The 57,427-nt window shown below is 64.0% G+C and carries 55 protein-coding genes and 1 pseudogene (1 of these 56 running past the window's edge); 44 read left to right on the top strand and 12 right to left on the bottom strand.

Annotation, left to right across the window (positions count from 1 at the left end; translation table 11 throughout):
• The first annotated feature begins 23 nt into the window (after positions 1–23).
• The 26 genes from QX071_RS29990 to QX071_RS29865 all read left to right on the top strand — a co-directional run bounded on the left by QX071_RS29990 (position 24) and on the right by QX071_RS29865 (position 24,586).
• On the top strand, positions 24–728 hold the full coding sequence (locus tag QX071_RS29990) for an RNA polymerase sigma factor (protein WP_315705551.1): 705 nt from the start codon (positions 24–26) through the stop codon (positions 726–728).
• 137 nt (positions 729–865) lie between these two features.
• Positions 866–1,693 (top strand): flagellin, encoded by an 828-nt coding sequence (locus QX071_RS29985; protein WP_315705552.1) that lies wholly within the window; start codon positions 866–868, stop codon positions 1,691–1,693.
• Positions 1,694–1,862: 169 nt separating this feature from the next.
• The gene (fliD, locus tag QX071_RS29980) at positions 1,863–3,464 is read left to right on the top strand and encodes a flagellar filament capping protein FliD (RefSeq protein WP_315727996.1); all 1,602 of its coding nucleotides are present in this window, start codon (positions 1,863–1,865) and stop codon (positions 3,462–3,464) included.
• Positions 3,464–3,892: a flagellar export chaperone FliS gene (locus QX071_RS29975; protein ID WP_315705555.1), complete on the top strand. Its 429-nt coding sequence runs from the start codon at positions 3,464–3,466 to the stop codon at positions 3,890–3,892. Before fliD ends, QX071_RS29975 begins: the two co-directional genes overlap by 1 nt.
• A 255-nt stretch (positions 3,893–4,147) precedes the next feature.
• Positions 4,148–4,438, top strand: a complete 291-nt coding sequence (locus QX071_RS29970) for a hypothetical protein (protein WP_315705556.1) — start codon at positions 4,148–4,150, stop codon at positions 4,436–4,438.
• A 305-nt stretch (positions 4,439–4,743) separates the two neighbouring features.
• On the top strand, positions 4,744–5,406 hold the full coding sequence (locus tag QX071_RS29965; protein WP_315705557.1) for a flagellar hook assembly protein FlgD: 663 nt from the start codon (positions 4,744–4,746) through the stop codon (positions 5,404–5,406).
• Positions 5,407–5,428: 22 nt separating this feature from the next.
• Positions 5,429–6,730, top strand: coding sequence for a flagellar hook protein FlgE (gene flgE / locus QX071_RS29960; RefSeq protein WP_315705558.1), 1,302 nt, complete (start codon positions 5,429–5,431; stop codon positions 6,728–6,730).
• Positions 6,731–6,732: 2 nt separating this feature from the next.
• Entirely contained in the window at positions 6,733–7,005 is a 273-nt protein-coding gene (locus QX071_RS29955) for a hypothetical protein (protein WP_315705559.1), read from the top strand.
• 21 nt (positions 7,006–7,026) lie between these two features.
• Complete coding sequence (locus QX071_RS29950) at positions 7,027–7,479, top strand: flagellar protein FlgN (RefSeq protein ID WP_315705560.1); 453 nt, start codon at positions 7,027–7,029, stop codon at positions 7,477–7,479.
• 27 nt (positions 7,480–7,506) lie between these two features.
• Positions 7,507–9,264 (top strand): flagellar hook-associated protein FlgK, encoded by a 1,758-nt coding sequence (gene flgK / locus QX071_RS29945; RefSeq protein ID WP_315705561.1) that lies wholly within the window; start codon positions 7,507–7,509, stop codon positions 9,262–9,264.
• 25 nt (positions 9,265–9,289) lie between these two features.
• Entirely contained in the window at positions 9,290–10,198 is a 909-nt protein-coding gene (locus QX071_RS29940) for a flagellin (RefSeq protein ID WP_315705562.1), read from the top strand.
• Between the two features lie 221 nt (positions 10,199–10,419).
• Positions 10,420–10,971 carry an RNA polymerase sigma factor gene (locus QX071_RS29935; RefSeq protein ID WP_315705563.1) on the top strand — a complete coding sequence of 184 codons (552 nt, stop codon included), beginning with the start codon at positions 10,420–10,422 and terminating at the stop codon, positions 10,969–10,971.
• 290 nt (positions 10,972–11,261) lie between these two features.
• Entirely contained in the window at positions 11,262–12,224 is a 963-nt protein-coding gene (locus tag QX071_RS29930) for a FecR family protein (RefSeq protein WP_315705564.1), read from the top strand.
• A gap of 46 nt (positions 12,225–12,270) precedes the next feature.
• On the top strand, positions 12,271–12,714 hold the full coding sequence (locus QX071_RS29925; RefSeq protein ID WP_315705565.1) for a hypothetical protein: 444 nt from the start codon (positions 12,271–12,273) through the stop codon (positions 12,712–12,714).
• Between the two features lie 295 nt (positions 12,715–13,009).
• Entirely contained in the window at positions 13,010–14,680 is a 1,671-nt protein-coding gene (locus QX071_RS29920) for a ShlB/FhaC/HecB family hemolysin secretion/activation protein (protein ID WP_409997633.1), read from the top strand.
• Complete coding sequence (locus QX071_RS29915) at positions 14,680–16,692, top strand: DUF2341 domain-containing protein (RefSeq protein WP_315705567.1); 2,013 nt, start codon at positions 14,680–14,682, stop codon at positions 16,690–16,692. The genes QX071_RS29920 and QX071_RS29915 overlap by 1 nt, the downstream gene beginning before the upstream one ends.
• Positions 16,693–16,696: 4 nt before the next feature.
• On the top strand, positions 16,697–17,101 hold the full coding sequence (locus tag QX071_RS29910) for an ExbD/TolR family protein (protein WP_008967785.1): 405 nt from the start codon (positions 16,697–16,699) through the stop codon (positions 17,099–17,101).
• Between the two features lie 20 nt (positions 17,102–17,121).
• Complete coding sequence (locus tag QX071_RS29905) at positions 17,122–17,616, top strand: hypothetical protein (protein WP_315705568.1); 495 nt, start codon at positions 17,122–17,124, stop codon at positions 17,614–17,616.
• Positions 17,613–18,356, top strand: a complete 744-nt coding sequence (locus QX071_RS29900; RefSeq protein WP_315705569.1) for a TonB family protein — start codon at positions 17,613–17,615, stop codon at positions 18,354–18,356. Before QX071_RS29905 ends, QX071_RS29900 begins: the two co-directional genes overlap by 4 nt.
• 45 nt (positions 18,357–18,401) lie before the next feature.
• A complete protein-coding gene (locus QX071_RS29895; RefSeq protein WP_315705570.1) occupies positions 18,402–20,276 on the top strand; it encodes a putative porin in 1,875 nt (624 codons plus the stop codon).
• Positions 20,277–20,279: 3 nt separating this feature from the next.
• Positions 20,280–20,879: a hypothetical protein gene (locus tag QX071_RS29890; RefSeq protein ID WP_315705571.1), complete on the top strand. Its 600-nt coding sequence runs from the start codon at positions 20,280–20,282 to the stop codon at positions 20,877–20,879.
• On the top strand, positions 20,876–21,952 hold the full coding sequence (locus tag QX071_RS29885) for a peptidyl-prolyl cis-trans isomerase (protein WP_409977755.1): 1,077 nt from the start codon (positions 20,876–20,878) through the stop codon (positions 21,950–21,952). Before QX071_RS29890 ends, QX071_RS29885 begins: the two co-directional genes overlap by 4 nt.
• Before the next feature lie 7 nt (positions 21,953–21,959).
• Positions 21,960–22,715 (top strand): hypothetical protein, encoded by a 756-nt coding sequence (locus QX071_RS29880; RefSeq protein ID WP_315705573.1) that lies wholly within the window; start codon positions 21,960–21,962, stop codon positions 22,713–22,715.
• Between the two features lie 68 nt (positions 22,716–22,783).
• Positions 22,784–23,323 carry a YbjN domain-containing protein gene (locus QX071_RS29875; RefSeq protein ID WP_315705574.1) on the top strand — a complete coding sequence of 180 codons (540 nt, stop codon included), beginning with the start codon at positions 22,784–22,786 and terminating at the stop codon, positions 23,321–23,323.
• 30 nt (positions 23,324–23,353) lie between these two features.
• The gene (locus QX071_RS29870) at positions 23,354–24,127 is read left to right on the top strand and encodes a transglycosylase SLT domain-containing protein (protein WP_315705575.1); all 774 of its coding nucleotides are present in this window, start codon (positions 23,354–23,356) and stop codon (positions 24,125–24,127) included.
• Positions 24,128–24,130: 3 nt separating this feature from the next.
• Positions 24,131–24,586: a hypothetical protein gene (locus QX071_RS29865; protein WP_315705576.1), complete on the top strand. Its 456-nt coding sequence runs from the start codon at positions 24,131–24,133 to the stop codon at positions 24,584–24,586.
• On the opposite strand, the gene QX071_RS29860 is transcribed toward QX071_RS29865, so the two are convergent.
• From QX071_RS29860 to QX071_RS29845, 4 genes are all read right to left on the bottom strand, one after another.
• Entirely contained in the window at positions 24,555–25,358 is an 804-nt protein-coding gene (locus tag QX071_RS29860; protein ID WP_315705577.1) for an alpha/beta hydrolase, read from the bottom strand. The genes QX071_RS29865 and QX071_RS29860 overlap by 32 nt on opposite strands.
• Positions 25,359–25,361: 3 nt before the next feature.
• Positions 25,362–26,657, bottom strand: a complete 1,296-nt coding sequence (locus QX071_RS29855; RefSeq protein ID WP_315705578.1) for an O-acetylhomoserine aminocarboxypropyltransferase — start codon at positions 26,655–26,657, stop codon at positions 25,362–25,364.
• A gap of 103 nt (positions 26,658–26,760) precedes the next feature.
• A complete protein-coding gene (locus QX071_RS29850) occupies positions 26,761–27,384 on the bottom strand; it encodes a nitroreductase family protein (protein ID WP_315705579.1) in 624 nt (207 codons plus the stop codon).
• A 70-nt stretch (positions 27,385–27,454) separates the two neighbouring features.
• Positions 27,455–28,459, bottom strand: a complete 1,005-nt coding sequence (locus tag QX071_RS29845; RefSeq protein ID WP_315705580.1) for an aliphatic sulfonate ABC transporter substrate-binding protein — start codon at positions 28,457–28,459, stop codon at positions 27,455–27,457.
• 756 nt (positions 28,460–29,215) lie between these two features.
• Here QX071_RS29845 and QX071_RS29840 point away from each other — a divergent pair.
• Complete coding sequence (locus QX071_RS29840) at positions 29,216–29,518, top strand: hypothetical protein (RefSeq protein WP_315705581.1); 303 nt, start codon at positions 29,216–29,218, stop codon at positions 29,516–29,518.
• A 54-nt stretch (positions 29,519–29,572) separates the two neighbouring features.
• Here QX071_RS29840 and QX071_RS34155 read toward each other — a convergent pair whose 3' ends face one another.
• Positions 29,573–29,983 carry a hypothetical protein gene (locus QX071_RS34155; RefSeq protein WP_409977829.1) on the bottom strand — a complete coding sequence of 137 codons (411 nt, stop codon included), beginning with the start codon at positions 29,981–29,983 and terminating at the stop codon, positions 29,573–29,575.
• A 77-nt stretch (positions 29,984–30,060) separates the two neighbouring features.
• Positions 30,061–33,360 (bottom strand): TRCF domain-containing protein, encoded by a 3,300-nt coding sequence (locus QX071_RS29830; protein ID WP_409998288.1) that lies wholly within the window; start codon positions 33,358–33,360, stop codon positions 30,061–30,063.
• Between the two features lie 677 nt (positions 33,361–34,037).
• On the opposite strand from QX071_RS29830, the gene QX071_RS29825 reads away from it, so the two are divergent.
• On the top strand, positions 34,038–34,259 hold the full coding sequence (locus QX071_RS29825) for a hypothetical protein (protein WP_315705583.1): 222 nt from the start codon (positions 34,038–34,040) through the stop codon (positions 34,257–34,259).
• 324 nt (positions 34,260–34,583) lie between these two features.
• On the opposite strand, the gene QX071_RS29820 is transcribed toward QX071_RS29825, so the two are convergent.
• The gene (locus QX071_RS29820) at positions 34,584–34,979 is read right to left on the bottom strand and encodes a response regulator (RefSeq protein ID WP_315705584.1); all 396 of its coding nucleotides are present in this window, start codon (positions 34,977–34,979) and stop codon (positions 34,584–34,586) included.
• 115 nt (positions 34,980–35,094) lie between these two features.
• On the opposite strand from QX071_RS29820, the pseudogene QX071_RS29815 reads away from it, so the two are divergent.
• The 4 genes and pseudogenes from QX071_RS29815 to QX071_RS29800 all read left to right on the top strand — a co-directional run.
• A pseudogene (locus QX071_RS29815) lies at positions 35,095–35,622 on the top strand (chemotaxis protein CheB); the annotation flags it as partial.
• A gap of 141 nt (positions 35,623–35,763) precedes the next feature.
• Positions 35,764–36,015 (top strand): hypothetical protein, encoded by a 252-nt coding sequence (locus tag QX071_RS29810; RefSeq protein WP_315705585.1) that lies wholly within the window; start codon positions 35,764–35,766, stop codon positions 36,013–36,015.
• 202 nt (positions 36,016–36,217) lie between these two features.
• Positions 36,218–39,367 carry a CheR family methyltransferase gene (locus QX071_RS29805; RefSeq protein WP_315705586.1) on the top strand — a complete coding sequence of 1,050 codons (3,150 nt, stop codon included), beginning with the start codon at positions 36,218–36,220 and terminating at the stop codon, positions 39,365–39,367.
• On the top strand, positions 39,364–40,110 hold the full coding sequence (locus QX071_RS29800; RefSeq protein WP_315705587.1) for a Crp/Fnr family transcriptional regulator: 747 nt from the start codon (positions 39,364–39,366) through the stop codon (positions 40,108–40,110). Before QX071_RS29805 ends, QX071_RS29800 begins: the two co-directional genes overlap by 4 nt.
• 19 nt (positions 40,111–40,129) lie before the next feature.
• On the opposite strand, the gene QX071_RS29795 is transcribed toward QX071_RS29800, so the two are convergent.
• Positions 40,130–41,077, bottom strand: coding sequence for a LysR substrate-binding domain-containing protein (locus tag QX071_RS29795; protein ID WP_315705588.1), 948 nt, complete (start codon positions 41,075–41,077; stop codon positions 40,130–40,132).
• A 207-nt stretch (positions 41,078–41,284) separates the two neighbouring features.
• Here QX071_RS29795 and QX071_RS29790 point away from each other — a divergent pair, with 207 nt between their 5' ends.
• The 9 genes from QX071_RS29790 (at position 41,285) to QX071_RS29750 (ending at position 49,650) form a co-directional block, all read left to right on the top strand.
• A complete protein-coding gene (locus QX071_RS29790) occupies positions 41,285–42,319 on the top strand; it encodes an ABC transporter substrate-binding protein (RefSeq protein WP_315705589.1) in 1,035 nt (344 codons plus the stop codon).
• Positions 42,320–42,532: 213 nt separating this feature from the next.
• On the top strand, positions 42,533–43,576 hold the full coding sequence (locus QX071_RS29785; RefSeq protein WP_315705590.1) for an ABC transporter ATP-binding protein: 1,044 nt from the start codon (positions 42,533–42,535) through the stop codon (positions 43,574–43,576).
• Complete coding sequence (locus tag QX071_RS29780; RefSeq protein WP_315705591.1) at positions 43,573–44,466, top strand: ABC transporter permease; 894 nt, start codon at positions 43,573–43,575, stop codon at positions 44,464–44,466. The genes QX071_RS29785 and QX071_RS29780 overlap by 4 nt, the downstream gene beginning before the upstream one ends.
• The gene (locus QX071_RS29775; RefSeq protein ID WP_315705592.1) at positions 44,463–45,272 is read left to right on the top strand and encodes an ABC transporter permease; all 810 of its coding nucleotides are present in this window, start codon (positions 44,463–44,465) and stop codon (positions 45,270–45,272) included. The genes QX071_RS29780 and QX071_RS29775 overlap by 4 nt, the downstream gene beginning before the upstream one ends.
• 8 nt (positions 45,273–45,280) lie before the next feature.
• A complete protein-coding gene (locus QX071_RS29770; protein WP_315705593.1) occupies positions 45,281–46,420 on the top strand; it encodes an FAD-dependent oxidoreductase in 1,140 nt (379 codons plus the stop codon).
• A 36-nt stretch (positions 46,421–46,456) separates the two neighbouring features.
• Entirely contained in the window at positions 46,457–46,753 is a 297-nt protein-coding gene (locus QX071_RS29765) for a (2Fe-2S)-binding protein (RefSeq protein WP_315705594.1), read from the top strand.
• Positions 46,750–48,165 (top strand): NAD(P)/FAD-dependent oxidoreductase, encoded by a 1,416-nt coding sequence (locus tag QX071_RS29760; protein ID WP_315705595.1) that lies wholly within the window; start codon positions 46,750–46,752, stop codon positions 48,163–48,165. Before QX071_RS29765 ends, QX071_RS29760 begins: the two co-directional genes overlap by 4 nt.
• On the top strand, positions 48,162–49,295 hold the full coding sequence (locus QX071_RS29755; protein WP_315705596.1) for an FAD-dependent oxidoreductase: 1,134 nt from the start codon (positions 48,162–48,164) through the stop codon (positions 49,293–49,295). The genes QX071_RS29760 and QX071_RS29755 overlap by 4 nt, the downstream gene beginning before the upstream one ends.
• 7 nt (positions 49,296–49,302) lie before the next feature.
• The gene (locus tag QX071_RS29750) at positions 49,303–49,650 is read left to right on the top strand and encodes a RidA family protein (RefSeq protein ID WP_315705597.1); all 348 of its coding nucleotides are present in this window, start codon (positions 49,303–49,305) and stop codon (positions 49,648–49,650) included.
• Positions 49,651–49,763: 113 nt separating this feature from the next.
• Here the strand turns inward: QX071_RS29750 and QX071_RS29745 are convergent, their stop codons facing one another.
• Together QX071_RS29745 and QX071_RS29740 are read right to left on the bottom strand one after the other, a co-directional pair.
• The gene (locus tag QX071_RS29745; protein ID WP_315705598.1) at positions 49,764–52,142 is read right to left on the bottom strand and encodes a metallophosphoesterase family protein; all 2,379 of its coding nucleotides are present in this window, start codon (positions 52,140–52,142) and stop codon (positions 49,764–49,766) included.
• Between the two features lie 316 nt (positions 52,143–52,458).
• The gene (locus tag QX071_RS29740; RefSeq protein WP_315705599.1) at positions 52,459–53,325 is read right to left on the bottom strand and encodes an AraC family transcriptional regulator; all 867 of its coding nucleotides are present in this window, start codon (positions 53,323–53,325) and stop codon (positions 52,459–52,461) included.
• Positions 53,326–53,609: 284 nt separating this feature from the next.
• Between QX071_RS29740 and QX071_RS29735 the strand changes: the two genes are divergently transcribed.
• Entirely contained in the window at positions 53,610–54,491 is an 882-nt protein-coding gene (locus QX071_RS29735; RefSeq protein ID WP_315705600.1) for a winged helix-turn-helix domain-containing protein, read from the top strand.
• A gap of 62 nt (positions 54,492–54,553) precedes the next feature.
• Here QX071_RS29735 and QX071_RS29730 read toward each other — a convergent pair whose 3' ends face one another.
• Positions 54,554–55,507, bottom strand: a complete 954-nt coding sequence (locus QX071_RS29730; protein ID WP_315705601.1) for a proline iminopeptidase-family hydrolase — start codon at positions 55,505–55,507, stop codon at positions 54,554–54,556.
• Between the two features lie 485 nt (positions 55,508–55,992).
• Here QX071_RS29730 and QX071_RS29725 point away from each other — a divergent pair, with 485 nt between their 5' ends.
• The gene (locus QX071_RS29725; RefSeq protein ID WP_315705602.1) at positions 55,993–56,127 is read left to right on the top strand and encodes a hypothetical protein; all 135 of its coding nucleotides are present in this window, start codon (positions 55,993–55,995) and stop codon (positions 56,125–56,127) included.
• 129 nt (positions 56,128–56,256) lie between these two features.
• Positions 56,257–56,433, top strand: coding sequence for a hypothetical protein (locus QX071_RS29720; protein WP_315705603.1), 177 nt, complete (start codon positions 56,257–56,259; stop codon positions 56,431–56,433).
• Positions 56,434–56,473: 40 nt separating this feature from the next.
• Here the strand turns inward: QX071_RS29720 and QX071_RS29715 are convergent, their stop codons facing one another.
• Positions 56,474–57,427 carry the 3' portion of a tannase/feruloyl esterase family alpha/beta hydrolase gene (locus QX071_RS29715; RefSeq protein ID WP_315705604.1) on the bottom strand. It continues 765 nt past the right edge of the window, so 954 of the gene's 1,719 nt are visible here — the last part of the coding sequence; its start codon lies off the right edge, out of view; its stop codon occupies positions 56,474–56,476.

Below are 57,427 nucleotides of genomic sequence, written 5' to 3'. Positions count from 1 at the left end.
CGCTGGGGGTTGGAGATTGAGGAATGAGCTACGCGCTTGATGTCTGGGCTCCCGCCGAGTTCGAGGCGGTCAAGGAACCGGCCCAGCAAGAGGTTGCGACGGTGCCTTGGCAAGAGTCGGCCGCAATCGTGCCGGACGGCGCGCCCCCCTGTAGCGATGCCGTATTCGACGAGGACAAGGATCTGCTCGATCGGCTGGCAACCGGGGATGAGACGGCTTTTCGGCAGCTCGTCGAGCGTCACATCGACCGCGCCTACGCGATCGCGTTGCGGATCGTCGGCAGCGCAGCCGATGCAGAGGATGTCGTGCAGGACACGATGTTGAAGGTCTGGACTCATCGGGGACGCTGGCAGCACGGCCGGGCGAAGTTCTCGACCTGGCTCTATCGTGTGGTGAGCAATCGCTGCATCGATCTGCGGCGCAAGCCGCGCACCGAGAATGTCGACGTCGTTCCGGAGGTTGCGGATTCCAAGCCTGACGCCAGCAGCGTCATCGAACGCGCCGAGATGAACGATCTGCTCGAGGCTGCGATGCAGAGGCTGCCTGAGCAGCAGCGCGTTGCAGTCATCCTGTCCTATCATGAGAATATGAGCAACGGCGAGATCGCCGACGTGATGGACACGACCATCGCCGCGGTGGAGTCGCTGCTCAAGCGCGGGCGCCAACAGCTGCGTGAATTGCTGCGTCGGCACGAGCGCGACATCCGCGGTGCGTTTACCGACTGCTAATCATAAGCTCCACGGCGGAAAGAATTTTCGCCTGATCCCGGCACGACTCTCCGTTTGATCGAACAGACGGGGCTGATCCGCACCGTCAGTCCTTCCACGATCCGGCCTGTCGCGCCGACCACTCAGGAGTCTTCACTGTGCCTGCAATTTCCACCAACGTTGCGGCCAACTCGGCCGTCCGCTACCTGAACATCAACTCGAACCAGGAAACAAGCGCTCTCTCGAAGCTGTCGAGCGGCTCGCGTATCACTTCAGCGTCCGACGACGCTGCCGGTCTCGCGATCTCCACCCGCATTTCCTCGGACATCACCACGCTGCAGCAGGCCGCGACCAACGTCTCCCAGGCAACGGCGATCCTGCAGACCGCCGACGGCGGGGCCTCCAACATCAGCGACATCCTGGCGCGCATGAAGTCGCTGGCCTCGGAATCGGATTCGGGCACCACGACCAACTCCAGCCGCACCTACATCCAGTCGGAGTTCTCGCAGTTGATCAGCCAGGTCAACTCGATCGCGTCGGGTACCCGTTACAGCGGCACCAGCCTGCTCGACGGCAGCAGCGCCACCTTCACGTCGGGCGTCGCCGTGATGGTCGGCTCTTCCAGCTCCGATACCATCAACATCACGCTCTCCAACCTGAGCTCGAGCTCTCTCGCGATCACCTCGCTCGACGTCAGCACCCAGAGCGGCGCCACCGCGGCCCTGTCGGCGCTCGACACCGCGATCGACACGGTCTCCAAGGCGCGCGCCGAGATCGGCGCGCAGGAATCGCGCTTCAACTTCAGCGCCGACTCGATCTCGACCCAGACCCAGAACCTGCAGTCCGCCAACTCGGCGATCAAGGACGTGGATATCGCCGCCGAGCAGGCGACGCTGTCGTCCGCCGAGGTGAAGACCCAGGCGGCCGTTTCGGCGGAAGCCGCGGCAAACCAGATGCCGCAATATCTGCTGAAGCTTCTCGGCTGATGTGCGATCTTCCGGGCCGGCGCGATGCCGGCCCGGCACTTGCTAAGGCGGGCCCCAAATCATGACAGTGAGCAGCGCGACCTCGGGCACGAGCAGTACGACGTCATCCTCGTCATCTTCGTCAAGCTCCAGCTCCGTCACGACATCAGGCACCAGCACGACCAGCTCCATCGACTGGACCGGTCTGATCGACTCCGCCGTCAATGCCAAGTTGACGCAGGCGACGCAGATCCAGACCAAGATCACCGCCAACCAGGCGAAAATCTCGGCCTACCAGACACTGCAGACTAATCTCAGCACGCTTTCGTCCGGCTTGGCCTCGCTGGCCACCTCGGTCGTCAATTCGCTCGCGACCAACGTTTTCGCAACCCGCGCGGCAACCCTCAGCTCGACCGGCGATGTGAGCGCCTCGTCAGCGCTGTCGATGTCGGTCAACAGTGGTGCGGCGACCGGTGATCACACGCTGACGATCAGCCAGATCGCGACGGCCCAGAAGGTCGCCGGCAGCAGCCAGTCCAGCCAGACCACCGCGCTCGGCTATTCCGGAACATTTACGCTCGGTCTTTCCGGGGGCAGCACAACGAGCATCACGGTGACGAGCAGCATGACTCTGCAGGACGTCGCCGACGCGATCAATGCCCAGACTTCCACCACGAATGTACAGGCATCGATCCTCCAGGTTTCGACCGGCTCCTACGAATTGGTGCTGACCGGAACCCAGGATGCCGCCAATATCACCTATTCGAGCACGTCCGGCGACGACATTTTGAACAAGCTTGGCGTAACCGACAGCTCGGGGGCGTTCTCGACGGTGCTGCAGACGGCGCAGGCGGCGAATTTCACCCTCGATGGTGTCTCATTGACCCGCGACACCAACGACGTTTCGGACGTGCTGAGCGGGGTTACCTTCAACCTGCTGCAGGCCACCCCGAGCGGCACCTCGATCGACGTCAGCATCGGCACGGATACGAGCCAGATTCAGTCAGCTCTGCAAACTTTCGTGACGAACTACAACGCGTTTCGGGACGCTGTGATCGCTCAACAGGCCACGAATTCAGACGGTACCGCCTCGTCGAGCGCGGTGCTGTTCGGCGACGGCACCATGCGCGACATCATGAACCAACTCCAGAGTGTGCTGAGCACTTCGGTAGGCGGCATGACGATGGCTGATCTCGGCCTTTCTTTCAACAGCAAGAACGAACTGCAGCTTGACACCGGGACGTTGTCGACGATCCTCAGCACCAATCTGAGTGGTGTGACGGCGCTGTTGTCGGCACAGACGACGACGTCGTCCAGTCAGCTTAGCGTCGTCAACACCGGAACCTCGCCGCAATCGTTTACGCTCGACGTGGCCGTCGATTCCTCGGGCAATCTCACCTCGGCCTCGGTTGGAGGGGATAGCTCGCTATTCACGATCAGCGGTAACACCATTATCGGCAATTCTGGAACCATCTATGCGGGAATGGCCTTCACTTATACCGGTTCGACCTCACAATCGATCACGGTGACGTCGACCCAGGGCCTTGCCACGCAGATCTATCAGCTCGCAAAGGATGCTTCGGGCACCAGTGGCTCCTTGCAGACGCTGATCGATAATCTGACGAGCCAGGACGATACGATGACCAGCAAGGTCAACGATATCGAGAGTGCTGCGTCGACATATAAGGCCCAGCTCCAGACGCAATACGCCAAGTATCAAGCCGCGATTCAGAGCGCAAACAACACGCTGACCTATCTCAAAGCTCTTCTCAATGTGAATTCGAGTAACTGATGACACAGAGTTCGATGGCCTATCGCGCCAACCAGGCCTACCGCGGTGCAGCCGTTGCAGTTCCGCCGCTCAAAGCCGTGATCATGCTGCTCAACGGCGCCGCCATGTACTTGCAGAAATCGCTGCACGCCCAGGAGGCGCGACGTTTCGAGGAAGGGCATGAACACTTGACGCGGGCAACCGCCATCCTGCGTGGTTTGAGCCACCATCTCGATTCGGTCCGTGGCGGTGCGGTCGCGGAGCGGTTGTTCCGGACCTACAATTCGCTGATTTTGGCGGCCTTGCGCTCGTATGGTCGCCCGCACATGCGGGAAAACTTCCAACGCATCATCGCAAGCATTGCCGAACTGCGGGATGCCTGGGAGGCAACCGATGCCGCGACCAAGGGTGGGCCACGCTCTGCCGGGCATTCGATCCCGCGACGTTGACGGTCGCCTTGCGGCGCAACTGAGCGCCGCTCTGGCCGGCTGGCCTGATTCGCGGACCTCGGCGAATCGGGTCTGGGAGGGGCTCGCCCCGTCCGCGGTTTGGGTCGCGATTGTGCATCGTAGTGTGCATTTATGCTGCCGGTTCGCTTGGATTGAGGTATCATGTTAGGGGGGTCTGCTGCGACAAGTGATATCAATTTCGTGTTGCCCACGAATGGTTTATGACGCTCCGGGAGACGCTGGATTGGGCGGACGATGGACGTCAGGGAATTCGAAGATCTGATCGATCGATTGGGAGAGGACGTCTCCTGCTGGCCCGAAGGGCAGCGTCAGATTGCAGCAGAATTATTGGCATCATCGCCGGAAGCACGCGCGCTGCTCGAAGAGGCGCGCGCGTTGCGTCAGGCACTTTCGTCGCCAGCGGTTCGCGCGCCGGCCGGTCTGGCCGACCGAATCGTCGCTGCGGCGGGCCGGCTCGAGGCGGTGACGCCAGCGGCGGACGAGGGGACGGTTGAGGCCGTCGTCGACGCGCCGCATCCGGGCTGATCGCTTCCAGGGCGCATAGGCTTCGCCGGCGCCTTACCGGACGCGACGTCGCGTCCATGTTTCTTATTTTAATCCATTCTGTTTGGGCACCGTGCTGCCGGTCTCGACAGGGCCGAGTCGATCGGTTTTTTTGCCGCCTGCATGGCGGCGCGGCGGCAAATTCTGCCGTCTTATCAAATAATTCCGCCCAATCTTTCTCCGCCTGAATTCGGCGTGCCGTCCGTTTGATCTGCAAACGCCGCCATGATCGCAAGCTTGCGACGTGGCCCGGCGCGTGAGCCACACGAGCAGGTCCGGAGTTTGCCATGACGGTTTCGGCAACGAGTTCAACGACCTCGAATTCATCAACGTCGTCCTCCAGTTCGTCGTCGAGCACGGCGATGAGTTCGACCGATTTCTTGAAGTTGCTCGTCAGCGAACTGCAGAACCAGGATCCGCTGAATGCGACGAGCGTCACGGACTTCGTCAACCAGATGACGTCCTACGCCACCTTCACCGAGCAATCGGCGACCAACACCAGCATGAGCTCGCTGGCGAGCTCATTCTCCAGCCTGGTGACGCTGAATTCGGTCAACTACATCGGCCACACGGTCGAGGCGAAGAGCGATACTGCGACGCTGTCCAACGGATCGGCGACCTACGGTTATTCGTTGTCCTCAGTCGCCTCCAACGTGTCGATCTCGATCAAGGACTCCTCCGGCAACACTGTCTGGACCGGCACCGGAACCGGCAATGCGGGGTCTAACTCGTTCACCTGGGACGGCAAAGACTCATCCGGCAATCAGCTCAGTGACGGCGGACAGTACACGATCTCGGTGACGGCGACCAACGCAGCCGGCACTTCGGTCCTCAACTACACGACGATCACGGGCACCGTGACCGGTATCGACACCTCGACCAGCACGCCCTCGCTTACCGTGAGCGGCGCGTCGGTCAGTGCCGCGAACATCATCGGCGTAACCTCCTGACAGCATTATTCGGAGTTGGATTATGAGTCTTTCTGGAGCACTTTCCTCGGCGATTTCTGCGCTCAATGCGCAGAGCTCGTCGCTTGCGATGATCAGCGACAACATCGCCAATGCCGATACGACGGGCTACAAGACCACCTCTGGGATGTTCGATCAGCTGGTAACGGGAACGAGCGGCAAAGCCTATTCATCCGGCGGCGTCGCTGTATCCGGTCGCTCCAATATCACGCAACAAGGACTGTTGTCGGCTACGACAAATGCCACGGACGTTGCGATCTCTGGCTCCGGCTTCTTCGTCGTGACCAATTCTCTCAATGCAGGGGGATCCACGTCCTATACGCGAAATGGCGCGTTCACGACCGACAACAGCGGCTATCTCGTCAATAACGGTTACTATCTGGAAGGATATCGCACCGACGCCAACGGCAACGTCGTTGGCAGCGGGCTTGAGCCGGTCAAGACCGATATCGCGAAGTCGAACGGCGGTGCCACGACCAAGTCGACAATTACCGCCAATTTGCCGTCGGATGCGGTCGTCAACACCTCCACGACAACGACGCCGACGGACGGCAGCTCGTTCAGCAGCTCGATGACGGTGTACGATTCCTTAGGAGACGCGCACACGCTCGACGTCACCTGGACCAAAACCGCGAGTAACACGTGGAGCGCGACTTTCGCGCCGGCGAACGCCTCCGACGTCAGCTCGATCGGAGTCAATGGCGGCGCCGCCACCTATACGATCACGTTCAACGGTGACGGCTCCCTCAGCACCGTCTCGCCGACGGATGCCACCACGGGTGAGGTGGATCCCCTCAACATCCAGTGGACTGACGGCGCCAATAGCAGCGCGATCTCGATGAATTTCGGTACGCAGAACGGCGGCACGAATGGCCTGACCCAGCTGTCATCGGGCAGCACCACGCCGAGCGTCACTGACTTCAGCGCCAACTCGGACGGTACCGCGCTGGGTACGCTGACCAACGTATCGATCGGCCAGGGAGGCGTCGTCGAGGCGACTTATTCGAACGGCCAGACCGTTCCGATCTACAAGGTGGCCGTCGCGACTTTCGCCGATCCGAATGGTCTGCAGGCCCATAGCGACGGCATGTATACCGCGACTGCGGACTCCGGCACGGCAAAGCTACAGACCTCGGGAGAGGGCAGCGCCGGCACCGTCTATGGCAGCGAGCTTGAATCGAGCACGACCGACACCACAGGCCAGTTCAGCAACATGATCTCGGCTCAGCAGGCCTATTCGGCGGCATCCCAGGTCGTCACGTCGGTGAACAAGATGTTCGACACCCTGATCTCGGCGATGAGGTGATCATGGCCGATCTGAAGGAAGAACGGCTCGGTGAGGGCGAGGCATTGCTGCGCCGGTTGCGCCGGCTGAAGATCCGTGCGGCTGGGGTTCACGGTGCGGATCGAATGCAGTTGCTCGCGCTGATCGACGATATCGAGACGGTACGTCGCAAGCTGCTGCGCGAGTGTGCGCTGCTCGACGAGGAACGGAAGCTGGCGGCGGTCAGGGTCACGGCATTGAACAGTTATGCGCGTGTGGCGCGGACGGCCGGCTCGCCGCAGCGGAACGGTCATTGAGAACGATACGGGAGCGACAAAATGAATCCAGCAATCCAGGCAGCACCCGGCCACGGCGGCGATGATGGTGTGAAATCGTTGATCGCATTGATCGACGAATTGGTGGCGGTGGTGTCCGAGGAGAACTTGGAGCTTGCCAAAGGCCTGCCGGCGTCGCGTTCGAAGCAGCTCGACGACAAGAACCGTCTTGCGGGTCTGTTTGAGCAGCGCGTCGCCGAATGCGCGGTAAGGACCGCGAGCCTGCATGTCCAGGATCGGGTCCTGCGCGAGCAGCTGATGGAGCGGATCCTGAACCTGCGGGTGGCCATGGACGAGAATCTGATGCGGCTGCGGGCGGCGATCGAGGCGAGCAATCGCCGGATCGAGGCGGTCATGCAGGCGATCCGTGAGCAGATCGCCAGCGTCTCGCCCTACGGATCGGGCGGTCGCCGCACCGCGCGTGCGGTATCCTACGGGACGAATGTTCAAGCCTGAGGCGCGGATAGGAGTGGAGCAAAAGCGATGTCGCTCGATGTTGCACGGCTGATCGCGTTCAGCGGAATCATGGCGACAGAGACGCAGATCAGCGTGGCGTCGTCGAACATCTCGAACGCAGATACGGCGGGCTATACCAAGAAGACTGCCGATCAGACCACCAGTGTGACGGGCGGTGTCGGCACCGGAGTAACCATCACCGGGATCAGCAGCAGTGTCGACAAGCTGTTGTTGAAGTCGTTGATCGCTGCCACGTCCGATCTCGGCTCGGCCGACACCACCAACAATTACATGACGCAGCTCGAGCAGCTGTTCGGCAGCGCATCAAGCTCAGGTACCTCGACCTCGGGTACTTCGGTCGCCAATTCTCTGGCGTCGTTGGAGTCAGCGCTGTCGTCGCTGGCGAGTTCACCCAGCAGCGTCTCGCTGCAGTCGGCGGTGGTGAGCGCGCTCGACGATGTGGCCTCCCAATTGCGCGATACCTCGCAGGGCATCCAGACTCTGCGGTCAAACGCGGATCAGGACATCGGCTCGTCGGTGACCAGCATCAATAGCGACCTGAAGCAGATCGCCGACCTGAACGTCCAGATCAGGAAGATGGGCGCGGCCGGACAATCGACCGCGGATCTTGAGGATCAGCGAAATTCGGCACTGAAAGACCTGTCGTCCTATATGAACGTGAGCTACTACACGGCATCGAACGGGGACTTGCAGGTCTACACGTCGTCGGGGCGAGCGCTCGTGGATTCGTCGGCGCATACACTGAGTTATTCGACGTCGGCAAATGTCACCGCGTCGACCAGCTATAGCTCGGGCGGCTTCAGCGGGATCACGGTCGACGGGGTCGACATCACCTCGCAGATCACTTCAGGCAAGATTGGCGCGTTGATCACGCTGCGTGACCAGACGTTGCCGGCCGAACAGTCGCAGCTCGACCAACTTGCGACGCAGTTGAAATCGACGCTGAACGCGATCACCAACGGGGCATCCTCGGTGCCGGCGCCGACCAGTCTGACCGGTACGGCGTCGGTCACGAGCACGGATGCCTTGTCGGCGACCGGTTCGGTCCGGATTGCGGTCTCCGACCAGAGCGGCAATCTGGTTTCCTATCAAGATCTCGACCTGTCATCCTACTCGACGGTCGGCGATCTCGTGACGGCGCTGAACGGCATCTCCGGCGTCTCGGCATCGATCGATTCCAGCGGGCATCTGGTGATCGGTTCGACCACGTCCGGCGACGGCGTGGCCATCAACGACATGACGAGCTCGGTGAGCGGGGTAGGCTTCTCCGACTATTTCGGGATGAACGATCTGGTCACCGGGACCGGCGCCTCCGACTTCGCGGTTCGGAGCAGCATCTTGTCCGGCAGTTCGGGGCTGCCGACGGATACGCTCGATGGCTCCGCCACGTTGACGACGGGCAGTCAGGTGTTGACCTCCGGTTCGGCGACCGTCATCAACAGTATCTACAACGCGTTGACCGGCTCCAGAAGCTTTTCGGCTGCCGGTGGGCTGAGCGCCACCACCGGCTCTTTCGCCAACTATGCCGCAGCGATCGTGGCCAATGTCGCCAGTAAGGCGTCGCAAGCGTCCTCGGCGTATACGGCAAAGACGACTGCGCAATCCACTTACGCAAGTTCGCTATCCTCGGAGACTGGCGTCAATATCGATGAGGAGACGGCGCGGATCAGCGCGCTGCAAAACAAATACGCGGCGGCCTCGCAGCTGATCTCGGCGGTCAACAGCATGTTCTCGTCGCTCATCACCGCGATGCAGTCGGGTTAGTTAGTCGGGACGAGAGAACAGTGTCATGATCATGCGGATTGCCACTTTCGCCAATACCGACCAGATGGTCTCCAGCGCGCTGCGGACGCAGGCGATCATGGCCAATATGCAGGTCCAGGAGGCATCAGGTCTGAAGTCGGAATATCTCGCCGGCTACGGCGCCGACACCCAGCACGTCGTCAATCTCCAGGTCTCGGTGACGCGCGCGCAATCCTACATCGACGCTGCGACGCTGGCCGACAGCAAGGCGCAGGTGCTGTATTCGGCAGTGGGCCAAATCTCGGACGTGGTGAGCCAGTTGCGGACCGCGCTCAGTGCCGCCACGACGGGCAGCAGCACGGAGCAGGCATCGGCGATCAGCACCGCGCAACAGCTGTTGCAGCAGATGGGAGGAATTCTCAACACGCAATACGACGGCCAATATGTCTTCAGCGGGGCCAAGACCTCGACCGCTGCCGTCGATCTGTCCAGCTTCGCCTCGGGGACCGGCTCGCTGACCGGAACGGATACCAGTTACTACCAGGGCGACAGCGAGCTCGCCTCCGTCCGTGTCTCGGACGGTCAGAGCGTGACCTATGGAATCAGCGCCGACAACTCGGCCGTCGAGGAGGTGATGCGGGTCTTGAAGTTCGTCGCCAACAGCTCGTCGCTGTCGGGCAGCGACATCACCAGCGCGCTGAAACTCGCCGACAGCGCCGTCGACGATGTTGCGACGGTTCAAGCCAAGCTCTCGAACGCCACGTCGCAGATCGAGAGCGCGAAATCGCTGCAGAGCGATTTCAAGAGCTACGCCGAGAGCCTCAACACCGATCTCACCAGCGTCGACGTGGCGTCGATCACGGCCCAGCTCTCGACCTATCAGGCCCAGCTTACTGCATCCTATACGGCGATTTCGAAGATCCAGAGCCTCACCCTGGCAAGTTATCTGCGATAGGTCGCGCGCTCGCTGCTCGCGCCGGGGGACTACGGGGATCGACAAGCGGGGGCCGCGGCGAGGCACGACCGGTCCGCCAGCCTCGCTCGGGCTCGATCTGGTTGGTGAGAGGCCTGTTCGGCCCCATCCACCGTCACGCCATTGTCACCCGCGGTCGATAGGTACGTTGGTGGGGCAGAGTGCCGTTGCGCGCCGAACGGCAGCGGGATGGGGCAGCGTAAGTGTCCGATTCGAATAGCAAATCGCTGCGAGAGGCCCTTGCGGCCGATTACGAAGGGCTGACCAGGCGCTTAGCCCGCCGCCTGGGCTCCGCGGACTTTGCCCGTGAGGCGCTGCACGAGACCTTCCTTCGTGTCGACCGGGTCAGTGATGCAGTCGAGGTCCGCAGCCCGCTCGATTATCTGTTTCAGACCGCGCTCAACGTTGCGCGTGACAGGCGCAGAGGCGATCAGCAGCTCCTGAGCGCGGCGGAGATTGAGACGATCGTCGATCTCGCCGACGAAGCACCGGATCCGGCAGCGGCGGCGGAATCGCGCATCGAAATGCAGGAATTCGAGAAGGCGCTGGCGGAACTGCCGACCCGTCGGCGCGACGTTTTCATCGCAGCCCATGTCCACCAGCTCCCGCATCGCGAGATTGCCGACCGCCTCGGGATCAACGTTCGGACGGTCGATTTCGATTTGCAATATGCTATGGAGCACCTCGGCCAGCGCCTCGGTCGCAAGGTTCTTCGCCGTTTTGGACCGAAAGCCAAGCCGCGAGCCTGCGACTGACAGACTGGCGCGGGAAGCGGCACTGGGATTTCGGCCGGAGCGGCCGGCCGGGAAGGACTTGGCCGCGAAAAATTCCACGCAAAAAGCTTTGAATGATTGATTGTTCCAGCCAACAAACAGCTTGAAAGCCCGCCGACGCGATGTTTTCGATTCAGTCCGGTCGGGGCTGGATCGTCTACTGATCAGGACCTGCGCGCTGTGATCGGGAATGCCGCCGCTTTCCGGCGGAGAGAGAAGAGCGACCGGCTTTGACTGCACGCAACGAAATGCCTTCCGAACTGGACCCGTTGTTGCGCCAAGCCCTCGCTTGGGTCATTCGCCTGCATTCGGGAGAGGCAACATCGGAGGATGCGGCCGCCCTCGCGCTGTGGCGGCAGCGCAGTCCTGAACATGATGCCGCTTTTCGCGACGCCGTCAGACTGTGGCGTGGTCTTGGAGATGCGGCGCGGACGCTGGCGGCGCAGGCCGAGCCGCACAGTGGCGGTCGCACCGAAGCGCGTCGCCTGGCCGCGAATTCACACCTGAGCCGCCGCGTGCTGATCGGTGGCGGGATGGCAACTGCTGCGTCCTTGGCCGGCATCTATTTGGCTGCGCAACCGCCATTTGGCTTATGGCCATCTTGGGAGGAACTGTCGGCGGACTACCGGACCGCCAAGGGGGAGCGGCGTCGCATTGCCCTGGCCGAGGACGTCTCGCTCACGCTCAACACGCAGACAAGCGTTGCCGTTCGGCGCACGCCGGGGCAGCCGTCGATCGAGCTGATCTCAGGTGAAGCCGCCGTTCAGGCGGTACGTGAGGCCGAGGCCCCGTTTGTGATCGGTGCAGCTGGTGGGCAGATCAGCGCGCAGCAGGCGATCTTCAACGTCAGATGCCTCGACGGCAGGGTTTCGGTGTCGTGCATCGAGGGAAGCGTCGAGATCGAATGGAAGGGGCAACGCGCGGCGCTCGCCGGCCGCCAGAAGCTCTCTTATTCTGCGCAAGCTGGCCTGATGCCGGTCTCGGATGCCGACATCGAGCAGACACAGGCCTGGTTGAATGGCCTCCTGATCGTCCGCGACTGGCCGGTCGAACGGCTGATCCAGGAAATCAACCGCTATCGGCCGGGCCGGATCGTGGTGATGGGAGGACTTGGCCGGCGCATGATATCGGGCACGTTCTATCTCGATCATCTCGATGATTTCATTGCGCAGGTGCAGAGTCTGTTCGGTGCCGATGCGCGGACTCTGCCCGGCGGTCTTGTCCTGTTGAGCTGAGGACGTCACAGCGGCGCCCGAAGACCTTAAAGCGGGGAGGCGATAGATGGCATGGAGGTCGGGATCATCGGTCGGCTATCGATATTCGTCTGCGATCGTGATCATCTGTTGCCTGCTGTGCTTGCTCAACCCGGCAAGGGCGCAGGATTATCGCCCGGTCGCCGGCGCCCCTTCGCATTGGGCGGCCTTTGCAAAGCTCGTGACGACTCATTTCGAAGCGAACATCAGCGCCGATGATGAAATCGCAAGTCGGTTTCGGAGTTATCTGGTCGAGCGCCGCGGCAAGGAGGACGGTCCGCCCCAAGCTTTCACGGTGCAGACCTGGGTCGGTGCGCAAGGCACGATCGAGAAGGTGGCGTTTCCGCCGCTGAAGAATGTGCAGGCGGATGCGGATCTGCACACCCTTCTCGCGCGCGGGACGGTCGGCATGTCTCCACCGCCCGACCTGCTACAACCTCTGAACCTGCGCCTCTTACTCAGTATAAATTAGATCTTGCTCGCACGACCCATTCGGACGGTCGCGCCTTGGAGCGATCGGCGCGTGGCGCAAATATCACAGTCATGCTTCGCGCTTCCCCGCCGGGCACATGATCGTTAAAATTTCGATTCAGTCTCGCCCTGCTTCAATCGTCTTTTGAACAAGGACACCATGAACCCGGCATCCCGCCGCGGGCTCATATGCGTGTTTGGGAGCCGAGCGAGCGTCCGTGCAGTTTGATCGGGATTTCTGGCGTGGCGGAATCGCATCCGCCCGAACGGTGATGTTTTGCCTGAGGCTGGCCATGATGGCGGTGATCGGCAGCGTTTCTGCCATCGGGCAGGCCTCGGCCGAGAAAGCTGCGCCGGCGCAAAGCGAGCAAAAGCCAACGGAGCAAAAGCATGCGAGTTCTGCTGCGCCGGGCGCGGCGGCACCGCAGCAGCCGCTTGCGCATTTCGATATCGACGACTTCGCCGTTCAAGGCGCGGACAAGTTGCCGCAGATCGAGATCGAGGAGGCGATCTATCCGTTCCTTGGACCGAACAGGACATCGGAGGATGTCGAGAAGGCGCGAGCGGCGCTGGAGAAAGCCTATCACGACAAGGGCTTTCAAACCGTCAGCGTCGCCGTGCCTCAGCAGAATGTGAGCCAGAAGGTCGTCGTGCTCAAGGTGACCGAGCTCAAGGTCGGGCGACTGCGCGTCAAGAACTCCCGCTACTTCGATCTCGACAAGATCAAGGACAAGGCGCCGTCGCTCAAGGAAGGCACGGTGCCGAACTTCAACCAAGTCACCAAGGACATTGTCGCGCTCAACCAATGGCCGGATCGACGTGTGACGCCGGCGCTGCGCGCGGGTGTGACGCCGGGAACGGTGGACGTCGACCTCAATGTCGAGGACAAGGCGCCTATCCATGGCAGTCTCGAAGTCAATAATCGGCAGTCGCCCAATACGACCGCGACCCGCGTCAGTGCGACTGTACACTACGACAATCTCTGGCAGCTCGGCCATTCCTTCAGTTTCACTTATCAGGTTGCGCCTGCGCGCCGGCAGGACGCCGAAGTGTTCTCGGCCTCATATCTGGCGCGTACGGATATCGACTGGTTGAGCGTCCTGCTCTATGGCGTGAAATCGAGCAGCGACGTCGCAACCGTCGGCGGGACCAACATCGTCGGTCCAGGCGAGATCGTCGGCGGCCGTGCGGTGATGACCTTGCCGAGCCGGGACAACTTCTTTCACACCCTGTCGGCCGGCATCGACTACAAGCATTTCGAGCAGACGACGACACAACTCGGCTCCGGCAGCTTCGGTTCGCCTGTGACGTATTATCCGCTGGTCGCCAATTACGGCGCGACCTTCCAGTACGAGAAGTTCACCACCCAGTTCAACGCTGCGCTGACCTACAATCTGCGGCCGCTGTCGAGCGATTTTATCGCCTTCGACAATAAGCGCTACCATGCGTCGCCGAGCTTCACGCATTTCAACGTCGATATCTCGCACACCCAGGAACTGCCGGAAGGCTACCAGTTGTGGGGCAGGCTGCAGACCCAGATCGCCGACGGACCGCTGGTCTCGAGCGAGCAGCTCAGCGCTGGCGGTCTCGACACCGTGCGCGGCTATCTCGAGTCCGAGGTGCTCGGTGATGACGGTGTCATCGGCAATGTGGAAATTCGCAGTCCCGATATCGGCGCAATGCTGCAGAAGCAGATGAAGGACGAGACCGGGCAGGGTACGCCGCGATTCACCACCTTCAATGAATGGCGGCTGTTCGCCTTTTCGGACATCGGCCACGTCAACGTCCAGCATCCGTTGCCCGAGCAATTCTCGCAGTTCGACCTCTGGAGCTACGGCCTCGGGTCGCGCTTCAAGGTGTTCAACTCGATCAATGGCGTGGTCGTCGTCTCGATGCCGATGGCGAACCAGACCTATACCCGCGCGGGCGATCCGCGCGTCAACTTCCGGCTTTGGGGTGAATTCTGATGACGCTCGGATGGGATGACATGCTACGGGCCGGATATCGCCTGGCAGGCGCGGCAACGAGGGTGATGCTCACGGCCTTGCTCGCCATGGTCGGAGTGGCGCTCCTATCCGCCTCGCCGGCGCGAGCGTGGTGGAACGACGAATGGCAGCTGCGTAAGAAAATCACGATCGACGCGAGTGCGGCGGGCGCCAATATTACCGATCCGATCGGCACCACACCCATCTTGGTGCGACTGCACCCCGGCAATTTCCGCTTCAGCGCCACCAAGGATGATGGCAGCGATCTGCGCTTCGTTGCAGCTGACGACAAAAGCCCGCTGAAGTTTCACATCGAAAAATATGATGCGCTGCTCGGCGAGGCCCTGGTGTGGGTTTCGGTGCCGAACTTGCAGCCTGGTGCCAAGTCCGAGTTCTGGCTCTACTACGGGAACAAGAAAGCGGTGCCTGCGGCTGACGCCAAAGGGACATATGATCCCGACGCTGCGCTGGTCTATCATTTCACCGAGCGCGGCACGCCGGCGCTGGATTCGACGGTCTGGGCCAACAATGCCCAGAGCGTGGGCCAGCCGGCCGATGGTGCCCTGATCGGCACGGGGCTGCGGCTTGACGGGGTGACACCGCTGACCTTGCCGTCCTCGTCGTCGCTCGCGATCGCTGGCGACACCGGCTGGACGTGGTCGGTATGGGTCAAGCCGGCCGCGCTGCAGCCGAACACGGCGTTGTATAGCCGCCGCGACGGTGCGAATGCCTTCGTCATCGGCCTCGACAGCGGCGCGCCGTTCGTCGAGGTCAGCAACGGGGGAGCTACGCAGCGCAGCACCACGGCTGCGCCGATTGCGGTCAACTCTTGGCATCATATCGCGGTGGCCGCCGGCAGCGGCAAGGTGACGCTCTATCTTGACGGAAGCGCTTATGCCGCGCTCGACGTGCCGCTCCCGGCACTCAACACGCTTGCTTTCGTCGGCGGAGACACGGCTGCCTCCACCGTGGCTCCCGCGGCGGCGCCGGCATCCTCATCGCCGGCGCCGTCCGCCGATGGAAGTACAGCGACGCCGTCTGCGGATGGAAGTGCGCCGGCTGCGCCCGTAGCGGCGGCGCCGGCAGCGATGGCGGGGTTCGTCGGCGACATCGACGAGTTTCAGATCGGCAAAGTGGCGCGGCCTGCCGGCTTCATCCGCGTTGCAGCGATCGGGCAGGGCCCCGATCAGGGCAAACTGATCTCGTTCAGCGTCGACGAGGAAACCGCAAGCTGGCTGTCAGGCTATTTTGCGGTGATCCTGAAGTCGGTCACGATCGACGGCTGGGTCGTGATCGGCATCCTGCTCGTGATGGGTGCGATCAGTTGGGTGGTGATGCTTGACCGCGCCTCGTTTCTCAATCGACAGTCCCGCGGCAATGCGCGTTTCCTGCGCAGCTACCGCGACGTCAATTTCGATTTGACCCTGCTCAGCCGGGGCACGGAGCAGGAGGTCGCAACGCTCGGGGGACGGCTCAAGACCGGCGATGCGTCGCGGATAAGCTCGTCGTCGCTCTACCGCATCTATCATGTCTGCGCCGATGAAGTCCGCCGCCGGTCCGCCCGCACGGCAATGCCGGTGCTGTCGGCGAGCTCGATTGCGGCCATCCGGGCCTCGCTCGACGGCGCCGTCGTCAAGGAGATGCAGCGGCTGAACCGAATGATGGTGGTCCTGACGATCGCGATCTCCGGCGGTCCGTTCCTTGGCCTGCTCGGCACCGTGGTCGGCGTCATGATCACCTTTGCGGCGATCGCGGCGAGTGGCGACGTCAATGTCAACGCGATCGCGCCCGGCATTGCGGCGGCACTGGTTGCCACAGTGGCGGGCCTCGGCGTCGCGATCCCGGCGCTGTTCGGTTACAACTACTTGATCTCGAGGATCAAGGACCTGACCAGCGACCTGCAGATCTTCGTCGACGAGCTCGTTACCCGCATCGCAGAGCTTTATTCCGTCGATCGGCCGGACCCGGTCGATCACCGGCTGGCCGCGGAGTAGTGCGATGCAGGTCCAATCCGACTCGAAGCCCTATGACGACATCAACATCACGCCGATGTTGGACCTCGCCTATGTGCTCCTGGTGATCTTCATCATCATGACCACGGCCACCGTGCAGGGGCAGAAGGTCAATCTGCCGAAGGCATCTGCTGCGCCGAGCTTGGCGACGCAGACCACCAAGGCGATCACGGTTGCCAATGATGGCAAGATCTTTCTGGACACCATTCCCGTGACTTTGCCCGAGCTCGAGCAGCGACTGATCCAGCAAAAGGCGCTGACGCCGGAATTTCCGGTGGTGCTTCGCGGCGACGCGCAGGCTCAGTACCAGAGCGTGATGGACGTGCTCGATCTGCTCGGCCGCATCGGCCTCACACAGGTCGGCTTGGCGACCAAACCGCTCGTGAAATAAGCCGGGGGTGATCCGAACCGATGCGCAGCCCATTCCATCACACTCCAGTTCGCGACAAGGACGCGCATGATGGTGTCCTCGTGCAGATGCGCGACGCTCTGCTGCGCACGCTGGCCAGATTTCGTCCGGCCGTCGTGAGCACCGTCGCGATTGCGACTGCAGCCGAGGCGCATGTCGAGCATGGTGAGGGGGCGGTTCTGGCATTTCCTGTTCGCGGCGAGGCGCTGCTGGTCAATCTCGCGGGCACGCTGCGCGAGCGGGTGCTGCGGGCCGGTGCTGCGGACGATCCGTTCCTGATGACGATGTCGCGCAGCCCCCGGCCGCGGCTGTCGCTGGATCGCGATGCTTATGTCGAGTTTCACGCCGAGGACTCGACCTTTCACCTGAAAATCGACGCGGTACCGGCGTCGCGACTGACGCTGGAGACGGCCGAGTTCGCCACGCTGGTGAAGTTCGTCCTGCAATATCTCGCCGAGCGTCATGGCGAGCTGGACCAGAGCGGAGGCGCGCCATGAACCAACCGAGGACCGATTGGGAAGAGGATGCCGAAGCAGGGGAGGCCAAGGACCGTGGTCTGCGGGCCTATTTTGGACATCCCGGCTCGCGTTACGGTGCAGCGCTAACCGGCGTTGTGTTGTTGGTCGGTAGCGCAGCCTATTCGCTGTTTGGTGGGGACGATCTGCCTCCGCCGCGCCAGATCCATGAGATCACGATCGTCAACATTACGCCACCGCCGCCGCCGCCACCTCCACCGCCCGAACAGAAGATGATCGAGCAGCCGGTGGAGGCCGAGCAGAAGTTCATGGAGGAGAAGCCGCTCGAGAAGCCGCTGGAAAAGGAGCCGATCAAGGAAGCCAAGAACGAGGAGCCTCCGGGGCCGCTCGCGCTCGACGCCAAGGCCACTGGGCCGGGCGACTCGTTCAATCTCGGCAGCAAGGTCGGCGGCAGTCCGCTCGGGGGCGGCGGCGGAGGTGGCAGTCGCTGGGGTTGGTACGCCTCGCAGGTGCAGGCTCAGATGGAGTCTGCGCTGCGCGGCAATAACAAGACGCGAAATGCGATCATGCAGGTTCGCATCCGCTTGTGGGCGGAGAGCACAGGCCGCGTCAGCCGGGTTCAGCTCGTGTCGTCGACCGGCGATGCCGAGCTCGATTCGGCGATCCGCGATGAACTGGCGCGCCTGACCCTGCGTGAGCCGCCCCCGAAGGACATGCCGATGCCGATCGACACGCGCGTGACTGCGCGGCGGCCGACCTGACACGATTTGAATAAGCAAGACGACGAGTAAGAGGACAGGGGACCAATGTTGGACTTCACTTCAAACGCACGCCGGCGCACATTGATGCTCGCCGTTTCGCTGGCTGCGCTTGCATCCGGTATGCCCGCCTTCGGGCAGGACGCCAATCAAGCTTCTGCAAGCAAGGCCGACACCAAGCGGCCGAAGCTGTCGGATGCGAGGCCGACCTCGCCGAACGCGACGATCAATCTGGTCAATCTCCTGGTGAAGCAGGGTGTCCTCACTGAGGAGCAGGCTACGGCGCTGATCAAGCAGGCCGATGACGAGGCCTATGTATCGCGGCAGGCGGCGAAGAATGCGTCTGCCAAGGCAGATGAGGCGGCGAAGGCGGCCAATGCCGCGGCGTCCGCAGCCGAGCCGCCGGGCACTCGCCATGTCACCTACGTGCCGGAGGTCGTCAAGCGGCAGCTTCGCGAGGAGATCAAGAAGGAGGTCATGGCGAAGGCGGAGAAGGAAAATTGGGCTTCGCCCGGCCGCTATCCGGAATGGGCGCAGCGCGTCCACCTCTACGGCGACTTCCGCGCCCGCTATCAGGGCAGCTTCTTCCCGACCGGCAACGATCAGCTTGATGCGATGAATGTAACGGCGATCAATGCAGGAGCTCCGTACGATCTCAGTAGTAACGTCAACTTTCCAACCTACAATACGACGCAAAATCGAAATCAGGTTCGGTTGCGTGCACGGCTTGGGATGGACGCGGACCTCACCAACGGCTTTGCTGCCGGTTTCAGAATTGCCACCGGCCAGGACAACTCGCCGGTCTCGACCAACCAGACGCTGGGCGGTGGCGGTTCGAATTTCTCCAAATATTCCCTTTGGCTCGATCGAGGTTATCTGACCTACCAGAACTGGAACCAGGATCTCGTGGCGTCGGTGGGCCGCTTCGATAATCCATTCTGGTCGCCGACCGATTTGGTGTGGTACCGAGAACTAGGCTTCGATGGGTTTGCGTTACAGGCCAAGCACCAGCTTTCCGAGGAATTTACGCCGTTCGGCGTCATCGGCGCCTTCCCGATCTTCAACACCGACTTCAATGCAAGTAGCAACAATTCCTTCTTTCTCGATTCAAAGTATAAGAGCCACGACAAATGGTTATTCGGAGCTCAGGCGGGCTTCGCGTCGCGTTTCGATCCGGTTCACGAATTCCGTCTCGCCGTCGCATATTACGATTTCGAGAATGTGCAGGGACAGCTTTCTTCATCCTGCGTCATCTATGTCAGCTCGGATAGCTGTAGTTCCGATCTGTCGCGGCCGCTGTTCGCGCAAAAGGGCAACACCTATATGTACCTGCGCAACATCGAGCCCGGAATTTGGAACAACAACGGCGCGATCCTGCAATATCAATATTTGGGCCTGGTGCAGAAATATCGACCGCTGGTCGCCGGCGGATCGGTCGATCTTGGCGACTTCCATCCCTACCACATCGTGATCGATGGCGAATTCGTCTGGAATACGGCGTTCAATCGGGCGCTGACTCTTCCGGGAACGGGAACGGTGCCGGCCTACACGCCGGGCATTGCAATCAACAATCGCGCCGGAACCAGCTCCAACGCGACCGGGACGGTCACATACGGGCCCTTCGACGGCGGCGATAAGGGCTGGATGGCGCGCGTCACCGTCGGCAACCGGGAGACCAAGCATCTCGGCGATTGGAACGCGCATGTCGGCTACAAATATCTGGAGTCCGACGCCACGCTCGATGCCTTCACCGATCCTGATTTCGGTCTCGGCGGCACCAATCTCAAAGGTTATTTCATCGGCGGCAATGTCGGCCTGAGCGAGAACGTCTGGGCCTCGGTGCGCTGGATGAGCGCCAACAATATCGGGGGCGTGCCTTACGCGGTCGACGTGCTCCTGGTCGATCTCAACGCGAAGTTCTGAGCCATGACCATGCGCATCATCACCCTGAGCGTTGCGTCCGTTATGTTGTGCTTGCAGACCGGAGCGGCGCGCGCGGAAACCGAAGCCGACAAGCTGCGGGAGGCCTTGCGCGCGGCGACGCTGCAGACGCGCCAGCTGGAAGACCAGCGCGCGCAGCTGCAGGCCAAGCTTGCCGCGGCGGAGCGCGAGAAGGCGGCGGCGAAAGCGCAGATCGAGGCGGCCAAGGCCGAGGTCCGCCAGGTCGAGAAGCAGCATCGCGAGGCGGTGGAGGAGTTCAACCGGCGGCTCGCCGAGCGGGACGAAACTCTGGAGAAATGGAAGTCGGCCTACGAGGAGGCCGCGAATGTCGCGCGCGACCGGGATGCCGCGCGCGCCAAGTTCGAGACTGAGGCCAACGCCTACAAGGCGTCGACCCAGGGCTGCGTCGCCAAGAATACGCAGCTGATCAAGGCCGGGCAGGAACTTCTCGGCCGTTATCAAAGTGTCACCATCGGCGACACAATTGTTGCGCGAGAGCCCGTGCTCGGGCTGCGCCGGGTCGAAATCCAGAACAGCCTCCAAGACACCAACGACAAGTTCCTCGATCAAAAGGCCGCACAATGACTTCCTTTTGCCTTGTCCGTGCTTTCCGTCCGCTTCGCTTGGCCGCTGTCGCCAGCGCGCTGAGCTGCGTTTCGATGGCGGTGGCGGCGCAAAGCGCCGTCCCGAACCGCCCGATGCAAGCGCAGCCGGCCGTGAAGCCGAAGCCTCCGGCTCCGGCCGCAGTCGCTGCGCAGCCGGCAACTGCGCCTTCGGTGACGCAAGGTGCGGCCACGGCGGGAGCGCAAGGCGCGGCAGCTGCGAAGACCAGCGACGATGTGATTGCGCGCGTCGGCGCGACCAACATCTCGACAGATGAGATCCGCGCCTATGTCGCCTCGCTCGCGCCCCGCGAACGGGCTGCCGTCAGCCAGGATCCGGCGCTGCTCAGCCAGGCAGTCCGGATGATGCTGGCCAACCGCCTGGTGCTGCAGGAGGTCGCGGCGAAGAAGTGGGACCAGCAGCCGAACATTGCCGAACAGCTGGAGCGGGTGCGCGAGAGCGCGATAGTCGAGCTCTATCTGCAGTCGGTCTCGGCGCCACCGGCCAACTTCCCGAACGAGGACGATCTGCAGAAGGTCTACGACGCCAACCGTGCCTCGTTCCTGGTGCCGCGGCAATTCGAGCTCGCGCAGATCTTCGTGCCGGTGCCGAAGGACGCCGATAAGGCGACTGAGGACAAAGCGAAGAAAACCATCGACGAGGTGCAGCGCAAGCTGAAGGCGGCGGGCGCCGATTTTGCAGCTATCGCCGACGAGGTCAATGAGGCCAAGAACGGCGGCGAGCTCGGCTGGGTTGCCGAAGCTCAGATCAGGCCCGAGATCCGTCCGCGCGTCATGGAGCTCGCCAAGAACACGTACGCCGACCCGATCAAGCTGGACGACGGTTGGCACCTGATCAAGCTGATCGATACCAGGGCGCCCTACACACGGACGCTGCCGGAAGTCCGTGATGCGCTGGTGCAGCAGATTCGCAACGAGCGCGCGACGGCGGTGCGGCGCGCTTATCTGGCCGAGCTCCTGAAGCAGCATCCGCCTGTCATCAATGAGCTTGCCCTGTCTGGGCTGGTCGGCGAACAGTCGCCGGCCGCGAGATAGTTGCGCGATGTCAGTCTCGTCGACACCACAAGCCGAGCCGGTACTGACCGCCGACCGCATGCGCGCACTGCTCGCGGCGGGCGGTTTTGCCAGCGCGATGGCCGTCGCGCCCGGCCGGCATGTTCTGCCTGTGGGAAGCAGCATCGTGCTGCAGTTCGGCGATGAGATGACGCGCGATGAGGCGGGTAACCGGCGCATCACCGTCAAGTGCAGCATCGTGATCAACGGCGACGACAGGCGTGCCGCCAGAGTGACGCGTTGGCAGCTCTCAAGGTCCATCCCGATGGCGGTGGAGGACGAGCGCTTCAGCATCATGGTGGATGCCGATCTGCTGCTCGGCACCGTGCATCTCGACCACCATCTGGTCGGCGGCGAGGAAGCCTTGCGCCATCTGCAGCTGTTGATTGCGGACGCGCAGGCGACGCTGCGCAATTTGCCGGTCAACGACCGGCTGGGTGCGGATGCACGAGGACCGGCGGTGCGGATCGAGGCAAGATTCAGCGGTGACATGGTTGTCGGCCGGTCAGGTGTCGTCCAAGCGTTCGCAGGCGGGCGGCGACCGGCCGCGCTGCGGGCCACGGTGCAGCACATCCGCATGGGGGTTGCGACCTGCGACTGCCTGGCTGGGCAGATCCTGCCGGATGTCCTCCGCGGCGTGCGAGCCGTGATGGGACCCGATCGACCGCCGGGACTCTCGCCGCAGCAAGATGCCGATCGCCGCGCCTGGCCCGAGCAGGTCACCCTTCGCGAGACGCTCCAGTGAGGCCGGGGACATAGGTTCGCCGGCCCAACGATGATCGACGTAATTGAACGACGCTGACGGAGTTTTCGATGTCCGATGCCACCATCACCCAGCTCTCGCTCGATGGCCTGCGCGACCTGTTTCAACTCGCCGGCTACCGTGTCGAGGCTTTGACCGATCCTGTTGTCAATGTTTCCTACCTGCGATCCGCAACCAACGGACTCGCTTTCGACATCCGTCCTGGCAATCGTTCGGCTGGTGACGAGCAGGGCTTCGTCGATGTCGCGCTGATCGCGGTGCTGCAGGTCCAGGGCGAATTGCCGATCGAGGTGGTCAACCGCTGGAATGCGACGCGGCGGTTCGCGCGCTTGCAGTTGAGCCCGCCGTTCCTGGCCCTGTCGCTCGATTTCTCGCTGGCCGGCGGCGTCACGCAGACCCATGTCCGTGCGCAGATCGAAATCTGGGATCATCTTGTGCAGCAGCTTGTCGGTTTCCTGCGCGAGGAGCTGGCGCATCTTGCCAGAGCGAATGCACCCGCTGCACAAACCGGCAATGCGGTGCCCGCGCAGCCGACCGCAACGATCCCTTCGCGCATTGCCGAATCCGATGCACCGCGCACGGTTCAGTAGCGGCGTCAGAACCGGGCGCGCGGAGGGCTCATGAGGACGCAGCGGCAGCGAGCGTACGGGACAGGCAGGCGATGCGCCTACGGCCGCAGTGCGGCTGCGGCGCTCGGATTGATTGCCGCAACGATCGTCGCCGCGGCGCGCGCCGAGCCGGGCGAGGGCGGCGTATCGTCTGCCCAGCGCGACCCCGCGCCCGAGACATCGGTTCCCGCCGCCAAGCCGGATGAGTCGATCAACCGCGGCGATACGCTGTCGTATTATCGGGCGCTGATCACGAAAGAGGCCGGGCAGCAGGGGTTGGCGCCGGCGATCGCCGAGGCCGTGATGGCGGTCGAGAGCGGCTTCAATCCCAATGCGATCGGCGGCTCCGGCGAGATCGGGCTGATGCAGATCATGCCCTCGACCGCGCGCATGCTGGGCTTCAACGGCAGCAATACCGAACTCGCGGTGCCCGAGACCAATATCCATTACGGCGTGATGTATCTGGCGCAGGCGTGGCGGCTCGCCGGCGGCGATCTCTGCACGGCCACAATGAAATATCGGGCAGGCCATGGCGAGACGCGCTTCTCCTATCTGTCGGTCGATTATTGCGTGGCCGTGCGTGCGAAGCTCGTGGCGCGCGGCTTTCCGGTGACCGGCAGCGTGCCGGTTGCGAGTTTCGGGGCGCCCGGCAGTGTCGGGGTGAGGGCTGCGGGCGGCGGCTGCGGTCGCAAATGTCTCGGCGGCGGCGCGCTCGCGCGTGTGGACCTCGCCGCGCTGAATACAAAGCTGAGCACGCTGGTGATGCAGGTTCGTGGTGGGAGGTGAGCGATGCTGGTCTCCGTAGCAAGGCCTGCGATCATCGTCGTCGCGCTGGTCGCGGCGTTGAGCCCGGCGCGGGCGCAGGATCCGAGACCGTTGCCGCCGGTGACGGTCGATGCGCCGCCGCCAAGTCCGCTGCTGCCGAGCCCCTCCAACCCGGGCGCAGCGACGGCGGCACCCGCCCTGGGCGGCGGGCAGGCCGGTGGCAACAAAGGGCGTTGCACCGAGGCCAAGGGCGAAACCGACACCTCGTTCGGTTGCATCAACGAGCGGCTGAGGCGCAAGGTCGATGAGGTCAATCCTCCCGTGCTCAACCTGCCGCCGATCGACGCGAAGTCGTCGGATCTCAAGGTGGGTACGGTGAACATCCCCGCCGTTCAGCAGCAATATGGCAGGAACTTCGGGCATTCCGCCGTGCCGTATCGCCCCACCGTCATCTACCCGTCGGGGATGGGGCACCGCTGAGGGCCGCAAGCAGTTCGTCGGGCCGCTCAGTCATCATCATGTGTCCCGCACCCTTCAGCACGATCGTGCGCGCATCTGCGATCGCGGCAGCCAGCGCCTTGCCGGCCTTCGCCGGCGTCATCATGTCCTTCTCGCCAATGATGACGGTCGTCGGCACCGCGATCTTGCCCGCCGAGCCCAGTGCGTCCTGATAGGCGTTGCAGGCCGAGAGGTCGCTGAACAACACACCCGGCGGACAGCGCTTCAAGATCGCCTGCGCCGCGCCATGCATCCACAGGCCCGGCGCGCGGCTGCCGCCGAGCTCGGCGCTATAACCGAGCCCCCAGATCGATACCATGTCGATCGCCGCGGGATCGTTGGCCTCCGCCGCCTTGAGCAGGTCGGGCCCGACCGTCATCGTCGCTGCCGTGCCGACCAGGCTGAGCTTGGTGACGCGCGCGGGATGGCGTGCGGCGGCATCGAGCGCGATCAGCGAACCCATCGAATGGCCGATGAGATGCGCAGGCTTGGCGCCGGCCGCATCCAGCAGCGCGGCCACCCAATCCGCCATCGCGGCAATGGTCTTGAGCGCAGGCCCGGCCGAGCGGCCATGGCCGGGAAGGTCGGGCACCAGCACGGCAAAGCCGTGATGCGCGAACCAGCGATCATGCAGTGCCCAGGCGGAATGATCGAAGCCCGCGCCGTGCAGGAACACGACCGCGGGCAGGGCGGGGTCGAAGCTGCGGCCGCCGGTTCCGACGAACACCTCATGACCGTCAATGGAGAGCTGCATGGCTCACACCTTCTGTGAGGCGCGCAGCGCCTGTCCGAGATCGTCGATGATGTCGGTGGCCGCTTCGATTCCGACCGACAGCCGCACCAGCTCCTCGCCGATTCCCGCTGCTGCAAGCTGCGCAGCGTCCATCTGCTGATGCGTGGTGCTGGCAGGATGAATCACCAAGGTCTTGGCGTCGCCGACATTGGCCAGATGGCTGATCAGCTTCAAGCTTTCGATGAACTTGCGGCCGGCACCGCGGCCACCCTTGATGCCGAAGGAGACGATCGAGCCGGCACCGCGCGGCAGCAGACTCTTGGCGAGCTGATAGTCCGGATGAGTTTCCAGCGTAGGATGCAGCACCCATTCGACTGCCTTGCTGCTCGCCAGGAATTCCAGCACGGCCTGCGTGTTCTGCACGTGGCGCTCCATGCGCACGGGCAGCGTCTCGACGCCCTGCAAAAGATGGAAGGCATTGGTCGGCGACATGCAGGCGCCGAAATCGCGCAAGCCCTCCGTGCGGGCGCGCATGATGAAGGCGGCCGGCCCGAACTGTTCGTCGAAGACGATGCCGTGGTAGCCGGCATAAGGCTCGGTCAGCTGCGGAAACTTGCCGGAGGCTCGCCAATCGAAATTGCCGCCGTCGATGATCGCGCCGCCGATCGCGATGCCGTGGCCGCCGAGCCATTTGGTGACGGAATGCATGACGATGTCGGCGCCGAGCGCGATCGGCTGGCTGAGATAGGGCGTCGCAAAGGTGTTGTCGATCAGGAGCGGAATGCCGGCCGCATGGGCGATCTCAGCCACTTTCGGGATGTCCAGCACTTCCAGCCCGGGATTGCCGATGGTCTCGCCGAGCACGAGCCGCGTCTTCGGCGTGATCGCCGCACGAAAGCCGTCGAGATCGCGCGGCTTGACGAAGCTGGTGGTGATGCCGAAGCGCGGCAGGGTGTGCGCGAGCAGGTTGATGGTGCCGCCATAGAGCGAGGCGGAGGCGACGATGTGGTCGCCGGCGTTCAAGAGTGTCGCGATTGCCAGGTGTAACGCAGCCTGTCCGCTGGCGGTGCAGACCGCGCCGACGCCGCCTTCGAGCGCGGCCAGCCGCTCTTCGAGGACGGCCGTCGTGGGGTTTGAGATCCGCGTATAGATGTGACCGGCGCGCTCCAGGTTGAACAGCGCGGCCGCGTGCTCGGCATCCTCGAAGACGTAGGACGTGGTCTGATAGATCGGTACCGCGCGAGCGCCGGTGGTGGGGTCGGGATGCTGGCCTGCATGCAGGCTCAAGGTCTCGAAGGCGGGTGGTTTTGGCGCTGGCATGCTGGACTCGCGGATTCGAACGGCGGATGGAGCATCCCTTGTGCCACAAATTGCAGCAGAGCGTCAGGGGCGGCGCTGCTGAGCATCGCCGCCCCGAAGTTCATCAGCCTCCCGCGAAGCGCTGCGGAAACAGGCCGGCTGCGGCGAACGCGGCGACCGGCTGGCGCGGACTCGGCTTTTCCCGCTCTTTCAGCTGCGGCGGCAGCTGCGCGCCGTCGCCCTGACGGCCGACCGCAACGGCGATTTCGACCGCGAAATCATCCGGCACCTGCAGCGCCTTCTGCGCGGCCTCGACATCGAAGCCGCTCATGCCATGGGTGACCCAGCCGGAGAGTGCGGCCTGATGGGCGAAATTGGCCCAGGCGGCGCCGGCATCGAAGGAATGGGTGCGCGAGACCACCGGCTCGGTCTTGCCGGCCGGTGTGAACGTCTTCTTGGAGAGCACGTAGACCAGCGCCGCCGCGTGCTGCGCCCAGCCACGATTGAATTCGACCAGCGGGCCGAGAAAGGTGTCGAACTCCGGCTGGCCGCGCAGAGCATAAAGGAAGCGCCACGGCTGCGAATTGTAGGAGGAGGGCGCCCAGCGCGCCGCTTCGAAGAAGGTCAACAATTCCGCCGCCGGAATGGCTTCGTCGCTGAAGCCGCGCGGTGACCAGCGGTCAACGAACAGACGATGGGCCGGATGGTCGGCGGTCCGGTCGGTCGGCGGGATGAGATGGGCAGTCACGGTGGTCTCCTTTGCTCTTACCTGTGCCCCGCACCCGGATCGGGACGGGACCTCTTATCACGCCGGAACCTCACGGCGCCTTCGGTGTCCAGATTTTGATCGCAGTGGTGTCGAGTTTCGCCGGCAACAGGTGCTCGGCGAAGAACGCATCGGCAATCTTCTGTTGTTCGGTCAGGCCCGCGGGCGTCACCGCACCGACCCGGTAGGAGCGATGGCTGTTGGCCTCCTCCACCGTGGCCGCATCGATGCCCCAGAGCCCGGCCAAGAGGTTTGCGGCTTCACCCGGGTGGGCTTTCACCCATTGCCCGGTCTCGACCAGCTTGACGAAGATCACGTTCAGCGTATCGGCGCGGCGATCGGCATAATCCGCGGAAGCGAGGTAATAGCGCTTGTAGCTCGCAAGCCCATCCGAGCCGTCGGCGAGCACGCGTGCGCCCGATTGCCTGGTCACGCTGGTGAGGAACGGATCCCAGGCGATCCAGGCATCGACATTGTTGCTGACAAAAGCGGCGCGGCCGTCGGCGGGCGGCAGATAAGCCGGCGTGATGTCCTTGAAGCTGAGACCAGCGCGTGCGAGCGCCGCGAGCAGCAGATAATGACTGCCGGCGCCCTTGGTGACCGCGATCTTCTTGCCCTTCAGATCAGCCAGCGACCTGATGGGGGAAGCAGTCGGCACCAGGATCGCCTGCGCCGAAGGCGAGGCGGCTTCTTCGGCGACATAAGCGAGCCTGGCGCCCGCGGCCTGGGCGAAGACGGGCACGGTATCGGCGACGTCGGCGCCGAAATCGATGCTGCCGATGTTGATCGCTTCGAGCAGCGGCAGGCCGCTGGAGAATTCGTGCCAGGTCACCTTGATGCCGAGCGGCGCCAGCGCCTTGTCCAATTCACCATTGGCCTTGAGGATCGCGGTCAGGGTCGATGATCTCTGGTAGCCGATCCGGATGTCCTCGGCCGCGGCGGGGTTCGCCAACGCCGAGATCGCGAGCAAAGCGAAGACGGCCGCGAGCAGCCCTCGCCGGATGAGGGTAGACCGCGCGAGGGCGGCCGAGCCGATGGATATGAGAGCGAATATCATGAAAGTCTCCCGGCGGCGGTGAATTCAGCGTGCCACCTTTTCATGGCATCATTTGCAGGAGCAGTGCCCCCGGTGCAATTTCACTGATTGGGGCAATGGAAGAGTAAAATTCTTCATCGGGTGATTGCGCGAGAATTATGTTCTTGCGCGTCCGCGCGAAGCCACGGCTTCGCAGTCTCGCGGCGCCATTTGCGTCCGAGTCTTGCTGCCGTCCGGCCCTCGGAAAAACGAGGGCGCAGGGAATGCCGGGCGCTGGCCGCACCCATGGCCCGCCTGCAGAAAAAAAAGCAGGCGGCAGTCACCACAGGTTCAGCCGAGACATCCCGGCATTCCCTGCACGATGGTTTTAACGCTTATACGTGATCTCCCTGGGGACCGGCTTTCTTGCCCCCATCCGCGTGATGCAAAGCATCATCGCGTCGCGACAACGCTGACGCGTTGCGCGGGCATCAGCACCGGGATGCCGGGACCACACGACTTCACGTCCGCAACAAGGTTGTTCCGTCCGCACGCTGCTTGCGTGCTGCAACCTGATGCGTCCACCGCGTCCCGCGCCCAACGTTCGTGACGATCGCGAAGCGCCCCTTGTACCGGGTGCGGGATGGCCATGGATAGCATGATTTCTGAAAAAAAGAAATAGAAATATTCGCCTTTCGTGCAGCCGCACGTCAGACCGGTTGAGCGCGCTCGCCCGCCATCTCTATCTCCACCTTGAGAACGCCGAAGGCGTCGGCAACGCGCGAACGTGCGATTGCGGTGGAGAACAGATCACGCGCGCAGCGCTACGGCGCCGACTGCATCCTGGTGGCCGAGGACGGACCCGTGACTGGCCAGGAAATGCTGGTCCGGCTGGTCGAGCGGATCATGCCTCGACGCCGAGGGCGCCCGGCTGTGTGGACGAGCTCGCGCGCTGCCAGATCGTCATGCAGCCCGGCCGACTCCCAGATCCGAGCCTATCGCAATGCCCGCGACGACCTTGCGCCGGTGACGCGATGGATCGAAGCTGCAACGCCGTCGCAGCTGCAGCGGCCATCGGTCCTGGCGGAGACGGTGGGCTGACGCGAATCGAATGGTCGCGGCATTCATAGCCGCGGCAAGCCTGCATGCGATCCGTCAGCTGGTATTCGCGCGCTTCCACTTCTCCAGATCGATATCGGGGCGATCGGGTGCGATCCGGTCCTTCTCGGGATTGCCCTGCCACGGCTTGTCGGTCTGCTTGTTGCTCGGCCAATCCGTGCGTTCCCTCGGATCGTCGTTCGGCGTTTCTCTGGGATCGTTCTTCGTCGTGTCCTTGACCATGCTCAGCTCCGTCGTCGAACGTTCTGGATCGAACGCGGGGGGCGCGGATGGCGTTCCGGGCTCGCGCTGAGATTGCTCGGCCCACCTCATACTTTTGGCTTGCCTTATCTTATGATGGTTGGTGGCCGACCGTCCGCTCGGCTTGGCGTGCAGCACCGGATCGAACGCCTTGCGAACGACGAAGTCTGCGAGTACCTGGCGAGTATCGACCATGATCGTCTCCATCTCCGTGATTTGCCGATGCAACGGCCACCGCCGGCAAAGGTTCTTATCCAACGGCGTACCCGCCGGTGCGGCGCGGCTTACGATGACCCGCCGATCGCGGTGGCGGGGCGGCCCGTCTTTTGCGCGCGGGAGGTGGTTCGCCGCAGCGGCGCGCGCGCCCGACGCGTCTTGAGCGCGTTGATGAACTGGATCACGGTCTGCAGCATCTGGCTCTTGCTGATCCGGTGCTTGTAGACCAGCCGGTGGCGGCTGCGCGTGATGAGGCGCGATGACGGCGCAACCGGCGCATCCGGCCTCAGCTGCGCCGCTATGCCGGTCGGCCCGACATCGATCCTGGTGATGCCGAGCGCGCGGCAGGACAGCCCGATGTCGGCGATGTCGAGAAGGTTCGAAACCTCCGGCGGCAGCGCCCCGAAGCGAAGCTCGATTTCATCCTCGATCTCGCCGAGCTCGGCCGGGCTCTCCGCCCTCGCCAGCCTGGTGTAGATGTCGAGCCGCGTCGCCTCGTCCTGCACATAGCTTGCGGGCAGCAGCGCTGGCACTTCGATGCGCAGCTCCGGCATCCACATGTCGGAAGCACGCCGCGGGCGGCCCTGCAGCGCCCGCGCCAGCAGGTCATGGTAGAGCGCAGGCCCGAACACGTGGACGTGGCCTGCTTGCTGTTCCGATAACAGATTGCCGGCCCCGCGCAGGTCGAGGTCGCGTGCGCTGATCTGAAATCCGGCTCCCGGTCGGCTCAGCTCCTGAAGCGCGGCAATTCGCTTCTGCGCCTCTTCACCGGGCGCATCGGTGAGCAGATAGGCAAAGGCGCGCGTGCTCCCGCGTCCGACCCGGCCGCGCAGTTGGTGCAGTTGCGCCAGTCCGAAGCGCTCGGGTGCGCAGATCAGGATCGTATTGGCGCGCGGAATGTCCAGGCCGTTCTCGACGATGTCGGTGGCGAGAAGTACGTCGGCCTCACCGCCGACGAACCGCATCATGCGATCGTCGATGTCCTGCGCCGGCATCCGGCCGTGGACGACGACAACGCGCAACTCGGGTACGCTACAATGCAGCCGTTCCTGCATGGGACCGAGATCCCTGATGCGCGGGCAGATCACAAAGCTCTGGCCGTGTCGCCGCTGTTCGCGCCGCAGCGCCATCGTCAGCGTCGAATCGAGCAGGGGCGAGACCTTGGTCACGATGGGCAGCCGCTGCACCGGCGGGGTGGCGATGACGCTGAAGTCGCGCAGGCCCACCATGGCGGCGGCCATGGTGCGGGGGATCGGCGTAGCGCTCATTGTCAAGGTGTGGACGCCGGCACGCAGCGCCGACAGCTTGTCCTTGTCGGCCGCACCGAAATGCTGCTCCTCGTCGATGATGACGAGTCCAAGGTCCGCGAAGGCGATATCCTTTCCGGCCAGAGCGTGGGTGCCGATCACGATTTGCAGCGAGCCGTCGCGCAGCTGTTGTTTCACGGATCGCGCTTCGGCGGCGGCAGTCAGGCGCGACAGATGGCCGACCGCGATCCCGAACGGGGCGAAGCGCTTTTGGAATGTCAGCACGTGCTGGCGGGCGAGCACCGTGGTCGGAACGACGAGCGCGACCTGTTTGCCGGCGAATACGGTCGCCGCCGCGGCGCGCAACGCCACTTCCGTCTTGCCGAAGCCGACATCGCCGCAGACGACGCGATCCATCGGACGGCCGGCGGCGAGGTCGTTCAGCACATCCTCGATCGCCGCGGCCTGATCGGGCGTTGCGAAATAGGGAAAGCGGGCGACGAAGCGCTCGTAGTCGGCGGTCGGAGGCACGAGCCGCGGTGCCTTCGTTTGTCGCCGTGCCTGGATCGCCTGGGACAGCGTCTGCGCTGTCCGGTCGACCTCGCGTTCGGCTTCCAGGCAGCGCGCGGCCCATGAGTGCCCATCGGCGTCGTCAAGCCGGATCCCGCTTGCATCGCTCGCATAAGGCCAGATCAGCGCAAGCTCGCCAACGGGCACCAGGACGGCTTCATCAACGGCGAAGGCAAGGCGTACCATCTCGCGTTCGCTGAGGTCGGGCGCCGACAGCCGCTCGAGACCTTGCAGCACCGCAAGTCCGCGCTGCAGGTGAACGACCGCGCTTCCGAGCGCCGGCCGGGTTGCGGCGTCGGCGGCGGTCGGGTTCTGCCGCGCCATCGGCTGCAGGTGATGCGCCCTGCTGCCGAGCACATCGGCTGCGGCGACGACCAGCAGTGGCCGCGTGCGTCCGGTTCTGAACCCGGTATCGAGGTCGGCCAGCAGCGATGTGACCTTGCCTGCAGGGGGACGCGAGGCGCCGGCCCAGTCTGCACGACGTAGCGTCTTGAGCCCGGCGAGACGCTCCATCCGCTGCAGGTCCTGCTCGATGGCGGCGGCGAACAGCAGACGAGCGCCGCTCCGCTTGGCCGCGGCGATGAAGCGGCGCAGCGCCGTGCGCGCCGATGTCTCGCGCGAGAAATTGGGGATCGATTCGAGCGTCGATGATTCCGGTAACACCGCCAGACCACGCATGACCTCCTGCCATTCGCGTCGGCCGATAAAGGTCGCTTCTCGGCTGCGCGCATCGCCGCTCTCCTCGATTGCGGCGAGCCGCGCCGCCGCGCGCACCGGCACCTCGGCATCGGCAATGATCCTGACGCCATCCAGATAGGTGAAGATGCCAGCGCCGGTCGTGCCATTTCCAAGCAGGTTGCGCTCCGACATCGGATCGAGCACCAGCGCATCGAGGCTGGCGAGGTCGGTCTGATGCACCGGATCGAAGGTGTGGATGGCACGGATCAAGCCGTCGTCATGGTCGATCCGCACCGGACCCAAGGCGCCGGCGGGAAACAGCTCGATGGTCTGGCCGTGACATAACACACCGCCGGGATAATCGGCCGGCTCGTCGAGCTCATAGCCCGCCTCTGTGAGAAACCGCCGGAGCTCATCGACATCGATCGGCTGGCCGACCGCAAGCCGCAGGCAGGCCTTGGACCAGGCCTGCGGCTGCGGCACACGCGGCAGCACGGCATCAACCGTGGCTATCAGAAGCGGCGGGGCGGCTCGCGCTGCGAGCCGCCGCAAGACGCTCGCGCGGCGGCCCGTGGTCTCCCGCGACGGCTCGACCTCGTCGACGAGCAACGCGTCGAAGCACGGCAGCACCAACACATCGCAGCTCGGGTCAAACGCGTGCAGGATCGCGCCAAGGCGCTCGGCGCGCACTTCGTCCTTTGCGAGAAATACGAGCCCTCGGGCGCCGGATTTTCCCAACGCCCTCAGCAAATGAAGCGCGATCAGTCCGGTCGGCGCGGCGGATGACAGTGCCTGGCGCCGTTGAGCGGATGGCGCGCGCTTGCCGGCTCTTCCGGCCTTTCTTGAACTTGGCGCGCGTGCAGGCTTGCCCATCTGGAAGGAAAACACCGCGGTTGCAGCGGAGTTCCCGCTGTGAGAGTCGACTACTACAAGTCTTGACCGCCAGGCGCAAATACAACCGGCAGCAAGCCCGCCGCAGAGAGCATGCCCCCCGCTGCTCGATAGGAACCGGCCTTCGGCTTGCACTTGGTTCGTATGGACGTCACGCAAGCCGACGGCGGTCGGTCAAGCGCCGCGCGCAAGAGATGCTCTCCTGATCGGGCGCATCGAGACGAATACGCCGGCAATGCAGGCCGAGTAGCGCGTAGGCGCTCCGCGCCTCCCGCTCGCGCTCAGCCGCATAGGCAGCATTTCCGGCGAAGCCGAACTGCCTCGCATCGATCGCTCGCTGGGACACCGTTCGTCAATTGAATGATCGTCAGATGCCGAAAAGTTCGGAGCTGGCCGTCGATCGCCAGGATCTCGTCATCCGGGTGCGTAACGACGGGCACAGCCGGCAAGTCGATCGGTCCGCCGGCTGCGAGCACTGCGGCCGTTCCCCTGGCGGGCAAAACGCTCGACGATGTTAGTCCGCTGGATGACCCATTTGCCTGCACGGTGACGAGCCGCGCGCCGACCAGGATCGTGGGCCGATTTACCTATGTTGATGCAGGTTGTTAGCCGGACTGTAAGTTCCGAGCAGGTTGAGGTCGCAACGTGGTCATGTTTGGATGGAAATCGAAACTCAGAAGAAGCGGCGCCGTCGCTTCAAACAGGCGACTCCCCTCGGAGAGCGTCTCCTAAAGTCAGCACGTGAAGCACGTGATGCGGCAAAGCAGTTGCCGCCAGGCGCCGATCAGGCGCGTCTCTTGAGGCGGGCACGAGAGGCGGAAGCCATTGCGCAACTCGAGGAGTTCTTGCGAGGGCCGACCCGATACCCACCGCGACGCTGATGAGTCCAGCGTCTCGGGCCGTGCCCCTGTGAGGTCGCGGCCATGCCGGTGGGCGGTTCGTCGCCGACGTGTCGCGATCTTGAGACGGATTCTCGGGGCCGTCTGATCGCGATGGGCTTATGTTACGAGTTGACGAGCGTTTGATCGACGATTCTGAGCCAATGCCCATCTTCGCTTCCCTTTGCGGAGCCGTTCAAGCAAATGTTGGCGCTGGCGTTCATCGGGCTGATAGCCGCTTCGTCTTCGGACTGCCGTCGCCTGTGGTGCCGGCCCGGCAGGAGCGCTGAGATCGCGTCCTCGCGCAAGGAAAGCACAAGGAAAGGATCACCGCCCCTTCAAGAGTTCGGCAACCCCTTTCGTGAAGGCGCGGATGTCGAGCGGCTTTTCCCAGAGCGGGACGTCGGCGAACTCAGGTCGGATCGATGTCTTGTCATAACCAGTGGTGAAGATGAAGAAGATGTCCCGCTCGCGCAGCGCGCGGGCGAAAGGAAAGATCATCTCGCTCCTGAGATTGATGTCGAGCAGCGCAGCGTCGATCGGCCGGCCCAATTGCAGAGCCTTCTGGGCTTCGACAACCTCCGAGACGGGGCCGATCACGTCGGCGCCAAGGCGCCTGAATTCATCGGCGAGGTCATCGGCAAGGAAATATTCGTCCTCGACGATGAGGATGCGTTTTCCCGCCAGTGGATTCGTCGGCGCAATGGGTGTGCCTTGCCCCATGAGGCTCTCCTGTCGTCGGCACGCGCTCAATAGGAACATCCGCCGGGTCCAGACCTTATGCAAAACGGCTTAGGAACCCGTGGGTTCCGAAAGCCGACATGGAAGGATCCTGATTGTGCCCAACCGCGACATCATCGTCATCGGTGGCTCCTCAGGGGCGACTGTGCCCCTGAAAGACATTCTCGGGCGCTTGCCCGTCGATGTGCCGTCGGCGGTGTTTGTCGTGCTGCACGTCCCGGCACGAGGGAACGGTGTTCTCTCGACCGTCGCCCGCGCCACCGGCAAGCTGCCCGTCACGCAGGCTGCGAACGACTTGCCGATCCAGAATGGCACCGTCTATCTGGCTACGCCGGATCATTACTTGCTGATTGCAGACGGTCACCTGATGCTCGGCCACGGTCCGCGTGAGGACCTGGTCCGTCCGGCCATCGATCCGCTATTTCGCTCTGCGGCACTGCATTACGGACCTCGCGTCATCGGCGTGGCCCTCAGCAGACTTTTATCAGATGGTGCGGCGGGCCTCAACGCAATTAAGCGATGTGGCGGGGTGGCCGTGGTGCAGCATCCGTCGGATGCGGTTGCCGACGAGATGCCGCGGCACGCCATGGAGGCGAGTTCCATCGATTTCTGTCTGCCCGGTAGCGGATGTACGCGGCGCGGGGCGATCGAATATCGAGGATATGCCGATTTGATCGGGCAGATGGCGCTGCAGTTGCTCGATCCACTTCGACGGCCAGGGTGATGCAACATGGCGAGCGCTGCATCTTGTCCTGCCGAGTGGCAGGTGAACCGCGATATCCGCAGCGAAGAAGACCAGCTCCGCAAGAGCGAAGCCGATATCGCCTCAGGCTGGACACGCTTGCACAAACAGGAGGGCTTGGTCTTGCAATTGAAGGCGTCCGGCCGGGGTTACGCGGAAGCCGTGCGGTTGGCCGCCTTGCTGCGGGACAATCTGGCGGAATGGGAGCGGCACCGCGCCATGATCGAGCAGAGGATCGCCTATCTCAAACGACGACGCGCGGCCGGATCAACTTAGGCTTCAACTATCGGGCGGAGCCAGCTTCAGGAATTGCAGGCCCGACTCCGACCGGGCAAAGGCGCAGTTGCGGCCATTGGCGAAATTCCTGCGTCGACCGGTTGCGACGTCTGGAGTGCGGAACCGTTATTCCGCTTGCATATTGATCGAGCTGATTTTCACCTCTGTCCGACTGAGGCACGATTAGTATATACCGCAAGATATGACGAATAGTGGTCAATCTCAGTCGGTGGAACCGCCCAGAGGGCGGCGGCCGCTGATCGTCGGGGTCGGCGCCTCGCCGAGCAACACCGGCAGCCTGGAGCGGTTCCTGTCGAAGTTGGCGCTCGGCAATGATCTCGCGGTCGTGCTCGTGCTGCAGCATCGCGAAGCGCTGGATGAGGAATGGCTGCGCGCCGTGCTGCGGCCGTTCACGAGCGTCACCCTGAAAAACCTGGCGGATGGAGCCGAGATCGAGGGGCAGACGATCTATCTTTGTCCCCCCAACATGATCGCGACCGTGCATGGCGACCGGTTCGGCGTACGTCCGGCCGAACAGGCGCCGGGTGAGCGGGCAACCATCGACAGCTTCCTGGTGTCCCTCGCCGAGGGGCGGGCCGAACAGTCGATCGGGGTCATCCTGTCCGGCACCGGCGGAGAAGGCACGCTCGGCGTTGCCACGCTGAAGAACCATGGCGGGCTTGCCATCGCCGAGCACGTCGCCGGAGACGAGAGCGACGGGTCGATGGACGGCAGCACGCCTGCGGCCATTGCGGATTTCGTGCTCCCGGCCGAGGACATTCCCGATCACATCACGGTCTATGCCCGCCATCTGCGGCGTCTGGAAGAGCGGCAAGGCTTTGACGAAGTGCTTGCGGCCGCCGCCAGCTCGATCAACCGCATCGTCGATATCCTGCGCAACAAGACCGGCAATGACTTCCACGGCTACAAGCAGAACACCTTCCTGCGCCGGGTGCAGCGCCGCATGCAGGTGGTTCAGATCGACGAGATCTCGGCCTATGTCGATTTCCTGCGCAACGACCAGGACGAGGTCCAGCATCTCTTCAACGATCTTCTGATCGGGGTCACCGAGTTCTTCCGCGACCAGCGGGAGTTCGACGTGCTCGAGCAGCAGGTCATTCCGCAAATCTTCGACGGCAAGCAGGCCGGCCAGCAGGTCCGTGTCTGGGTGCTCGGCTGCGCCACTGGCGAGGAGGCCTATTCGATCGCGATCCTGCTGTGCGAACATCTTGCGAAGCTTCATTCGCCGCCTTCGGTGCAGATCTTCGCAACCGACATCGACAGCCGGGCACTCGCCACCGCCCGGGTCGGCCGCTACCGCACCGACATCGAAGCCAACGTCTCGCCGGAACGGCTGGCGCGCTGGTTCGTGCGCGAGGGCGACACCTATTGCGTGGTCAAAGAGTTGCGGGAGATGTGCATCTTCTCCCAGCACAACGTCATCAAGGATGCGCCGTTCTCCAAGCTTGACCTGGTCTCGTGCCGCAATCTGCTGATCTATCTGGATGCCGAATTGCAGAACCTGGTGATTCCACTGTTTCATTTCGCGCTGCTGCCTGAGCGCTTTCTGTTTCTCGGCAGTTCGGAGAACGTGACGCGGCATCCGAAGCTGTTTGCTCCGGTCGACCGCCGCGCCCGGATCTTCAAGAAGCTCGATAACGGCACGCGGCTGCCGCCGGAATTCCCTATCACCACGACGGCCGCGCGGACTTCGGTCGAGCTGCCGCCGGCCCGGAGCTTCGGCTCCGATGTCGGGCTCGAACGCAAGGCGCACCGCATCGCCGAGCGCTACGCGCCGGCCTATGTGATCACCGACGATAGTTTTCACATCCTGCATTTCTCCGGCCGCACCGGGCGCTTCATCGAGCCGACCGCCGGCGCCGCCACGCTGGATCTGCTCGGCCTCGTGCATCGCGACCTTCGGCTGGAGTTGCGAACCGCCTTGAGCCGCGCGCGGGACACCAACGAACCGTCGCACACCGATCAGGTGCTGCTCGGGGTAAACGGCCACACGGTCGGGGTCGACATCACGGTCGAGCCGATCGACGCGCCGGAAGGGCAGCGCAGCTTCATCGTGCTGTTCAAGGACGGCGCGCTGCGGCCGTCCTCGGCGTCGTCCGGAAGCGCGAATTCGCTGGTGCGCAGCGAGCATGTCGAGCGCATCGAAAGCGAGCTGCGCGCCACGCGCGAGCGGTTGCATGCGACGATCGAGGAGCTGGAGAGCTCCAACGAGGAGCTCAAATCCTCCAATGAGGAATATCAGTCGCTGAACGAAGAGCTGCAATCGGCGAATGAGGAGCTCGAGACCTCGCGCGAGGAGCTCACCACGGTCAATGGCGAGCTTGCGCACCGGGTCCAGGAGCTGACGCGTGCGACCAGCGACCTGAAGAACTTCCTGGAGAGCACGCAGATCGCGACCGTGTTTCTCGACAACGACATGCGGGTGATGAATTTCACCCCGGCGATCACGCAGGTGCTGCATCTGGTGGAGACGGACGTCGGCCGTCCGATTGCCCACATCAAGGCGAGGATTCCGATCGAGGACCTCTACGACGATATCCGTCGGGTGCTGCGGACGCTGGCCAGCGCCGAGCGCGAACTGACCGCGCCGGACAGCGGCAAGCGCTATATCGTGCGCATGCTGCCCTATCGCTCCATCGACAATTTCATCGCCGGCGTCGTAATCACCTTCATCGACGTCACCGCGATCACGCGAGCGGAAGAACGTCAGCGGCTGCTGCTCGCCGAGCTGCAGCATCGCGTGCGGAACACGTTGGGCGTGGTGCGCTCGATCGCGCGGCGTTCCGCGCAGACGAGCTCGACGGTCGAAGAATATTCCGCCCATCTCGATGGCCGGCTGGGCGCCTTGGCGCGCACCCAGGCGGCCGTGACGCGCGATCCCGAGGTGGGCGTCGATCTGGAATATCTGCTCGCCGACGAACTGATGGCTTATAATGCGCGCGAAGGCGAACAGGTGCGCATCTCCGGCCCGACGATAAGGTTGCAGCCGAAAGCGGCTGAGACGCTGTCGCTGGCGATTCACGAGCTGGCAACAAATGCGGTCAAGTACGGCGCCCTCAGCCAACCTGCCGGACGCGTCGAGATCAGCTGGCGCATCGACGAGGGCGTCACCCCGCCGGAACTGAATTTCGATTGGCGCGAGAAGGGAGGTCCACCGGTGAAGTCGCCGAAGCGGAAGGGTTTTGGAACGGAGATCCTGGAGCGGACGCTGGGCTTTGAGTTCAAGGGCAAAAGCGCGTTGATGTTCAGCCCGACCGGCGTGCATTTCTCGATCACGTTGCCGCTGAGCCGGGTCATCGTCCAAAAGCCCGGCCCTGACCAGGTGACATGAGCACGGCGCGCACGAGCGACCGGACGGCGGATGTCGTCATCCGTCGCCTGAGTGCATTCCGCAAGATTTCGCCGGAGACGGCGGCCATGCTCGACGATGCCATTCGCGGCCGCATCATCACGGCGATGGCCGGACAGGAGCTGGTCTGCGAGGGCGATCCGGCGGACCGGATTCGAATGATGCTCTCGGGCTGGGCTGCCCGCTACAAATCGCTCGAAGACGGGCGGCGACAGATTGTCAACCTGGCGCTGCCTGGTGATACCTGTGACGCGCAAATCTATTTGCTGGAGTGGATGGACCATTCGATCTCCGCGCTGACATCGGTGGTCTATGCGGAGATCGAGCGCGAGCGTTTCGAGTCTCTGGTCGCCGCTGACCGCGTGCTCGGCGAGGCCTTCTGGTGCGAGACGCTGTCCGACGCGGCGATCCAGCGCGAGTGGACGCTCAATCTCGGTCGCCGCGACGCATTCGAGCGGGTCGCGCATATCCTGTGCGAGGTGATCGAGCGGCTGCGGCCGGTCGGGCTATTGGATGGCGACAGTTGCGCATTTCCGATCACGCAGACCGACCTTGCCGACGCGACCGGGCTATCGGTGGTTCATGTCAACCGGACGCTGCAGGAATTGCGCTCGTCCGGCCTGATCGTGCTGCGGGAGCGGACGCTGACGGTCCACGATCTCGACGCGCTCAAGGACGCGGCCTTGTTCAACCCGGACTATCTGCACTATCGTGTGCCGGGTTGATGAGTCTTGCCGGGTAAAACTAGCCGGCGAGGACGGGATCAGAAGCCGCAGCATCGGCACTCGCAAGCCGCCGTTTCCACTCCTCCAGCTCCTGTCGCAAGGTCTCGACGAGGTCGAGCGCGACCGGGGAGGGGCTGCGCTGCGGCGGGAACACGGCGGCGAATTCGAAATCGATCTGCGGCAGGAAGCGTCGCGCGACGACGCCGCGGCCGTCGAACTCGCGCGCCGTGAACGGATCGCAGATGCCGACGCCGAGGCCGGACGACACCATTCCGCACATGATCTCGGATAACGTCGTCTCGACCCGCAGGACGCGGTGAACATCGACGCGATTGAAGACCTGATCGACCAGGTGCCTGCTGCTCGAGCCGGCCGATAGTGACACGAACGTTTCGCCCTCGAAGTCGCGCGGCTCGAGCGTCGTCTTCGCCGCCAGCCGATGTCCCGCCGGCAACACGGCGACGCGCGGCAATGCGGGAAGGCGGATGCTCGTCAAACCTGCATGCGCGATCGGCACTTCGGCGAAGCCGATATCGCATTGATGGTTCAGCACCCAATCGACCACGATCGGTGAGATCACGCCGAAGAACGAAAGATTGAGATTGGGGCGCTGGCTCAGGAACGTGCCGGCGAGCCGCGGCAGATAGCCGTTGGCAAGCGCCGGCAGGGCCGCAACGCGGAGCGTGCCGGTGCGGCGGCTGCGGATCTCCTCGGCGGCTGCGGTGATGCGGTCGAGCCCGACGAAGGATCGCTCGACCTCCATGTAGAGCGCGGTCGCCGCCGCGGTCGCCACCAGCCCGCTGCCGCGCCGCTCGAACAGCTCCATCTTCAGCAGCGCCTGGAAGTCGCGCAGCAGCCGGCTGACCGCGGGCTGTGTCACCGCCATCAGCTTCGCAGCCTCGGTCACGCTGCCGGTCAGCATCATCGCCCGGAAGGCTTCGACCTGCCGCGGGTTGATCCGGGCCATCAGGTGTCTCCATAATATTTCGGCATGAGAAGGGTGCCATTATTCATTGGACGACGGAAGAGTGCGCTGCGATCTTTTTGGTCAGATCGAGAGGTCGCCCGTTTTTTGTGCGGTGCCGTGACGTGAAGAACGCAGAACCGGCGGGATCTTTCATCGAGTGGTCTTTTGATACCGGCGAATGAGCGCCAATAGGGGAGATCTGTCCGTATGAAGCCCTTCAGCCTTCTGACAGCGGTGAGCCTTGCCGTCTTGGCCACTGCCACTCCGGGCCTTGCCCAGCAGAAGACGCTCTATGTCGCCGGCTATGGCGGCTCATTCGAGAAGACGATCCGTGACGAGGTGATTCCGCCGTTCGAGCAGGCCAATGGCGTGAAGGTCGAATACGTCGCCGGCAATTCCACCGACACGCTTGCCAAGCTGCAGGCGCAGAAGGGCAACCAGCAGATCGACGTCGCCATCCTCGACGACGGCCCGATGTACCAGGCGATCCAGCTCGGCTTCTGCGACAAGATCGTGGGCGTCCCCAGCGCCGAGCTCTACGACGTCGCGCATTTCAAGGACGATCGCGCCGTCGCGATCGGGCTCGTTGCCACTGGCCTGATGTACAACACCAAGGTGTTCGCCGAGAAGGGCTGGGCACCGCCGACCTCCTGGAACGACCTGAAGGATCCGAAATACAAGCAGCAGCTCGTCATTCCGCCGATCAACAACACCTACGGCCTTTATGCGCTGTTGATGCTGGCGAAGATGAACGGCGGCAGCGAGTCGAACGTCGAGGCAGGTTTCAAGATCTTCAAGACCGAGATCAATCCGAACGTGCTCGCCTATGAGCCGTCGCCGGGCAAGATGACCGAGCTGTTCCAGTCCGGGCAGGCGGTGCTTGCGGTGTGGGGCTCAGGCCGCGTGCAGAGTTTTGCCAATACCGGCTTCCCGGTCGACTTCGTCTATCCGAAGGAGGGCGCGGTGATGCTGCTCACCACGGCCTGTCCGATTGCCAAGCCCAACGTCTCGCCGCTGGCCTCCGCCTTCATCAAGCAGCTGCTCGACCCGAAGATCCAACTCGTGATGCTGAAGGAATACGGTTACGGCCCGGTGGTGAAATCGGTCGTGGTACCGCCCGGCGTCGGCACGATGGCTCCGATCGGCGAACGTGCCACCAAGGTCTATGCACCCGATTGGACCATCGTGAACGACAAGCGCGAGGAATGGACCAAGCGCTGGAATCGCGAGGTCGAGCGGTAAGTAGTGGCTGGTTGCAACTCTCTCGCCAGCGGCGGTCTGCTCCCTCCCCCCTTGCGGGGGAGGGTTGGGGTGGGGGGTCCCCAACGGCAGTGTTCCTGAAGACCCCCACCCCCACCCCCTCAGAGCGAGCTCTGCTCGTCTCGGCCCCGCAAGGGGGAGGGGAGTACACTGTGCGCTCGGCGACAGTGCTCATTTCCCACTCGGATATTCTTCATGTCCTTCCTCTCACTTGACCGCGTCGGCAAATCCTTCGGTCCGAACACGGCCGTCGAAGAGTTCAGCCTCGCGGTGAGCAAGGGCGAGTTCGTCTCGTTCTTGGGTCCGTCCGGCTGCGGCAAGACCACGACCTTGCAGATGATCGCGGGCTTCCTCGATCCATCGCATGGCACGATCCACCTTGAAGGCAAGGACCTCGTTGCAATTCCGCCGGCCAAGCGCGGGCTTGGCATCGTGTTCCAGAGCTACGCGCTGTTTCCCCACATGACGGCGGCCGAGAACGTCGCGTTCGGGCTTGAGATGCGCAAGGTCGCGCGCAAGGAGCGCGAGGAGCGGGTGCGCGCCGCGCTCGCGCTTGTCGGCTTGGCCGGTTACGAGGACCGTCATCCGCGGCGGATGTCGGGCGGCCAGCAGCAGCGCGTCGCGCTGGCGCGGGCGCTGGTGATCCGTCCGAGCGTGCTTCTCCTGGATGAGCCGCTGTCCAATCTCGATGCGCGACTGCGCGAGGACATGCAGATCGAGCTGCGCCAGATCCAGCGCAATCTCGGCACCACCACCATTCTCGTCACCCACGACCAGATCGAGGCGATGTCGCTGTCCGATCGCATCGTGGTCATGAGCAAAGGCCGGATCGAGCAGATCGGCACGCCGCAAGAGGTCTATGAACGCCCGGCGTCGGCCTTCGTCGCGCAGTTTCTCGGCAAGACCAATGAGTTCGCCGCGAGCATCGATCGCTCCGGCTCCACCGCCAAACTGGTTGCGGGCTCCTGGAGCACGCCGGCACCGGCTGGCCTGTCGGGCGTCGTCACCGTCAGCATCCGGCCTGAAAGGATCGGTTTCGGCGCGAGCGGATTGTCGGGCCGGATTCAGAGCCGCATCTTCCAGGGCAATCATTGGCTATTCCAGTGCGAGACCGAATGCGGCCCCGCGATCGTGATCCGCCAGAACGACGGCGAGCCGCAGCCCGCGCAGGGAGAGGCGGTGCATCTCACCTGGCGCACCGACGACATGAGCCTTCGCCCGACGCGAGGCGGTGCATGAGCGCGGCCCTCACCACAGCCCCTGCGGCAGAGCCGAGCGAGACGCGCACCGCCTTGGCGCTGGCCGTGCCGGCCTTGATGCTGTTCGTCGGCGTCGTCGTGATCCCGCTCGCAATGACGGTGATGCTCTCGTTCCACGACTGGGGACAGTATAAGGGCATCGAGCCGGTCTTCGTCCTGAAGAACTGGCAGGAGATCGCCAGCGATCCTTACTACGCCGAGATGTTCTGGCGTACCTTCCGCGTCGCCGTGCTCGCCACGCTGATCACCGCCGTGTTCGGCGTGCCCGAGGCCTACATCCTGCATCGCATGAGCGGGCGCTGGAAGGGCATCTTCCTGCTGGTCATCTTAGGGCCACTCCTGATCTCAGTGGTGGCGCGAACGCTGGGATGGGCGTTGCTGTTCGGCGGCAACAACGGCCTCGCCAACAAGCTCCTGATGTCGCTCGGCCTGATCAGTTCTCCGGTGCGTTTCATGTTCACCGAGACCGGCATGGTGGTGGCGCTGGCGCACGCGATGATGCCGTTCATGGTGCTCGCGGTCTGGACCGCGCTGCAGCGCCTTGATCCGCAGATCGAGAATGCGGCGGCCTCGCTCGGCGCGGGCTCGCTGACCGTGATCCGCCGCATCGTGTTGCCGCAGATCATGCCCGGCGTGCTCTCCGGCGCGATCATCGTATTCTCGCTTTGCGCGAGCGCCTTCGCCACGCCGGCGATCATCGGTGGCCGCCGGCTGAAGGTCGCGGCGACGCTCGCCTATGACGAGTTCCTCAACACGTTGAATTGGCCGCTCGGTGCGGCGGTCGCCGTGCTCCTGCTCGTCGCGCTGGTGCTGATCGTCGTCGGCAGCAATGCGCTGATCGAACGGCGCTATCAGGAGATGTTCCGATGAAAGGGAACGGACCGATCGCGCTCACCTTCCACGCGCTGTTCGTCGTCTTCATGCTGGCGCCGATCGTGGTGGTGTGCTGGGTGGCCTTCACGCCCGAGGGCTTCCTGTCGATTCCGACCACCAGTTTCTCGCTGCGCTGGTTCAAAGCGATCGCGGCCTATCCGGAATTCGTGCATGCCTTCGGCACGAGTCTGTGGCTCGGCGCGCTCTCGTCCTGCGTGAGCTTGCTGTTCGCGGTGCCGGCGGCGCTCGCCATCAGCCGCTATCGCTTCCGCGGCCGCGAGGCGCTGTCGGCGCTGTTCCTGTCGCCGCTGATGATTCCGCATGTCGTGCTCGGCATCGCCTTCCTGCGTTTCTTCACCTCGGCCGGCATCGGCGGCACGTTCATCGCCTTGCTGATCGCGCATATCGTCGTCGTGTTTCCGTTCGCGCTGCGCCTGACCCTGGCGGCCGCGAGCGGGATGGATCGCAGGATCGAGATGGCGGCGGTTTCGCTCGGCGCCGACGGCTGGACCATGTTCCGGCGCGTGATCCTGCCGTCGATCCTGCCGGGCTTGGTCAGCGGCTGGATGCTCGCCTTCATCCAGTCGTTCGACGATCTAACCATGACCGTGTTCCTGGCGGCGCCCGGCGCCGAGACGCTGCCGGTGCGCATGTTCCTCTACATCCAGGACAACATCGATCCGCTGGTGACGTCGGTCTCGGCCAGCGTCATCGCCATCACCATGACCATCCTGATCCTGCTCGATCGCTTTTACGGGCTCGACCGCGTGCTCACCGCCAAAGGCAGCGACGCGGGACGATAGGAGATACTATGAGTAAAGACTACGACGTCGCCGTCGTCGGCGGCGGACTGCTCGGCTCCGCCATCGCCTGGGGGCTCGGCCGGCTCGGCCAGCGCGTCGCCGTGCTCGACGAAGGCGACATCGCCAAACGCGCCTCGCGCGCCAATTTCGCGCTGGTCTGGGTGCAGAGCAAGGGGCTGGGCATGCCGGCCTATACCGGCTGGACCGTGCGCGGCTCGCAGGCCTGGCCGACACTTGCGGCCGAGCTGAAGCAGCAGACCGGACTGGACGTGGTGTTGCAGCAGAACGGCGGCTTCCATCTGACGCTGGGCGATGCCGAATACGAGCAGCGCAGTCAGCTCGTGGCACGCATGCACAACCAGGCCAGCGCGGCCGACTACCGGATGGAGATGCTGCCTGCCGCCGAGGTCAAGAAGATGCTGCCCTTGATCGGTCCAGAGGTCTCCGGCGGCAGCTTCTGTCCGTTCGACGGCCATGTGAATTCGCTGCGCACCTTCCGCGCTTTCCACACCGGCATGAAACAGTTCGGTGTCGACTATCTTCCGGAACGGCCGGTCTCATCGATCGCGCGCGATGGTGGCGAGTTCTGCCTGGCGACCGCGCAAGGCGAGCTGCGTGCGGCCAAGGTCGTGCTCGCCGCCGGCAACGCCAACCAGACGCTGGCGCCGATGGTCGGGCTGTCCGCGCCGATGGGACCGACGCGCGGCCAGATCATCGTGACCGAGCGGACCATGCCGTTCCTGCCGCATGCGCTGACGACGATTCGCCAGACCGACGAGGGCACGGTGATGATCGGCGACAGCAAGGAGGACGAACTAGACGATCGCGTGCAGAACCATCCGATCAATGCCGTCATGGCCGATCGCGCCCAGCGCATGTTTCCGCATCTGTCGCGGCTCAACGTGGTGCGCAGCTGGTCCGGCCTGCGCGTGATGCCGAAGGATGGCTTCCCGATCTACGACCAGTCGGAGACGCATCCCGGCGCCTTCGTCGCCTGCTGCCATTCCGGTGTGACCTTGGCCGCGAACCATGCCTTCGACATCGCGCGGATGGTTCAGCGTGGCGCGCTCGAGCCGGAGCTCGTCGAGCCGTTCTCGGCGCGGCGCTTCTCGGGCGACACCGCAGCGACCGGCAGCGGCTATTACTGACATCGATACGGCCGCGCGCGGCCAGGAGAATTGAGAATGTTCAAACGAACCGATGCTGACGGCAGGCCACCCGTGACGATCTATGTCGAAGGCGCGGCTGTGGAGGCGCGTGAAGGCGACAGCGTCTCCGCTGCGCTGCTTGCCTCGGGCCTTGATGCCCGCCGCGCCACTGCCGTCAGCGGCGCGAAGCGCCTGCCATATTGCATGATGGGCGTGTGCTTCGACTGCCTCGTCACCATCGACGGCGTCGGCAATCGCCAAGGCTGCCTCGTCCAGGTCGCGGAGGGGATGAAGATAGAGATCCAGAAGGGCAAGCGGGAGATCGGCCGATGAGCACGCCGAAACGGGATCAATACGACGTCGTCGTGATCGGCGCAGGCCCCGCGGGACTTGCCGCCACCGCAACGGCGGCCGGCGCGGGCCTGTCGACGTTGCTGCTCGACGAGAATGCCGGCCCCGGCGGCCAGGTCTGGCGCGCGATCGGTTCGACGCCGGTGAAGCGCGAGGCCGTGCTCGGCAGCGACTACTGGTCGGGGGCCGAGATCGCGAAGGCCGCGCGTGACAGCGGTGCGGAGATCATCCATCGCGCCACCGTGTGGAGCCTCGATCGCAATCTCGAGCTCGGCGTTTCCGTCGGCGGCGGCTCGGCCTTCATCAAGGCCAAGCGCGTGATCATCGCGACCGGCGCGCTGGAGCGGCCGTTTCCGATTCCCGGCTGGACATTGCCGGGAGTGATGACGGCGGGCGCGGCGCAGACCATGCTGAAATCCTCAGGCCTGGTGCCGGATGGTCGCACCGTCATTGCGGGGCAGGGCCCGCTGCTGTGGCTCCTCGCGGCGCAGATTTTGCGCCTGGGCGGCCGCATCGACCGCGTGCTCGATACCACGCCGCGCGCCAACTACCTGGCCGCGCTGCCGCACGCCTTTGCCTTCATGACCTCGCCCTATTTCATGAAGGGCCTGGCGATGATGCGCGAGGTGCGTGCGAAGGTGCCGGTGGTCAAAGGCGTTACCGAGTTTGCCGCCGCCGGCGATGGCAAGCTCGCGACCGTCAGCTATGTCGCTGGCGGCAAGCGCGAGACCATTCCGGCGGATCTCCTGCTGTTGCATCAGGGCGTGGTGCCCAATGTCAATCTGGCGATGGCCGCCGGTGTCGAGCATCGCTGGAACGAGCTGCAACTCTGCTGGTCGCCGGTGCTGGATCAGGACTGCAACAGCTCCGTTCCCGGCATCGCCATCGCCGGTGATGGCGCCGGCATCGGCGGTGCGCAAGCGGCGGTGTGGCGGGGGCGGATCGCGGCCCATGCTGCCGTTGTGGCGCTGGCGCCGCAGGCCGCAGCGAAGATGGCAGGGGTCGCCGATCTGCGCGCCGAGCGTGCGCGCGCTGAACGCGGGCGTAGGTTCCTCGACATCCTGTTTCAACCTGCCAAGCAGTTTCGCATTCCAAAGGGCGACACCATCGTGTGCCGCTGCGAGGAGGTCACCGCGCAGGATGTTCTGGACTCCGTGGCCATCGGTGCCACAGGGCCGAATCAGCTCAAGGCCTATCGCCGCACTGGCATGGGGCCGTGCCAGGGCCGGCTCTGTGGCCTCACCGTCACCGAGCTGATGGCAGAGGCGCGCGGCAAGACACCGCAGGAGATCGGCTACTACCGCCTGCGCGCGCCGGTGAAGCCGATCATGCTCTCGGAGCTTGCCGCTTTGCCAAAGAACGAACAGGCGACCAAGGCCGTGGTGCGCGGATGATCGTCAGGAAGGATGCCATCATCGTCGGTGGCGGCATCCATGGCTGCTCCACCGCGCTGCATCTCTGTCTCGCCGGATTGAAGCCGGTGCTGATCGAGAAGGATTATGCCGGCCGTCATGCCTCCGGCGTCAATGCCGGCGGCGTGCGCCAGCTCGCGCGTGATGTCGCGGAGATCCCACTGTCGATCCGCTCGATGGGAATTTGGGAAAGCATCGCCGATCTCGTCGATGATGATTGCGGCTTCGAGAGCCACGGCCAGGTGTTGGTCGCCGAGAACGAGACCGAGCTGACCGCGTGTCGCGCGCGCGTCGCCGACCTGAATGCGCGCGGCTTCATCCATGAGGAATTGATCGACGGCACCGAGCTGCGCCGGCTGGTGCCGGCGGTTGCCGAGAGCTGTCCGGGCGGCGTGGTGTCGCGGCGCGACGGCGCGGCACAGCCGGCGCGGACGACGACCGCGTTCCGCCGCAAGGCCGAACAGCTTGGCGCGATCGTTCATGAAGGCGTGCCGGCGACCAATATCCGCAAGGATGGCAAGCTCTGGCGCGTCGAAGTTGGGACCGAGAGCTATGCCGCGCCGGTGCTGGTCAACGCCGCCGGCGCCTGGGCCGGCCGTATCGCAGCCGCACTCGGCGAGCCGGTGCCGGTCGAGACCATCGCGCCGATGTTGATGATCACCTCACCCGTCGCCCATTTCATCGATCCCGTCGTGATCCTGCGCGGCCGCAAGCTCTCCTTCAAGCAGTTCAAGAACGGCACGGTGCTGATCGGCGGCGGCCATCTCGCCACGCCCTATCAGGACCGCAACGCGACCGTGCTCGACTGGCGCAAACTGTCGGAGAGCGCGCGCACCGTCGCCGAGCTGTTCGCGGTGATGCGCAACGCCACCATCGTGCGCGCCTGGGCCGGGATCGAGGCACGGATGCGCGACGATATCCCGGTGTTTGGCCCGAGCGCCGTTCACGAAGGCCTCTATCACCAGTTCGGCTTCTCGGCCCATGGCTTTCAGCTCGGCCCGGGTGCCGGCGCCGTCATGGCGGAGCTGATCGTCCATGGCGGCACGCAAACCCGCATCGGCGATCTCAGCATCGCGCGGTTCCGCAACTCTAGCCCTTCAACAACAGCATGAGGACATCATGACCATCACCCGCAAGATCCGCTCGGCCATCCATCATCGCATCGTCGAGGCCAACGGCTTCGTGTTCATCGGCGGCACCATCGCCGACGACACCTCCGTGTCGATGGGCGAGCAGACCCGCAACATTCTCGGCAAGATCGATGGCTTCCTCAAGGAGGCGGGCACCGACAAGTCGCGCGTGGTTAGCGGCCAGATCTTCGTTACCGACCTGTCGAAGAAGAAGGAGATGGACGCGGCCTGGACCGAGTTCTTCGGCGACGACCTGCCGACCCGCGCCACCGTCGGCGTCGCCGATCTCGGCGGCGGCGCGCTGATCGAGATCGTGGTCACGGCGCTGAAGGGCTGAAAGGCCCTCGGAAGCCGGGACGACCGCCACGCACGAAGCTGAAAAACAAGGGAGCGGATGGCGTTCGCGCCATCCGCTCCGACGATGCTTGCTATCCGGCTTGCGACCGGGATTTAGTCGCGCTCATAGTTGCCCAGCAGCTCCCGAATCTGATCCTCGACACGATCGCGGATGGAGTCGTAGTCATAATCACGGTCGCGGTTGCGATCGCAATCGACCTCGATCGGCTGGGCGGTCGCCGAGCGCAGCTTGCCGTGGATGTGACGGCTCTCCGTCGGCAGGTCGAGCGTCGCGCTGTCGCCGGCCGCGATGCGGCCCAGCGTCACGACCAGCTCGTCGCCGATCACGTTGTGGGTGTCGTCGATGGGACCGGAATAGGAGCCGGCTTCCAGCACGAGCTGCGCGCCGTTCAGCGCATATTGCGAACGGTTCTTCACCTTCAGCTTCAGCCCGCTGTCCTGGTAGACCAGCCGCACCGTGACCTTGTCGTCGAGATCGGGTTTTTCGATCGTCCATTTGTCGAGCAGAACGGACGGGCCGTCCTGGCTCGGCGTGACGACCTTGCCGGTCGCGGGATCCACCACGGTGTCCGGCACCGGATCCTTGACCGGATTGCCGTAATAATCGCGACCGTAAGGGGCCGGCAGCGCCGTGCTCGCCGAGGAGGTCGCAAGCAGCGGCTCGCTGATCTGATAGTGCGTCAGCCTGTTGCCGTCGACCACGACATGGCCGAACGAGAACACCTTGGCCTTGAAGTTGACCGTGATCTTCGCTCCCTTGCCGGCGCCGGCGATGAACGGCGACATCTCGGCGTTGGTCAGGTGGGTGTCGAGCCAGGAGGCCTGGCCCTGCGGGTAGCTGTTGCCGTCGCCCAGCACGACACTGCCGGTCGCGGAATCTTCCTGGTCCAGCCCGCGGCCGGAGCCGCGCGGGCTATCCTCGTCGCCGTCGAAGTCGCGGTTGCCGCCGGCGCCCTCGACCACGTGAAGCACGCCATCCGGCACGCGCCTCTTCACGCCGTCGAACACGGTGTCGACGGAGACCGCCTCCGGCCCGGTTGACGTCGGCACCGCCGCGACGGTCGCGCCGGCGCGCAGCGGACGTGTGCGCTGATAGTTGTGCTCATGGCCGTTGAACACGACGTTGACGCCGTGATCATCGAGCAGCTTGGTGATCTGGCGCATCTGGTTGTTGCGGAGCGTCGCATGACCGGAGGAGAACGCCGGATGGTGGTAGACCACGATCTTCCAGGTCTTGTCGGAGGAGTCCAGGTCCTTGATCAGCCAGTCACGCAGGATCTTCGGGTAGGCCGGGAATGCCGACGGCGCCTTGGCGTAGATTGCGGCGTAATCGACCAGGGCATTGAAGAGATGCGGGTTGGAATCCAGGAAGACGAAATGGGCATTGCCATAGTCGAACGAGAAATTGCCCATGTGGTCGATCTGGCGTTTCATGCCCTGACCGGTGTCGACCGCGGTCGAGGCACGGAAAGCTTCCGCTGCCGCCGGCGATGAGTAGTTGGTGCCGTTATAGGCGAACTTGAAGCCGGTCATGTCCGAGGCGTTGGTGTCGCCGTTCAGCACATAGGCAGGATCGACACCGGTCGGACCGTTCAGCGGGAAATAATAGAGATTGTAGTAGGCGAGCGCGTCGCCGCCGCCGGTCTGGCCCTGATAGCGTGCTGCGCTCGTGGTCGTCGCGAGCAGGTTGACGTAATCGCCGCTGCCGCCGATGTCGTGGTTACCGGCGACGATATAGTTCTGCATCGAGCGGATGAACGGCGCGCCCCGGTCGACGCTATCGACGTCGCTGTTCCAGACCGGCATCCAGTAGTCGCGGTAGCTCTGCTCCGAGCCGGTGTTGTAGACGTTGTCGCCGGTGTTGAGCGCGAACTCGCCGGCCGGTCGGGCCGGCTCGCCCGGCAGCGCGATCTTGCCCGAATTGTACATCAGGTGGACGATGCGGGCGAAATAGTCGGTGAGCATGCTCGAGTTGGCCTGGGCCGGGAAGAAGCCTTCGTCGCCCATCACCGTGAAGGAGAACTTGTTGCCGGTCTTGCGGGTCTGGAATTGCGCCTGGAAGCCGCCGGCGGGCAGGCCGGGGCCGGTGACACGGTAGGTGTAGGTGGTGTTCGGCTTCAGATTGCGCAGCACGGCGGTGTAGTTGGAGTGTGCGCCATAGGCGCCGGGCGGCACCGGCAGCGCCCGGTCGGCGGCGAGGTAATTGTCGACGACGCGCGCCTGAGGCTGCACGGCCGCGAACTGCTGCGGCGCGGCGGCGAACTCGACCTTGTAGGCCGACGGGTTCGGCGCGGTCTCGTCGGTCTGCCAGGCGATGACCACCTGGTCGCGGTTGCCGAGCGGGCCGAGATCGCCGGGCTGGATGTAGGGGGCGTAGGTGACCGTGGTCGCGAGCGCAGGAGACGCGAAGGCGAGCGCGACGAGCGAGATGGACGCAAGCGCAAGGCGCCGGCGTGAACCGAGAGCGGGCATCGATAACTCCTGAGGAGCGAAAACGGGAATCGGATGATGAGAATGCGCGAGAAATCGCGGGCGTGCTCTAGGGGCTCGGCGTCACCGGCCGATAACGACCTTACGAAAAGTTCATTAACTGCGGATGGCCGTTTAATGATGGATTCGTTACGCGCAGATGTTCGACAATTGGCGGTTGACGACGCGCCGGCCCGCTTCCTGCTTGTCTGATAACGGGTTGCAGGCGAGCTGCGGCGACCGCTGCCTGTTCGCAGATCGCAACCTTAGGCTGGCGCGGTTCGAGCGGAGGCGCTCGACCTTCTCTTCGACGAGAAGCCTATCGACGGCCGCGCAGTGCGCGCGGCGATACGCCGTAGGCCGACTTGATGGCGTGGGACAGGCTGGAGCTGTCGGGAAAGCCGTTGCGGAGCGCGATCGTGGTGAGCGGCGTTGCTCCGGACGGATCGTTCTCGATCTCCTGTCTCGCCTGCGCGAGCCGGACCATGCGGATGAACGCGGCGGGCGTCACTCCGTTGTCGGCGAAGCGATTATACAGCGAGCGGCGGGACAGGCCGAGGTCATGCGCCAGCCGCTCCGGTGTATAGCGGGGGTCGGCGATGTTCTGCCGGATCAGCTCGCGAGCCCGATACAGGCTCGGGGCGACTGGGTCCGACGCCGGCTTCACGATGCCGCGATTGGCGGAGCGGGTGACCAGCTCGAACAAGGACTGTACCGCGAGTTCGCTGGTGCTGTCGTGATTGGTCTGGCGCAACAGGGCCATGAAGCCGGCATGCGCCGCGGCTGCCGCGCTGCTGCAGCCGATGCGCAGCTCCTGCCCGCCGGCCTCGACGAGGTCGCGCCAGGCCGGATCGGCGCTGGGATGGAGTCTCAGCACCAGGCTTTCGTAATCGTCGCTGCCGGCCAGAAGACAATCCGAGGAATGGCGCGCCAGCAAGGCCTCGCCGGCCTTGATCGCAACCCTCCTGTCGCGGTCTTCAATGGCCATGCATCCGCTCAACAGCCAGACCAGCTTGATGCTCTCGCCGAATCCGAGCGCATCCGACTGCGCAGCCGATGTTTCGCCGGTCCATTTGCCCGAACGGATATAGGTGATCTGATGGGCGCCGATCCGGCTGTAGGCAATCTCGACGATCGAACGCGGCGGCGCGTCGAACAATATGTTCGGAAAGGCTTCAGCGAGCATGTCACGAACCTGGTGACCGCCATGGGGCAGGGTCGTTACAGCCGGTGCCGTTCGATTTGACGGCGAGCAGACAGACCCGGCAGCAGAAATGCGGGCACGTTGTTCGAGCATAGGCGACCTGATTCACGCAGTCGATGACGGCATAGGTCCGAACCGTTGCCTCAGTTTTGATCAACCGACAAGCCAATTCCATGCGAGGCTGAGGTGCGTGGGCAGAAGGAACCCGACCGCGAAGGGGTGGCGCGGCGTCGAAAAATGCACGCCTCGACAATCCGCTGCACGAGATGACAAGCGGTCTTGCTGGCCCCGTGATCAATCCGCCGGAGTGCAACCTCGAAGAGGCGGCGATGATGTATCATGACCGGCGTTGCCTGCAGGATCTGCCGGACCGCGCTGCCGGGTGGGGGACTTCGGAAGCAAGGGCCGATTTGCTCGACGATGCCGTGATCGTGAGCGACGATGGAGATTTCCGTGATCGCGTCATCTCGTTTCTCGACGGCCGCGTCCGTAGCGTCTGGTCGGCACAGCGGTCGGACCAGCTGGCGTCACTGCTGAAGAGCCCGCTGCTTGGCTTTCTGCTGATCGATCTCTGGCCCATCGTTGCGGACAGGGTGGACCAGCTCCGCTGGATCAGGTCGCAAGTCTCCATCCCCATCATCGCGACCGGGACCGAGCTCGATACCGCCGATCGCATTCTGGCGCTGAAGCTTGGTGCCGATGCCTGCTTTGCGAAGACCGGCGACTTACAGGAATTGTGGGCGATCGCGCGCGCCTTGTGCCGTCGCGAGTGCCTGGCGCGTCAGGCTCACGTTCCCGCCGGCGAACGCGGTGTCGATCGCTTCAACGGCTGGACGTTGAACCGCATGACGCGTGCGCTGATCGATCCCGAAGGCAAGGCGGTGAAACTCAATCGCGCCCAGCACGCGCTGCTTGCGGCGTTTCTGGCGGCGCCCGGACGAACCTTGACGCGGCTCCAGCTCTTGCAGGCGACGCGCCTGCGCGCGGATATTTCCGACCGGAGCATCGACGTTCAGGTTCTGCGGCTTCGGCGCATCCTTGAGCGAGCATCCTCCTCGGGGCCGATCATCGCGACGGAACGCGGCGTCGGCTACCGGTTCGTCGCGTCCGTCCGGCGCGACGACGAGCTTCTGCAGGTGCCGCGCTGAGCCTGCATCCGCCAACGATGGCGTGAACTTCGGACAAAAGGTACGAGCGTAGCGCCGCAACACTACGCCTTGTTCGACAGGAAGCCTCGCAGGATCCAGTTGTAGCTTTCCGGCTGCTCCAGCATCGCCAGATGTCGCGCATGGGGCATGACCACCAGATGCGCATTCCTGATCCCACGTTGAAGCGTGAGATGGCAGTCGAGCGTCACCTCGTCCAATTCGCCGGTGAGCACCAGGGTCGGGATGTTGATCGCGGCGAGCGCGCCCTCCCGGTTCCAATCCCGCAACGTGCCGGTCATGGTGAATTCGTTGGGGCCATTCATCGGCGCGTAGGTTTTCGAGGTCGAGATGTTCTCGATCGTCTTCGCAAAATGGGGAGAGGGCGGGGTGTCGTGATAGACATGCGCATCGAGAAAGGCCTGCACGATGTCTTGATATTCCAGCGTGTCGGTCTTGCCGGCCGCTTCGAGCTCACGGCGCCTGGCGTCGAGCCCGCCGGGCATGGCCGCGAGCAGCTGCGCGGCGCCATCCGCGAATTGGCGCGCCGAAGCGGATGTTCCTGCCAGCACCAGGGCATCGACCTTGGCTTGATTGCCGTGCCGAGCGAGATACTCCAGCGCCAGCCATCCACCCCAGGAATGCCCATAGAGAATGACGCGATCCAAGCCGAGATCGGCGCGCAACAGGTCGATCTCCTGCACGAAATGGTCGATGTGCCAGAGATCGGCCGCATCGGGCTTGTCCGAGCGGCCGCATCCCAGCTGGTCGTAGAAGATCACGGGACGCTGATCGGCGAGCCTCGCCAGTGGCTCCAGATAATTGTGTCCGGCGCCGGGGCCGCCGTGTAGCAACAGCAACGGGGTGCGCGAGCTTGAGCCTTCGATCTTCCACCAGATCTTGCCGCGGGCGGTCTGGGTGTAGCCCTCGCGCGAAGGCGCGATCACGCTCGCAACCACGGCAGCCGCAAGCGGCAGGCCGGCCGCGCCCCAGAGAAGCTCGCGTCGCGTCATGGACATCACCGGCGGACCTCCGGATGTCGGATGCCATCCGCGGCCAAGGCGGCCGCAAATCGGCTTGAACTGCTGCGCATGGATGCCATGCCTTCTTCAGGTGTCGTTCGTCTTCAGGGTGTTGTGGCGGGTTACACCGAGGGACGTCGCCTCCATCACATCGTTTTTATTGGCCGAGGCGGTCGCCGCTGGCGAACTGGCTCGGCGCGCGTGACACGGCGCGACCTGATTTGATTCGATGCGAGGTGCAACTTAGTGCGCGTTTGGCCGCCTGCAACCCGGATCGAATTACGGCTGAAACATATCTCGCGCATTCCCGGCATGCTGATGTCTTGGAGCAACGGTCCGAGAGCTGCGCTCGGAAGGCGACGTGCGCGCGCCTCAGATGTCATGGCCGCACTTTACGCCGGCAACCGTTTTGTCGGGCGCTGAAATCTGGCGGTAGCCCATGCGATCCGGAAAGGCTGCTCCAGCACGATCGAGATCTGCCGATGATTCAGACGCCGCACGAGATCCCGATCCGCCAGCCTAAGGCCGCGCCGCACGACATGCCGTTCATGTATCACCTCGCCTCGACCTCCAGGAAGCTGTCGGCCCAAGCCGAGCGGCCCGTGTCGAACCGATAGCGCGCGCACTGCGAACGGAGAGGATTCCATGCACAGCCTGGTCAAGACCTTCCTGCTTGCTGCGTTGCTCAATGGCCGCGCCGCCCTGTCCCAGACCGTGACTCAGACCGTGGTGCCCGGTGCTGCCCCGTGACCTCCGTGACGATGTCGGCGACGTCGCGGCCGCATGTAGCTCCGCTGCCCGCGCCGATTGGCCACCGCCAGCCGAGCGTGAAGGACGTCGTCTACGACGAGTCCGGCATCGAAGCGATCGATAGGGAGAGTGCAGCGCTCGACCGCAAGCTCAGGATCTGCCGGGGATGCTGAGCGCAGCCCCGGCGGCTGTCCCGCCGGGGCAGTTCGGGTCTCACGGTCCGTATTGCGGGGCCGGCATCTCGTTGAAGTCGTGTCCGTCGGGGACGCAGGTGAAATTCGCCGCGATGCTGGTGCTGCCGCTGCCATTATATTTCGCGACCTTGGGATAGACGCAGAGCGGCCGCGTCATCTGTACGCCCGACGACGGCGTGTCGTTGACGAACTTCGTCGCAAGGATCGTCTCCGGCGCATCCGCGTGCTCGACCCAATTGACGAGCGGTGTCAGCGCGTCGAACACGTTCGGTCCCGGGCCTCCCGAGCAGTGATACATGCCGGGGACCATGAACAGGCGCGCATAGCTCTGGGTCTCCTTGAGGGCAGGGTCGTCCCCCAAATGCGCCGGCTGCGCGAAGGCACGGCCATTGCGCACCAGCGTATTGAAATAGTTGATGCTGGCTTGCGATGGCAGCAGTGGGTCGGCCCAGCCGTGATACATCAACAGCTTGCCGCCATGTTCGCGGAACTCGCTTAGATCCGTGCTGGTCGCGTTCAGGACGGGCGCGAGCTGCTCGTCCACTCTTCCGATGTCGTGGTGGAAGTCGAAATTGGCGAAATTGGTCGGGCTGGTCGGAATGCCGAAGCTCGCGCCATAGACCCAATAAAACAGGCCGTCGAAGGCCGGCTCCGGAAGCTGCTCGGCGAACACGAGCCCGAGCGCCAGAACGTTGTCGGTCTCGCTGCCGCGCGCAGGACCGGGATTGATGACCTCTCCGGTCACGGGATCGACGGCGCCGAGATAATAGTTGCGCATCGTCGTCACCTGGTCGGGCGTGAGGCAGGCGGGCGGCGCCTCGCCGCCTTTACATTCCAGCACCTTGGGATCGAAGCGACAGTCCCGCGGATCGGTCAGGAACGCGTCCGTCTTGGCGCCGCCGTCGTGGCCGGCGCATTGCGCGAGCACGGCCTTGTTGATGACAGGCATCTGCGCCGGCAGCATGAAGCGCGT

Origin of the sequence: Bradyrhizobium sp. SZCCHNS1022 (genome assembly GCF_032484835.1) — a bacterium.
In the GTDB taxonomy this organism is placed as follows: Bacteria; Pseudomonadota; Alphaproteobacteria; order Rhizobiales; family Xanthobacteraceae; genus Bradyrhizobium.
The sequence above is the reverse complement of the archived record's forward strand: the minus strand, read 5'-3'. Positions and strand labels throughout refer to the sequence as shown.

Coding starts and splice junctions, on each gene's coding strand:
- QX071_RS29940 (WP_315705562.1), top strand. CDS start 9,290: ATGATCATGCGGATTGCCACTTTCGCCAATACCGACCAGATGGTCTCC.
- QX071_RS29955 (WP_315705559.1), top strand. CDS start 6,733: ATGGCCGATCTGAAGGAAGAACGGCTCGGTGAGGGCGAGGCATTGCTG.
- QX071_RS29775 (WP_315705592.1), top strand. CDS start 44,463: ATGAAAGGGAACGGACCGATCGCGCTCACCTTCCACGCGCTGTTCGTC.
- QX071_RS29970 (WP_315705556.1), top strand. CDS start 4,148: ATGGACGTCAGGGAATTCGAAGATCTGATCGATCGATTGGGAGAGGAC.
- QX071_RS29760 (WP_315705595.1), top strand. CDS start 46,750: ATGAGCACGCCGAAACGGGATCAATACGACGTCGTCGTGATCGGCGCA.
- QX071_RS29885 (WP_409977755.1), top strand. CDS start 20,876: ATGACTTCCTTTTGCCTTGTCCGTGCTTTCCGTCCGCTTCGCTTGGCC.
- QX071_RS29765 (WP_315705594.1), top strand. CDS start 46,457: ATGTTCAAACGAACCGATGCTGACGGCAGGCCACCCGTGACGATCTAT.
- QX071_RS29965 (WP_315705557.1), top strand. CDS start 4,744: ATGACGGTTTCGGCAACGAGTTCAACGACCTCGAATTCATCAACGTCG.
- QX071_RS29800 (WP_315705587.1), top strand. CDS start 39,364: ATGAGCACGGCGCGCACGAGCGACCGGACGGCGGATGTCGTCATCCGT.
- QX071_RS29745 (WP_315705598.1), bottom strand. CDS start 52,142: ATGCCCGCTCTCGGTTCACGCCGGCGCCTTGCGCTTGCGTCCATCTCG.
- QX071_RS29870 (WP_315705575.1), top strand. CDS start 23,354: ATGAGGACGCAGCGGCAGCGAGCGTACGGGACAGGCAGGCGATGCGCC.
- QX071_RS29790 (WP_315705589.1), top strand. CDS start 41,285: ATGAAGCCCTTCAGCCTTCTGACAGCGGTGAGCCTTGCCGTCTTGGCC.
- QX071_RS29975 (WP_315705555.1), top strand. CDS start 3,464: ATGACACAGAGTTCGATGGCCTATCGCGCCAACCAGGCCTACCGCGGT.
- QX071_RS29860 (WP_315705577.1), bottom strand. CDS start 25,358: ATGCAGCTCTCCATTGACGGTCATGAGGTGTTCGTCGGAACCGGCGGC.
- QX071_RS29825 (WP_315705583.1), top strand. CDS start 34,038: ATGGAAATCGAAACTCAGAAGAAGCGGCGCCGTCGCTTCAAACAGGCG.
- QX071_RS29830 (WP_409998288.1), bottom strand. CDS start 33,360: ATGGGCAAGCCTGCACGCGCGCCAAGTTCAAGAAAGGCCGGAAGAGCC.
- QX071_RS29925 (WP_315705565.1), top strand. CDS start 12,271: ATGGCATGGAGGTCGGGATCATCGGTCGGCTATCGATATTCGTCTGCG.
- QX071_RS29855 (WP_315705578.1), bottom strand. CDS start 26,657: ATGCCAGCGCCAAAACCACCCGCCTTCGAGACCTTGAGCCTGCATGCA.
- QX071_RS29895 (WP_315705570.1), top strand. CDS start 18,402: ATGTTGGACTTCACTTCAAACGCACGCCGGCGCACATTGATGCTCGCC.
- QX071_RS29730 (WP_315705601.1), bottom strand. CDS start 55,507: ATGTCCATGACGCGACGCGAGCTTCTCTGGGGCGCGGCCGGCCTGCCG.
- QX071_RS29875 (WP_315705574.1), top strand. CDS start 22,784: ATGTCCGATGCCACCATCACCCAGCTCTCGCTCGATGGCCTGCGCGAC.
- QX071_RS29845 (WP_315705580.1), bottom strand. CDS start 28,459: ATGATATTCGCTCTCATATCCATCGGCTCGGCCGCCCTCGCGCGGTCT.
- QX071_RS29785 (WP_315705590.1), top strand. CDS start 42,533: ATGTCCTTCCTCTCACTTGACCGCGTCGGCAAATCCTTCGGTCCGAAC.
- QX071_RS29950 (WP_315705560.1), top strand. CDS start 7,027: ATGAATCCAGCAATCCAGGCAGCACCCGGCCACGGCGGCGATGATGGT.
- QX071_RS34155 (WP_409977829.1), bottom strand. CDS start 29,983: ATGGAGACGATCATGGTCGATACTCGCCAGGTACTCGCAGACTTCGTC.
- flgK (WP_315705561.1), top strand. CDS start 7,507: ATGTCGCTCGATGTTGCACGGCTGATCGCGTTCAGCGGAATCATGGCG.
- QX071_RS29740 (WP_315705599.1), bottom strand. CDS start 53,325: ATGCTCGCTGAAGCCTTTCCGAACATATTGTTCGACGCGCCGCCGCGT.
- QX071_RS29795 (WP_315705588.1), bottom strand. CDS start 41,077: ATGGCCCGGATCAACCCGCGGCAGGTCGAAGCCTTCCGGGCGATGATG.
- QX071_RS29805 (WP_315705586.1), top strand. CDS start 36,218: ATGACGAATAGTGGTCAATCTCAGTCGGTGGAACCGCCCAGAGGGCGG.
- QX071_RS29735 (WP_315705600.1), top strand. CDS start 53,610: ATGACAAGCGGTCTTGCTGGCCCCGTGATCAATCCGCCGGAGTGCAAC.
- QX071_RS29780 (WP_315705591.1), top strand. CDS start 43,573: ATGAGCGCGGCCCTCACCACAGCCCCTGCGGCAGAGCCGAGCGAGACG.
- QX071_RS29755 (WP_315705596.1), top strand. CDS start 48,162: ATGATCGTCAGGAAGGATGCCATCATCGTCGGTGGCGGCATCCATGGC.
- QX071_RS29725 (WP_315705602.1), top strand. CDS start 55,993: ATGATTCAGACGCCGCACGAGATCCCGATCCGCCAGCCTAAGGCCGCG.
- QX071_RS29900 (WP_315705569.1), top strand. CDS start 17,613: ATGAACCAACCGAGGACCGATTGGGAAGAGGATGCCGAAGCAGGGGAG.
- QX071_RS29770 (WP_315705593.1), top strand. CDS start 45,281: ATGAGTAAAGACTACGACGTCGCCGTCGTCGGCGGCGGACTGCTCGGC.
- QX071_RS29865 (WP_315705576.1), top strand. CDS start 24,131: ATGCTGGTCTCCGTAGCAAGGCCTGCGATCATCGTCGTCGCGCTGGTC.
- QX071_RS29915 (WP_315705567.1), top strand. CDS start 14,680: ATGACGCTCGGATGGGATGACATGCTACGGGCCGGATATCGCCTGGCA.
- flgE (WP_315705558.1), top strand. CDS start 5,429: ATGAGTCTTTCTGGAGCACTTTCCTCGGCGATTTCTGCGCTCAATGCG.
- QX071_RS29750 (WP_315705597.1), top strand. CDS start 49,303: ATGACCATCACCCGCAAGATCCGCTCGGCCATCCATCATCGCATCGTC.
- QX071_RS29820 (WP_315705584.1), bottom strand. CDS start 34,979: ATGGGGCAAGGCACACCCATTGCGCCGACGAATCCACTGGCGGGAAAA.
- QX071_RS29910 (WP_008967785.1), top strand. CDS start 16,697: ATGCAGGTCCAATCCGACTCGAAGCCCTATGACGACATCAACATCACG.
- QX071_RS29990 (WP_315705551.1), top strand. CDS start 24: ATGAGCTACGCGCTTGATGTCTGGGCTCCCGCCGAGTTCGAGGCGGTC.
- QX071_RS29890 (WP_315705571.1), top strand. CDS start 20,280: ATGACCATGCGCATCATCACCCTGAGCGTTGCGTCCGTTATGTTGTGC.
- QX071_RS29920 (WP_409997633.1), top strand. CDS start 13,010: ATGGCGGTGATCGGCAGCGTTTCTGCCATCGGGCAGGCCTCGGCCGAG.
- QX071_RS29905 (WP_315705568.1), top strand. CDS start 17,122: ATGCGCAGCCCATTCCATCACACTCCAGTTCGCGACAAGGACGCGCAT.
- QX071_RS29880 (WP_315705573.1), top strand. CDS start 21,960: ATGTCAGTCTCGTCGACACCACAAGCCGAGCCGGTACTGACCGCCGAC.